This is a genomic window from Paenibacillus sp. cl123 (assembly GCF_900101595.1).
Taxonomy (GTDB): Bacteria; Bacillota; Bacilli; order Paenibacillales; family NBRC-103111; genus Paenibacillus_G.
This window is the reverse complement of sequence record NZ_FMYY01000025.1, coordinates 1-56,473: the sequence shown is the minus strand read 5'-3', so window position 1 is coordinate 56,473 and position 56,473 is coordinate 1. Positions and strand designations below refer to the sequence as shown.

59 protein-coding genes, 2 tRNA genes, 2 rRNA genes and 3 riboswitches (1 of these 66 cut by a window edge) are annotated in these 56,473 nt (G+C 55.1%); of the genes, 9 read left to right on the top strand and 54 right to left on the bottom strand.

The window, feature by feature from the left end; genetic code table 11:
- The 38 genes from BLR08_RS26120 to kdpF form a co-directional block, all read right to left on the bottom strand.
- Positions 1 to 1,107 carry the 5' portion of a complex I subunit 4 family protein gene (locus tag BLR08_RS26120; RefSeq protein ID WP_072337143.1) on the bottom strand. The gene continues 519 nt to the left of window position 1, outside the view, so only the first 1,107 of its 1,626 coding nucleotides appear in the window; its start codon is at positions 1,105 to 1,107; its stop codon lies beyond the left edge, outside the window.
- Positions 1,100 to 2,992, bottom strand: a complete 1,893-nt coding sequence (gene nuoL, locus BLR08_RS26115) for an NADH-quinone oxidoreductase subunit L (RefSeq protein ID WP_072337141.1) — start codon at positions 2,990 to 2,992, stop codon at positions 1,100 to 1,102. Before nuoL ends, BLR08_RS26120 begins: the two co-directional genes overlap by 8 nt.
- Positions 2,993 to 3,091: 99 nt before the next feature.
- Positions 3,092 to 3,409, bottom strand: a complete 318-nt coding sequence (gene nuoK / locus BLR08_RS26110) for an NADH-quinone oxidoreductase subunit NuoK (RefSeq protein WP_072337139.1) — start codon at positions 3,407 to 3,409, stop codon at positions 3,092 to 3,094.
- Position 3,410: 1 nt separating this feature from the next.
- Complete coding sequence (locus BLR08_RS26105; protein WP_072337137.1) at positions 3,411 to 3,938, bottom strand: NADH-quinone oxidoreductase subunit J; 528 nt, start codon at positions 3,936 to 3,938, stop codon at positions 3,411 to 3,413.
- Positions 3,938 to 4,381 (bottom strand): NADH-quinone oxidoreductase subunit NuoI, encoded by a 444-nt coding sequence (nuoI, locus tag BLR08_RS26100; protein ID WP_072337135.1) that lies wholly within the window; start codon positions 4,379 to 4,381, stop codon positions 3,938 to 3,940. The genes BLR08_RS26105 and nuoI overlap by 1 nt, the downstream gene beginning before the upstream one ends.
- A 42-nt stretch (positions 4,382 to 4,423) precedes the next feature.
- On the bottom strand, positions 4,424 to 5,431 hold the full coding sequence (gene nuoH, locus BLR08_RS26095; RefSeq protein WP_072337133.1) for an NADH-quinone oxidoreductase subunit NuoH: 1,008 nt from the start codon (positions 5,429 to 5,431) through the stop codon (positions 4,424 to 4,426).
- Entirely contained in the window at positions 5,431 to 6,534 is a 1,104-nt protein-coding gene (locus tag BLR08_RS26090; protein ID WP_072337131.1) for an NADH-quinone oxidoreductase subunit D, read from the bottom strand. Before BLR08_RS26090 ends, nuoH begins: the two co-directional genes overlap by 1 nt.
- A 3-nt stretch (positions 6,535 to 6,537) precedes the next feature.
- Positions 6,538 to 7,332 (bottom strand): NADH-quinone oxidoreductase subunit C, encoded by a 795-nt coding sequence (locus BLR08_RS26085; RefSeq protein ID WP_072337129.1) that lies wholly within the window; start codon positions 7,330 to 7,332, stop codon positions 6,538 to 6,540.
- Positions 7,329 to 7,847: a NuoB/complex I 20 kDa subunit family protein gene (locus BLR08_RS26080; RefSeq protein ID WP_072337127.1), complete on the bottom strand. Its 519-nt coding sequence runs from the start codon at positions 7,845 to 7,847 to the stop codon at positions 7,329 to 7,331. Before BLR08_RS26080 ends, BLR08_RS26085 begins: the two co-directional genes overlap by 4 nt.
- A complete protein-coding gene (locus BLR08_RS26075; RefSeq protein WP_072337125.1) occupies positions 7,832 to 8,197 on the bottom strand; it encodes an NADH-quinone oxidoreductase subunit A in 366 nt (121 codons plus the stop codon). The genes BLR08_RS26080 and BLR08_RS26075 overlap by 16 nt, the downstream gene beginning before the upstream one ends.
- A 293-nt stretch (positions 8,198 to 8,490) precedes the next feature.
- A complete protein-coding gene (locus BLR08_RS26070; RefSeq protein ID WP_072337123.1) occupies positions 8,491 to 8,898 on the bottom strand; it encodes a F0F1 ATP synthase subunit epsilon in 408 nt (135 codons plus the stop codon).
- 76 nt (positions 8,899 to 8,974) lie between these two features.
- Positions 8,975 to 10,378: a F0F1 ATP synthase subunit beta gene (atpD, locus tag BLR08_RS26065; RefSeq protein ID WP_072337121.1), complete on the bottom strand. Its 1,404-nt coding sequence runs from the start codon at positions 10,376 to 10,378 to the stop codon at positions 8,975 to 8,977.
- 93 nt (positions 10,379 to 10,471) lie between these two features.
- Entirely contained in the window at positions 10,472 to 11,329 is an 858-nt protein-coding gene (atpG, locus tag BLR08_RS26060; protein ID WP_072337119.1) for an ATP synthase F1 subunit gamma, read from the bottom strand.
- Positions 11,330 to 11,479: 150 nt separating this feature from the next.
- Complete coding sequence (gene atpA / locus BLR08_RS26055) at positions 11,480 to 12,997, bottom strand: F0F1 ATP synthase subunit alpha (RefSeq protein ID WP_072337117.1); 1,518 nt, start codon at positions 12,995 to 12,997, stop codon at positions 11,480 to 11,482.
- Positions 12,998 to 13,012: 15 nt separating this feature from the next.
- On the bottom strand, positions 13,013 to 13,564 hold the full coding sequence (locus tag BLR08_RS26050) for a F0F1 ATP synthase subunit delta (protein WP_072337115.1): 552 nt from the start codon (positions 13,562 to 13,564) through the stop codon (positions 13,013 to 13,015).
- Complete coding sequence (gene atpF, locus BLR08_RS26045) at positions 13,564 to 14,049, bottom strand: F0F1 ATP synthase subunit B (protein ID WP_072337112.1); 486 nt, start codon at positions 14,047 to 14,049, stop codon at positions 13,564 to 13,566. The genes BLR08_RS26050 and atpF overlap by 1 nt, the downstream gene beginning before the upstream one ends.
- Before the next feature lie 95 nt (positions 14,050 to 14,144).
- Positions 14,145 to 14,360 (bottom strand): F0F1 ATP synthase subunit C, encoded by a 216-nt coding sequence (gene atpE / locus BLR08_RS26040; protein WP_025850351.1) that lies wholly within the window; start codon positions 14,358 to 14,360, stop codon positions 14,145 to 14,147.
- Between the two features lie 45 nt (positions 14,361 to 14,405).
- Entirely contained in the window at positions 14,406 to 15,182 is a 777-nt protein-coding gene (gene atpB / locus BLR08_RS26035) for a F0F1 ATP synthase subunit A (protein ID WP_072337109.1), read from the bottom strand.
- Positions 15,183 to 15,217: 35 nt separating this feature from the next.
- A complete protein-coding gene (locus BLR08_RS26030; protein ID WP_072337106.1) occupies positions 15,218 to 15,577 on the bottom strand; it encodes an ATP synthase subunit I in 360 nt (119 codons plus the stop codon).
- Positions 15,570 to 15,812, bottom strand: a complete 243-nt coding sequence (locus BLR08_RS26025; RefSeq protein WP_072337103.1) for an AtpZ/AtpI family protein — start codon at positions 15,810 to 15,812, stop codon at positions 15,570 to 15,572. The genes BLR08_RS26030 and BLR08_RS26025 overlap by 8 nt, the downstream gene beginning before the upstream one ends.
- Before the next feature lie 315 nt (positions 15,813 to 16,127).
- Positions 16,128 to 17,270: a non-hydrolyzing UDP-N-acetylglucosamine 2-epimerase gene (gene wecB / locus BLR08_RS26020; RefSeq protein WP_072337100.1), complete on the bottom strand. Its 1,143-nt coding sequence runs from the start codon at positions 17,268 to 17,270 to the stop codon at positions 16,128 to 16,130.
- Positions 17,271 to 17,303: 33 nt separating this feature from the next.
- A complete protein-coding gene (gene upp / locus BLR08_RS26015) occupies positions 17,304 to 17,933 on the bottom strand; it encodes a uracil phosphoribosyltransferase (RefSeq protein WP_072337097.1) in 630 nt (209 codons plus the stop codon).
- Between the two features lie 377 nt (positions 17,934 to 18,310).
- Complete coding sequence (gene glyA, locus BLR08_RS26010; protein WP_072337094.1) at positions 18,311 to 19,558, bottom strand: serine hydroxymethyltransferase; 1,248 nt, start codon at positions 19,556 to 19,558, stop codon at positions 18,311 to 18,313.
- 43 nt (positions 19,559 to 19,601) lie between these two features.
- Entirely contained in the window at positions 19,602 to 20,216 is a 615-nt protein-coding gene (locus tag BLR08_RS26005; RefSeq protein ID WP_072337091.1) for a TIGR01440 family protein, read from the bottom strand.
- A gap of 46 nt (positions 20,217 to 20,262) precedes the next feature.
- Positions 20,263 to 20,721: a ribose 5-phosphate isomerase B gene (gene rpiB, locus BLR08_RS26000; protein ID WP_072337088.1), complete on the bottom strand. Its 459-nt coding sequence runs from the start codon at positions 20,719 to 20,721 to the stop codon at positions 20,263 to 20,265.
- 107 nt (positions 20,722 to 20,828) lie between these two features.
- Positions 20,829 to 20,909: riboswitch (ZMP/ZTP riboswitch) on the bottom strand.
- 207 nt (positions 20,910 to 21,116) lie between these two features.
- Positions 21,117 to 21,701: an arsenate reductase/protein-tyrosine-phosphatase family protein gene (locus BLR08_RS25995; protein ID WP_072337085.1), complete on the bottom strand. Its 585-nt coding sequence runs from the start codon at positions 21,699 to 21,701 to the stop codon at positions 21,117 to 21,119.
- Positions 21,702 to 21,793: 92 nt separating this feature from the next.
- On the bottom strand, positions 21,794 to 22,357 hold the full coding sequence (locus tag BLR08_RS25990) for a manganese efflux pump MntP (RefSeq protein ID WP_083537503.1): 564 nt from the start codon (positions 22,355 to 22,357) through the stop codon (positions 21,794 to 21,796).
- A 135-nt stretch (positions 22,358 to 22,492) separates the two neighbouring features.
- On the bottom strand, positions 22,493 to 23,581 hold the full coding sequence (locus tag BLR08_RS25985; RefSeq protein ID WP_072337083.1) for an L-threonylcarbamoyladenylate synthase: 1,089 nt from the start codon (positions 23,579 to 23,581) through the stop codon (positions 22,493 to 22,495).
- A 42-nt stretch (positions 23,582 to 23,623) separates the two neighbouring features.
- Positions 23,624 to 24,529 carry a stage II sporulation protein R gene (gene spoIIR, locus BLR08_RS25980; RefSeq protein ID WP_072337080.1) on the bottom strand — a complete coding sequence of 302 codons (906 nt, stop codon included), beginning with the start codon at positions 24,527 to 24,529 and terminating at the stop codon, positions 23,624 to 23,626.
- Positions 24,530 to 24,623: 94 nt separating this feature from the next.
- Positions 24,624 to 25,577 (bottom strand): peptide chain release factor N(5)-glutamine methyltransferase, encoded by a 954-nt coding sequence (gene prmC / locus BLR08_RS25975; protein WP_371117714.1) that lies wholly within the window; start codon positions 25,575 to 25,577, stop codon positions 24,624 to 24,626.
- Positions 25,570 to 26,649 (bottom strand): peptide chain release factor 1, encoded by a 1,080-nt coding sequence (gene prfA, locus BLR08_RS25970; protein ID WP_072337074.1) that lies wholly within the window; start codon positions 26,647 to 26,649, stop codon positions 25,570 to 25,572. Before prfA ends, prmC begins: the two co-directional genes overlap by 8 nt.
- Before the next feature lie 96 nt (positions 26,650 to 26,745).
- Complete coding sequence (gene ychF / locus BLR08_RS25965) at positions 26,746 to 27,846, bottom strand: redox-regulated ATPase YchF (RefSeq protein WP_072337071.1); 1,101 nt, start codon at positions 27,844 to 27,846, stop codon at positions 26,746 to 26,748.
- Between the two features lie 109 nt (positions 27,847 to 27,955).
- Entirely contained in the window at positions 27,956 to 30,295 is a 2,340-nt protein-coding gene (locus BLR08_RS25960) for a universal stress protein (RefSeq protein WP_072337064.1), read from the bottom strand.
- The gene (locus BLR08_RS25955; protein ID WP_143014465.1) at positions 30,292 to 31,125 is read right to left on the bottom strand and encodes an alpha/beta fold hydrolase; all 834 of its coding nucleotides are present in this window, start codon (positions 31,123 to 31,125) and stop codon (positions 30,292 to 30,294) included. The genes BLR08_RS25960 and BLR08_RS25955 overlap by 4 nt, the downstream gene beginning before the upstream one ends.
- 28 nt (positions 31,126 to 31,153) lie before the next feature.
- Positions 31,154 to 31,780 (bottom strand): potassium-transporting ATPase subunit KdpC, encoded by a 627-nt coding sequence (kdpC, locus tag BLR08_RS25950; RefSeq protein ID WP_072337058.1) that lies wholly within the window; start codon positions 31,778 to 31,780, stop codon positions 31,154 to 31,156.
- A gap of 47 nt (positions 31,781 to 31,827) precedes the next feature.
- Positions 31,828 to 33,861 carry a potassium-transporting ATPase subunit KdpB gene (gene kdpB, locus BLR08_RS25945; RefSeq protein ID WP_072337055.1) on the bottom strand — a complete coding sequence of 678 codons (2,034 nt, stop codon included), beginning with the start codon at positions 33,859 to 33,861 and terminating at the stop codon, positions 31,828 to 31,830.
- A gap of 19 nt (positions 33,862 to 33,880) precedes the next feature.
- On the bottom strand, positions 33,881 to 35,560 hold the full coding sequence (kdpA, locus tag BLR08_RS25940; protein ID WP_072337053.1) for a potassium-transporting ATPase subunit KdpA: 1,680 nt from the start codon (positions 35,558 to 35,560) through the stop codon (positions 33,881 to 33,883).
- A 47-nt stretch (positions 35,561 to 35,607) separates the two neighbouring features.
- The gene (gene kdpF / locus BLR08_RS32185) at positions 35,608 to 35,685 is read right to left on the bottom strand and encodes a K(+)-transporting ATPase subunit F (RefSeq protein WP_371117716.1); all 78 of its coding nucleotides are present in this window, start codon (positions 35,683 to 35,685) and stop codon (positions 35,608 to 35,610) included.
- Between the two features lie 222 nt (positions 35,686 to 35,907).
- Positions 35,908 to 36,072: riboswitch (cyclic di-AMP (ydaO/yuaA leader) on the bottom strand.
- A 365-nt stretch (positions 36,073 to 36,437) separates the two neighbouring features.
- On the opposite strand from kdpF, the gene BLR08_RS25930 reads away from it, so the two are divergent.
- Both BLR08_RS25930 and BLR08_RS25925 read left to right on the top strand, forming a co-directional pair.
- Positions 36,438 to 37,982, top strand: coding sequence for an ATP-binding protein (locus tag BLR08_RS25930; protein ID WP_072337048.1), 1,545 nt, complete (start codon positions 36,438 to 36,440; stop codon positions 37,980 to 37,982).
- Positions 37,975 to 38,673 carry a response regulator gene (locus BLR08_RS25925; RefSeq protein ID WP_072337045.1) on the top strand — a complete coding sequence of 233 codons (699 nt, stop codon included), beginning with the start codon at positions 37,975 to 37,977 and terminating at the stop codon, positions 38,671 to 38,673. Before BLR08_RS25930 ends, BLR08_RS25925 begins: the two co-directional genes overlap by 8 nt.
- Positions 38,674 to 38,708: 35 nt before the next feature.
- On the opposite strand, the gene BLR08_RS25920 is transcribed toward BLR08_RS25925, so the two are convergent.
- Entirely contained in the window at positions 38,709 to 39,407 is a 699-nt protein-coding gene (locus tag BLR08_RS25920) for a PilZ domain-containing protein (RefSeq protein ID WP_072337040.1), read from the bottom strand.
- A gap of 226 nt (positions 39,408 to 39,633) precedes the next feature.
- Positions 39,634 to 39,727, bottom strand: a riboswitch (cyclic di-GMP riboswitch).
- A 310-nt stretch (positions 39,728 to 40,037) separates the two neighbouring features.
- Here BLR08_RS25920 and tadA point away from each other — a divergent pair.
- The 5 genes from tadA (at position 40,038) to BLR08_RS25895 (ending at position 44,831) form a co-directional block, all read left to right on the top strand.
- Complete coding sequence (gene tadA, locus BLR08_RS25915) at positions 40,038 to 40,496, top strand: tRNA adenosine(34) deaminase TadA (RefSeq protein WP_072337218.1); 459 nt, start codon at positions 40,038 to 40,040, stop codon at positions 40,494 to 40,496.
- 186 nt (positions 40,497 to 40,682) lie between these two features.
- On the top strand, positions 40,683 to 42,230 hold the full coding sequence (locus tag BLR08_RS25910; protein WP_256257780.1) for a spore germination protein: 1,548 nt from the start codon (positions 40,683 to 40,685) through the stop codon (positions 42,228 to 42,230).
- A 33-nt stretch (positions 42,231 to 42,263) separates the two neighbouring features.
- Complete coding sequence (locus BLR08_RS25905; RefSeq protein ID WP_072337014.1) at positions 42,264 to 43,475, top strand: Ger(x)C family spore germination protein; 1,212 nt, start codon at positions 42,264 to 42,266, stop codon at positions 43,473 to 43,475.
- 4 nt (positions 43,476 to 43,479) lie between these two features.
- Positions 43,480 to 43,704: a hypothetical protein gene (locus BLR08_RS25900; RefSeq protein ID WP_072337011.1), complete on the top strand. Its 225-nt coding sequence runs from the start codon at positions 43,480 to 43,482 to the stop codon at positions 43,702 to 43,704.
- Positions 43,705 to 43,727: 23 nt separating this feature from the next.
- On the top strand, positions 43,728 to 44,831 hold the full coding sequence (locus BLR08_RS25895; protein ID WP_072337008.1) for a GerAB/ArcD/ProY family transporter: 1,104 nt from the start codon (positions 43,728 to 43,730) through the stop codon (positions 44,829 to 44,831).
- A 22-nt stretch (positions 44,832 to 44,853) separates the two neighbouring features.
- On the opposite strand, the gene BLR08_RS25890 is transcribed toward BLR08_RS25895, so the two are convergent.
- From BLR08_RS25890 to BLR08_RS25880, 3 genes are read right to left on the bottom strand one after another with little or no spacing between them, the layout of a single operon-like run.
- Entirely contained in the window at positions 44,854 to 46,077 is a 1,224-nt protein-coding gene (locus tag BLR08_RS25890) for a hypothetical protein (protein WP_072337004.1), read from the bottom strand.
- Positions 46,070 to 46,591 carry an anti-sigma factor family protein gene (locus tag BLR08_RS25885; protein WP_072337001.1) on the bottom strand — a complete coding sequence of 174 codons (522 nt, stop codon included), beginning with the start codon at positions 46,589 to 46,591 and terminating at the stop codon, positions 46,070 to 46,072. Before BLR08_RS25885 ends, BLR08_RS25890 begins: the two co-directional genes overlap by 8 nt.
- Positions 46,588 to 47,112, bottom strand: a complete 525-nt coding sequence (locus BLR08_RS25880; RefSeq protein ID WP_072336998.1) for an RNA polymerase sigma factor — start codon at positions 47,110 to 47,112, stop codon at positions 46,588 to 46,590. Before BLR08_RS25880 ends, BLR08_RS25885 begins: the two co-directional genes overlap by 4 nt.
- Positions 47,113 to 47,264: 152 nt before the next feature.
- Here BLR08_RS25880 and BLR08_RS25875 point away from each other — a divergent pair.
- Positions 47,265 to 47,337: transfer RNA gene (locus tag BLR08_RS25875), tRNA-Arg, on the top strand.
- 111 nt (positions 47,338 to 47,448) lie between these two features.
- Here BLR08_RS25875 and map read toward each other — a convergent pair.
- A complete protein-coding gene (map, locus tag BLR08_RS25870; RefSeq protein WP_072336995.1) occupies positions 47,449 to 48,204 on the bottom strand; it encodes a type I methionyl aminopeptidase in 756 nt (251 codons plus the stop codon).
- A gap of 200 nt (positions 48,205 to 48,404) precedes the next feature.
- Here map and BLR08_RS25865 point away from each other — a divergent pair, with 200 nt between their 5' ends.
- On the top strand, positions 48,405 to 48,584 hold the full coding sequence (locus tag BLR08_RS25865; RefSeq protein WP_072336993.1) for a hypothetical protein: 180 nt from the start codon (positions 48,405 to 48,407) through the stop codon (positions 48,582 to 48,584).
- 101 nt (positions 48,585 to 48,685) lie between these two features.
- Here the strand turns inward: BLR08_RS25865 and BLR08_RS25860 are convergent, their stop codons facing one another.
- The 11 genes from BLR08_RS25860 to BLR08_RS25810 form a co-directional block, all read right to left on the bottom strand.
- Complete coding sequence (locus BLR08_RS25860; protein ID WP_072336990.1) at positions 48,686 to 48,829, bottom strand: spore protein; 144 nt, start codon at positions 48,827 to 48,829, stop codon at positions 48,686 to 48,688.
- 50 nt (positions 48,830 to 48,879) lie between these two features.
- Entirely contained in the window at positions 48,880 to 49,065 is a 186-nt protein-coding gene (locus BLR08_RS25855; RefSeq protein WP_072336986.1) for a hypothetical protein, read from the bottom strand.
- A 14-nt stretch (positions 49,066 to 49,079) separates the two neighbouring features.
- The gene (locus BLR08_RS25850) at positions 49,080 to 49,427 is read right to left on the bottom strand and encodes a hypothetical protein (protein ID WP_072336984.1); all 348 of its coding nucleotides are present in this window, start codon (positions 49,425 to 49,427) and stop codon (positions 49,080 to 49,082) included.
- Positions 49,428 to 49,695: 268 nt separating this feature from the next.
- Positions 49,696 to 49,785: transfer RNA gene (locus BLR08_RS25845), tRNA-Ser, on the bottom strand.
- 47 nt (positions 49,786 to 49,832) lie between these two features.
- Positions 49,833 to 51,113, bottom strand: coding sequence for a serine--tRNA ligase (gene serS / locus BLR08_RS25840; protein WP_072336982.1), 1,281 nt, complete (start codon positions 51,111 to 51,113; stop codon positions 49,833 to 49,835).
- A gap of 12 nt (positions 51,114 to 51,125) precedes the next feature.
- Entirely contained in the window at positions 51,126 to 51,698 is a 573-nt protein-coding gene (pdxT, locus tag BLR08_RS25835) for a pyridoxal 5'-phosphate synthase glutaminase subunit PdxT (RefSeq protein WP_072336980.1), read from the bottom strand.
- 38 nt (positions 51,699 to 51,736) lie between these two features.
- Entirely contained in the window at positions 51,737 to 52,618 is an 882-nt protein-coding gene (gene pdxS, locus BLR08_RS25830) for a pyridoxal 5'-phosphate synthase lyase subunit PdxS (protein WP_072336978.1), read from the bottom strand.
- Positions 52,619 to 52,746: 128 nt separating this feature from the next.
- Positions 52,747 to 54,054, bottom strand: coding sequence for a D-alanyl-D-alanine carboxypeptidase family protein (locus BLR08_RS25825; RefSeq protein ID WP_072336976.1), 1,308 nt, complete (start codon positions 54,052 to 54,054; stop codon positions 52,747 to 52,749).
- Positions 54,055 to 54,425: 371 nt separating this feature from the next.
- Positions 54,426 to 55,883, bottom strand: coding sequence for an IMP dehydrogenase (gene guaB, locus BLR08_RS25820; protein WP_072336974.1), 1,458 nt, complete (start codon positions 55,881 to 55,883; stop codon positions 54,426 to 54,428).
- 242 nt (positions 55,884 to 56,125) lie between these two features.
- A 5S ribosomal RNA gene (gene rrf, locus BLR08_RS25815) occupies positions 56,126 to 56,242 on the bottom strand.
- Positions 56,243 to 56,389: 147 nt separating this feature from the next.
- Positions 56,390 to 56,473: ribosomal RNA gene (locus tag BLR08_RS25810) — 23S ribosomal RNA — on the bottom strand; the annotation flags it as partial.

Here is a 56,473-nt window from a genome sequence, read left to right as displayed (position 1 = left end):
GTTGAAAGCGGCAATCCCCAGAAGCACGATGCCCATGTGGCTAATACTGGAGTAAGCCAGAACCAGCTTAAATTCCTTTTGGACAAATGCCAGAATAGCTCCGTACAAAATATTGATCACTCCGAGCACGGCCAGCACCGTAGCCCACGCAGTCGCCTGCTGGGGAAACAGCAGAATGCCGAAGCGGATCAGACCGTAGGCGCCCATTTTCAGCAAAATGCCCGAGTGAATCATAACCACGGAAGGCGGCGCCTCCGTATGAACCTTCAGCATCCACGTATGGAACGGGAACAGCGGCAGCTTGATTCCGAATGCTACGAGCAGCATGAGGAAGAGCACCCATTTCATCGTCGCGCTCAAGAAAAATACATTGCCGTCCAGATCGCTTTGGTTCACATAGGAATCCATGCTCTGAAACAGGTTTTCCGTAATGATGTTCAAATCTCCGGTATAGTGGATCGTTACCTCGTTGCCGGTCACGGTCTGCGTGAAGCCTGCCGTGCTGACCAGGATGAGGAACGCGATCAGCATGATAGCCGACCCCAAACCGTTGTAGATCAGGAACTTATTAGCCGCACGCTCGCGGTCCATATAGCCCCAGATTCCGATGAGGAAAAACATCGGCACGAGCGTCACTTCGAAGAAGACGAAGAACAAGAACAGATCCTGGGCCATAAACACGCCGAACATGCCGACCTCAAGCAGCAGAAACCAGATAAAGTACGCCTTCCACCGCTTCTTGATATAGACAGAAGCGAGCGCTGCCATCGTAGCTACGAGCGCTGTCAGGAAGACCAGCGGCAGCGACAGGCCGTCTACCGCCAGCGAATACTTGAACTCCATGAAAAATGCGGTCATCTGGTCCAGGCCCTGCGTTTCCCGGTCGAGCGGGATGGTGATCCAGGGGATCGACTCCTTGAACTGCATCCCCGCTACGTTCGAGTTGAACTGGGCATACAGCCACACGGACAAGCCCAGCGGAATCAGGGTGGCGACGATCGCTGTCGTCTTGATCCATTGTCCCTGGGACTTGGGCAAAAACATCAATACCAATACGCCAAGCAGAGGCGAGAAGGTGATGAGCGATAGAATCGGAAACTTATCCAAGGTTGATAAACCTCCTTCCCGCGATAGCCAGCATCAGAATGAGCAGACCGATCAGCGTAGCCAGTCCGTACGTCTGCACCTGTCCATTCTGCAAGCGGGAACCAAGGCGTCCGACTCCGGTGACGGCATAGGACGTCAGCCGCACCGCGCCGTCCACCACATAGACGTCGAACAGATGAAGCAGCTGTCCGAGCGACTGCAGCGAGCGTACCCATACGACCTGATACAGCTCATCGATAAAGTATTTGCGATTCAGCAGCTTGTAGAGCCAAGGCGCCGCAGCTACGAACCCTTCCGCCGAAATCGTCCGCTTCACGTAGACCAGATAACCGGCCCCGATTCCGAGCAAGCCTACGAGCGTGGAGAGCACCATGACGAGGACAGACGCATGCTCAGCTTCTGCATGCCCGGTCAGCCATGTACCGAGCCACGGGGCAAACGGTGTAAAGACGAAGCCCGCCACGACGGCCAACACTGCCAGGACGACAAGCGGCATCGTCATAGAGCTTGGCGATTCATGCATATGTCCCGCATGCTCGCCGCGCGGCTTGCCGAAGAACACCAGGAAGTAAAGCCGCGACATATAGAAAGCCGTGAAGAAGGCTGCGATCAATCCAACGATCATCAGACCGTAATGCCCGGTATTATATGCCTCCGTCAAAATCGCATCCTTGGACCAGAAGCCCGACAGCGGCACGATGCCGCTGAGCGCCAGCGCGCCGATGGCAAACGTCCAGGCCGTGATCTTCATCTTGCTGCCTACGCCGCCCATCTCATGAATGTTCTGCGTATGCACCGCATGAATCACACTGCCGGCCCCCAGGAAGAGCAGAGCTTTGAAGAAAGCATGCGTGAACAGATGGAAAATGCCCGCGGTATACGCAGCTGTCGTCCCGATCCCGAGCGCCATCATCATGTAGCCCAGCTGGCTGACCGTGGAATAGGCCAGGATGCGCTTAATGTCGTTCTGAGCCGTACCGATCGTCGCCGCGAACAGAGCCGTGAACGCTCCGACTACCGCTACAACCGTCAGTGCCGCCGGGGCGGCCGTAAAGATATCGAAGGTGCGCGCCACCAGATACACACCGGCCGCAACCATCGTCGCCGCATGGATGAGCGCACTGATCGGCGTCGGTCCTTCCATCGCATCCGGAAGCCATGTATGCAGCGGGAACTGGCCCGACTTGCCCATCGCTCCGATGAAGATCAGGATAGCGATCCATGTCGCCATTTCCCCGGAAATTTTACCGCCTTCAAAGGCATTGCTGATCGACGTGAAATCAAGCGCATGATCCGGCATGACCCAGAACAACAGCAGGATGCCGATGAACAGCCCTACATCGCCGACACGGGTGACGATAAAGGCTTTTTTGGCTGCCTCACGCGCCTCGGGCTTGAAGTACCAGAAGCCGACAAGCAGGAAGGAGCATACGCCGACCAGCTCCCAGAATATGTACAGTTGCACCAGGTTCACCGATATGACGAGCCCGAGCATCGAGAAGGTAAACAAAGCGATGTAAGCAAAAAACACGTGAATTCGCTCATCCCCATGCATATATCCCTTGGAGTAGATGTTGACCAGCAAGCTGACGAGCGTCACGATCACCAGCATCAACGCATTGAGATTCGTGACTTCAAAGCCCATTTTCAGGGTAAAATCCCCGAGCTTGAGCCACTCCATATTGTTCCACGTGTAATCTTCTACGCCTCCGCCAATCCGTTCAAAGAAAATCAGAACCGCCAGCACGAACGAAACAAACACGGCCGCAATGCTGATATAAGTGCCCGCTTCCCGTAACGAGCGTCCCGCCGCCGTTAATAGCAAAAATGACAACAGCGGGAACAACGGGATGAGCCAGGCGTATTGTGAGAAAGCCGAACCCATGAGCTTACATCCTCCTCTACGCGGCTGCCGGCTGCCAGCACCGTCAATCAGTCCGGTCTATCCGGAATCTGTCTGATGGCCTTCGGCCGCAGCCTTTCGCTATCGCTTCATCGAATCCATGTCTCCGACATCCGTTGTTCCCTTATTCCGATAGAAGGCGATCAGAATAGCGATGCCTACCGCGACTTCAGCCGCAGCAACCGTAATATTGAACAGGGAGAAAATTTGTCCCGTCAATCCGGGATGTGCGCCGAACCTGGAGAATGCGACCAGATTCAAGTTCACGGCATTCAGCATCAGCTCGATGGATAGCAGCACGATAACCGCATTTTTCTTGGATAAGGCGCCATACAGACCGATGCAGAATAAAATCGCCGCAAGCGTCAAATAGGGGGTTGCGAGGCCTCCTGCTCCCATCCTAATCCTCCTCCCGCTTCGCTACGATAATCGCACCGATGAAGGCGACCGTAAGCAGCACCGACATCAGCTCGAATGGAATGACATATTGGCCGAACAGCAGCTTGCCGATCTCGAGCGTATTGTCCTCGACCTGCGGAAATTCTCCAGTCGGCAGCTCCGTCTTCTGAATGACATAGAAGATGATGCCGAACAGCCCGGCGGCTCCGACAAACAGCAGGCCGTTATGCCAGGGACGCTTCGGCTCTTCTTCCTCGCCACCGCGGTGCTTGGTCATCATGATGCCGAAAATCATCAGAATGGAGATGGCTCCCGCATAAATCAGGATCTGCACGACGGCGACGAACTCAGCCTGCAGCACGATATACAAGCCGGCCAGACTGATGAAGGTTAGCGCCAGCGCAAGCACCATATGGACGACCTGCGTATAGCTGATCATGAAGATGGCCCCGCCTATGGCGAGCAGGGCGCAGGCGAAGAACACAAGATTTTCCCCGCTGGACAGGAAAGTCGCAATATTTGCGAGCATTACTTGGCACCGCCTTTCGGCATAGCCGAGTTGTTCTCTTTGCGAACATTGCTGTTGTTGTCGTTCAGCCACTCCAGATTTTTGAACAGATCGTCGCGGCTGTAAGTGCTCAGCTCGAAATTGCTGGTCATGACGATCGCTTCCGTCGGGCATACCTCCGTACACAGGTCACAGAGAATGCAGATTTCGAAGTTGATGTCATACGTATCGATGACCTTCCCCTTCTTCTCCGGGTCCGGATTCGGCTTCCCGACCAGATTGATGCATTCGGTCGGACAGATGCGCGCGCATTGGTTGCAGACGATGCATTTCTCCGGATCGAAGTGCTGAATGCCCCGGAACCGGTCCGGCAGCGCAAGCGGCACATCGGGATATGCATACGTGATCTTCTTGGCCGTCAAGCTTTTGAGCGTTACGCCAAGACCTTTCACGATACCTTTCATTGGTTTCACCCTTTCGTCGTAGGCATGCGGCAGCCGGGCTCCCTACATCACGATCGCCATGTAGATCGCCGTTACAAAAATGTTAACCAAGGCAAGCGGCAGCAGCACTCTCCAGCCCAATCCCATCAGCTGATCCACACGAACGCGGGGAAGTGTGCCCCGAATCCAGATCAGAATAAATACGATCAGCGCGAATTTCAGCAGGAACCAGATGATGCCCGGTATAAACTCCAGGAATGGCAGCGGAGCCTGCCAGCCTCCCAGGAATAAGGTTGTCGTCAGGCCGGCGATGGCGAAGACGTACACATACTCGGCCAGCATGAAAAATGCAAACCGGAAGCCGCTGTATTCGACATGGTAGCCCGCCACCAGCTCCGACTCCGCCTCCGGCAAGTCGAAGGGCGTCCGATTAAGCTCCGATACCGCCGCTATCGCGAAGACGACGAAGCCGATGATCTGCGGCAGGAAGTTCCAGTGCCAGAACCCGCCTCCCTGCGCTTCGACGATGCGGTTCAGGTTCATGCTTCCCGTCATCATGACGACGCCGACTACCGAGATGACAAGCGGAATCTCATAGCTGATCATCTGGGCGGCCGAGCGCATCCCTCCGAGCAGCGCGTACTTGTTATTGGAAGCCCAGCCTCCGAGCACGATGCCGATCGTCGAGATACCCGACAAAGCCACATAGTACAGAACGCCGATGTTCAGGTCGCTGCTCACCAAGCTGCTCGTATACGGAATGACCGCGGTTACGACAAATGCCGGGATAAACGTAATGATCGGAGCCAGGATGAACAATCCCCGATCCGCTTTGCGCGGAATCGTATCCTCCTTGATCAGCAGCTTGAGCACGTCCGCTACGGTCTGCAGCAGGCCCAGCGGCCCCGTCCGGTTCGGTCCGATCCGCAGCTGCATCCAGCCGAGCACCTTCCGCTCAAAGTAAATCGCGTAGGTTACGAAGCCGAGTATGAGCAGCAGCAGGACGACGCCCCAGGCGAAGAAAATCGCGGTGTTTGTCAGCGACAGCGGCTGGTGTAACAAGTCGAGCATCAGCAATCGACCTCCCCGACGACAATATCAATGCCTCCGAGTATGGTGATCAGGTTGGTCATCGTCTCCCCGACCAGCAGCTTCGGCAGAATCTGCAGATTGACAAATGAAGGTCTGCGGAATTTCAAGCGGTACGGTTTGTCTTTGCCCTTGGATACGATGTAGCAGCCGATCTCGCCGCGAGGCGATTCGATAGCGGCATACACCTCTCCCTCCGCCGGGCGAAGCACGCGCGGCACCTTGCCCATGATTTCCCCGTCCCCGGGAAATTGCTCGACGGCTTGCTCCAAGATCCGGAGCGACTGGCGAATCTCCTCCATGCGCAGCAAATACCGGGAATAACAGTCGCCTACGTCGGAGACGGGCACATCGAAGTCGAACCGGTCATAAAGACTGTACGGCTGATCCTTCCGCAAATCCCACTTCACTCCGGTACATCGCAGATTCGCTCCGCTCAGCCCATAGGCGATGGCGGTTTCGGCATCGTATTTGCCCACTCCCTTGATCCGGGCCAGGAAAATTTCGTTGCCGCTGACCAGACGCTCGTATTCCTCCAGTTTATCTCTCATATAGGGGATGAAGTCGCGAACCTTCTGAATCCAGCCCTCCGGCGCATCCCACTTCACGCCGCCCACACGCATATAATTGTAAGTCAGCCGGGCGCCGCACAGCTCCGTAAACAGATCGATAATGATCTCCCGGTCGCGGAACGCATACAAGAAAGGACTCATCGCCCCGATATCCAGCAAATAGGTGCCCCACCAGACGAGATGACTGGCCACACGCTGAAGCTCCATGACGATCAGCCGCAAAAATTCGGCCCGCTCGGGAATTTCCAGCTGCATCAGCTTCTCTACCGCATGCACGAGAACATAATTGTTGGTCATCGCGGATACATAGTCCATCCGGTCGGTATAAGGAATGATCTGGGTGTAGGTCAGGTTCTCGGCCAGCTTCTCCGTTCCCCGGTGCAAATACCCCATGACCGGAATAGCTTCCTTGATGACTTCCCCATCCAACTTCACGATAATACGGAATACGCCGTGCGTACTCGGATGCTGGGGTCCTACGTTCAAAAGCAATTCTTCCGTTCTAATAGCCAAATCCTACACCTCCGGGTCGAGCGGCTCATAGTCTTTGCGCAGCGGATGGCCCACCCAGTCATCAGCCATCATGATGCGGCGCAAGTCGGGATGTCCCGGGAAATCAATGCCGAGCAGATCATATATTTCCCGCTCATTCCAGTTGGCTGTCGGCCAAACGGATGTGACGGAAGGAACGGACGGAGTCTCGCGGCTTGTCTTGACCTTCACGCAGTACTCCCGCTTCGTCTCCAGCGAGATCAGATGGTAGACGACCTCCATATGGGTCTCCATATCCGTACCCGAAACGTTGCGCAAATAGTTCAGCCGCAGCTCAGGATGCGTTCTGAGCATCTCCGCTGTGGCAGGCCAAGTCTCGGGCTTAATGGACAAACAGGGGAGATGTCCGCCCTTCTCATTGATAAAGGCCTCCTGGACGGGCTCGCCCGGTATCTCCTGCAGCAGCGCAACCAAGCGGTCCAGCAAAGGCTGATTCGGCGACGGCTCCTTCGGAGTATCCGCAGCCTCCGCTTCCGCCTTGGCGGCGCGCTCCTTGGCTCTTGCGGCACGCGCCTCTGCGGCCGCCTTCGCCTTCGCTTCCTTCTCCTCATCGGTCAAAGCGGCTCTTGCCGGAGCAGGAGCAGCGCCCTCTTCCCCAGCTGCCGGCTTGGCCGAAGGCGCTTTCTCAGCTTCAGGTGTAGCTGATGCTTCCTTTACTTCCGTTGACGGGGCGTCTGCCGCAGGCTTATTGTCAGCCGCAGGCTTGTCGTCAGGTGCCGGCCCGCCGGCCGTTTTGTCCAGCTTTGAATCATCGGTCATCGATTGGTCACCTGCTTACCGGTTTTCGCTTCGTAGCGGATTTTCTCCTGCAGCTTGTTGATGCCGTAGATCAGCGCGGCAGGATTAGGAGGACAGCCCGGAATATACACGTCCACAGGCACGATCTGGTCCACTCCCTTCACGACGGCATACGATTTGACGTAAGGGCCGCCGGCGGTCGCACAGGAGCCCATCGCAATCACCCACTTGGGCTCGGGCATCTGCTCATACAGACGCCGCAGCAGCGGCGCCATCTTCTTCGTCACCGTACCCGCCACGATCATCACATCAGATTGACGGGGCGATGTACGAAATATAACGCCGAACCGGTCCAGGTCATAGTGGGACCCGCCTGTGCCCATCATTTCGATCGCGCAACAGGCGAGACCAAAGGTTAGCGGCCACAGGGAGTTGCTGCGGGCCCATGCTTTTACCTGCTCCAGGGTGGTCATGAAGACCGTGCGTTCCATCTCTTGACGTTCTTCGGGCGTGATGTTCTCTAAATTGAGGTCCATTGCAGCACCTTCTTCTTCCAGGCATAAAGCAAGCCTATGATGAGCAGCGATACGAATATGCACATCTCCACAAGCGCAAACAAGCCCAATTGCTTGTAAGCAACGGCCCACGGATACAGGAATACAGTTTCCACATCAAAGATAACGAACATCAGGGCAAACAAGTAATAACGGATGTTAAACCGAACTTGCCCTTCTCCTACGGGTTCGTTACCGCTTTCATAAGTCGTGTACTTTTCTTCAACCGGCTTGTGCGGACGCAGCAACCGTCCGATTGTAAGCGCTGCTATAGGAAGCAACACGCCCAAGAAGAGAAAAATCGTTACGACTACGTAATTGTTCATGTACATCGCGAACGAACCGCCTCCTTATGCAACATTGATCGTACGAGAGCTTCTGCTTGCTTTCACTGCCAGACTTTACTTTCCGTTTCCAATAAAATTGTTTACATACACCTTCCCAATTATACCAAAAGGCCCAGGGGGTGTCTAACACTTTCCATATAAAAAACCTGAGTGGAAACGCTTAATTCTTAGACCCGTGACTCCCAGAAACGTGGAAGAAGCGAGGGAAGACGGGCGAAGTAAGATAGCCAGACATGCAAAAAACGAGGGAGTAACTCCCTCGTCTCCGACAACGGTATTTATTTTCTACCGGATACGCCGATTCGATTGATCGCCCGCTTCAATGCCAACTCGGCACGGTAAGCGTCGACTTTCTCTTGCTTGGCGTTTTTGAGGCGCTGCTCGGCGCGGTCCTTGGCCGCTTTTGCCCGATCAACGTCAATTTGCTCCGGCAGCTCGGCGCTTTCCGCCAATATAACCACCTTATCCTTACGCACTTCCATAAAACCGCCGTTTACCGCGATAATAACGTCTTTCGAGCCTTGCTTCTTCACAGTAATCGGTGCGATTCTAAGCGGAGTGACAAGCGGAATGTGATTCGGCAGAATTCCAAGCTCCCCTTCGATACCGGTGGCGATGATCATGTTCGCTTCCTCGGCATATACCTTGCGCTCAGGGGTTACGATTTCCAATAGAAATGTGCTCACTTGGATTCCCCTCCTGTGTACCTAGTAATGTCCTCCTCCAATTAGAGGAGGACCTGATTTAACGGTCAACCGCGAATTACAGCGTCTTCGCTTTCTCGATGGCATCTTCAATCGTGCCCACGTTGTGGAACGCCGGCTCCGGAATGCTGTCATGCTTGCCTTCCAGAATTTCTTTGAAGCTGCGGACCGTTTCCTTAACCGGTACGGACAGTCCAGGAATACCGTTGAACGCTTCAGCCACGTGAAGCGGCTGGGACAAGAACAGACGAAGACGACGCGCACGGTGTACGACCAGCTTATCTTCATCAGACAACTCGTCCATACCCAGAATCGCGATGATATCGAGAAGCTCTTTGTAGCGCTGCAGAATTTGCTTAACGCCTTGAGCGACCTGGTAGTGCTCTTCGCCGAGAATTTCCGGCGTCAGAATCCGGGAAGAAGAAGCCAGCGGGTCAACGGCAGGGAAGATACCGGCAGCCGCGATGCTGCGCTCCAGGTTCGTCGTTGCATCCAAGTGAGCAAACGCCGTAGCAGGAGCCGGGTCGGTGTAGTCATCCGCAGGAACGTAGATCGCTTGGATGGACGTAACGGAACCCTTCTTCGTCGATGTGATACGCTCTTGCAATTGACCCATCTCTGTTGCCAGCGTAGGCTGGTAACCTACCGCGGAAGGCATACGGCCGAGCAAGGCCGAAACCTCGGAGCCCGCTTGGGTGAAGCGGAAGATGTTGTCGATAAACAGAAGAACGTCGCGGCCTTCTTCGTCACGGAAGTACTCGGCCATCGTCAGACCCGACAGAGCTACGCGCAGACGCGCGCCTGGCGGCTCGTTCATTTGTCCGAATACCATCGCCGTTTTCGAGATAACGCCGGAATCCTTCATCTCGTGGTACAAGTCGTTTCCTTCACGAGTACGCTCGCCTACGCCGGCAAATACGGAGATACCGCCGTGATTGTGAGCGATGTTATGAATCAGCTCTTGCATCGTTACGGTTTTACCTACGCCCGCACCGCCGAACAGACCGATTTTTCCGCCCTTCACGTATGGCGCCATCAGGTCGATAACTTTAATCCCGGTTTCAAGAATTTCCGCTTTCGTGGACAAGTTCTCGAACGTAGGAGCCCCTCTGTGGATCGGATTCGAAATCGAACGATCCACTTCTTCGATCCCGTCGATCGGATCGCCCAGTACGTTGAACACGCGGCCGAGCGTAGCCGGACCTACCGGTACGCTGATCGGAGCACCCGTATCAACGGCTTCCACACCGCGGACCAGACCGTCCGTGGAAGACATTGCTACGCAGCGGACCATGTTATCGCCCAAGTGAACGGCAGCTTCAACCGTCAGGTTGATATCCGCGTGGCCGGCTTGGCCTTTACTTTCAATCTTAATTGCATTAAGAATCTCAGGGAGGTGTCCACGCTCGAACTCGATGTCGACGACCGGCCCTGTGATATTCACAACGCGCCCCTTGCTCATGTTTTCCCTCCTCCAAGTTTCGTTCGCACGAAACTGCATCTTAAGCCTATATTCCAAGTTCCGTTCAACCGAAACCCAAACCCTTGCTGTGACTTAACTGCTGGCGTTCGCACCAGCGACGATTTCGGAAATTTCCTGCGTGATCGCAGCTTGACGCGCACGGTTGTAGGCGAGCGTGTAAGAGCTGATCATCTTCGTCGCATTTTTGGTCGCACTGTTCATCGCCGTCATCTTCGCACCGAACTCGCTTGCTTTGCCTTCCAGCACGGCGCTGTAAATCAACGTCTCCGCGTACTTCGGAAGCAGTACTTCCAGCACGCCCTCCGGAGACGGCTCATACTCATAAGCCGCGGCGGTCGCTCCGGTCACGTCCTCCAGCGGGAGAAGACGCTTGATCGTCGGGATTTGAGTAATCGCGTTCTTGAACTGATTGTAGACGAGGAACAGTTGGTCATACGATCCGTCCTCGAAATATTTAACCGCCTTGGCGGCGATCGTCTTAATATCCGAGAATTGAACGGCATCCGGCAGACCGGTTACTTCCTCCGCTATCGGCATGCCGCGTTTGCTGAAGAAGTTTTGTCCCTTGCGTCCGATTACGAAAATCGTATATTCGCTCGTCGACTTGTGCTTCTCGCGAATTTCGTTCACCACTTTACGCAGCACGTTAGCGTTGTAGCCGCCGGCAAGACCGCGGTCGGAGGTAATGACCAGATAACCGGTTTTCTTCACCTCGCGGTTTTGCAGCATCGAATGCTTAACGCCCTTGGTGCCCGCTGCGATGCTCGCCACGACTTCCTTCAGCTTATCCGCATAAGGCCTTGCGGCCTCGGCGGCAGCCTGAGCGCGGCGAAGATTCGCCGCCGCAACCATTTCCACCGCTTTGGTGATTTGCTTCGTGCTCTGAATCGACTTGATTTGACGCTTAATTTCGCGCATTCCTTTTGCCATACTTGCTCACCTCTCTTTCCGAGGCTTCCCGTCTGCAAGGCCGGCCGCATGGCGTTGTCGCCTCTGTCCGCGTACGGAGGGAAAGCCAGATCACAAGCTCAAGTGAAGCTGTCCGAGCTTCGCCCGTTTCAGAGAAGCCCGGCTTAAACCCTATGATTCAGAACGGGCGAAGCCCTTCTTGAATTGTTGGATAGCTTCGGACAATGCTTTATCGTTATCCGCCGTAATATCGTTCGTGTCGCGGATGCTTCCCAAAATCTCAGGACGGCTCGAGTCGAGATAGCTAAGGAACTCCGCTTCGAAGCGAAGAACGTCCTGTACAGGAAGATCGTCGAGGTGACCCTTGACAACCGTGTACAAGGAAGCGACTTGACGCTCTAGGGAGAGCGGCTGGTTCACGCCTTGCTTCAAGATTTCGAGCGTACGCACACCGCGGTTCAGACGAGTTTGCGTCGCTTTGTCGAGGTCGGAGCCGAACTGGGCGAATGCCGCGAGCTCGCGGTATTGAGCCAAGTCTACGCGGAGCGTACCGGCAACCTTCTTCATCGCTTTCGTTTGAGCGGAGCTACCTACCCGGGATACGGAGATACCGACGTTAACCGCCGGACGTTGACCGGAATAGAACAGATCGGCCTCCAGGAAGATCTGACCGTCCGTAATCGAGATTACGTTGGTCGGGATGTAGGCGGATACGTCGCCCGCTTGTGTTTCAATGAACGGCAGCGCGGTTAATGAACCACCACCAAGCTCGTCGCTCAGCTTCGCCGCACGCTCAAGAAGACGGGAGTGCAGGTAGAAGACGTCGCCCGGATAAGCTTCGCGGCCCGGAGGACGACGGAGCAACAGGGACATTTCGCGGTAAGCAGCAGCTTGCTTTGACAGATCGTCATAAACGATCAGTACGTGCTCGCCCTTGTACATAAAGTATTCGCCCATTGCGCAGCCTGCATATGGAGCCAGCCACAGCATCGGGGACGGCTCGGAAGCCGAAGCGGTTACGACGATCGTGTAATCCAGCGCGCCTGCTTTACGCAGCTGCTCGACCACGCCGACAACAGTCGACTGCTTTTGACCGATAGCGACATAGATACATTTTACGCCATTGCCTTTTTGGTTGATGATCGTGTCGATCGCGATCGCGGTTTTACCTGTTTGACGGTCGCCGATGATCAGCTCCCGCTGACCGCGGCCGATAGGAATCATCGCGTCGATCGCTTTGATACCGGTTTGCATAGGCTCATGAACCGATTTACGGGCCATAACGCCAGGCGCCGGGGACTCAACAGGGCGAAACGCAGTCGTATTGATCGGGCCTCTGCCATCGACCGGCTGACCCAAAGCGTTTACGACGCGGCCGAGGAGTTCTTCGCCAACCGGAACCTCCATGATGCGGCCCGTACGTTTGACTTGGTCGCCTTCGCGGATATCCGTATATGGACCGAGAATAACGATACCGACGTTGCTTTCGTCCAGGTTGAAGGCGTGACCGAGTACGCCGTTCGGGAATTCCAGAAGTTCGCCGGCCATAACGTTCTCCAGACCGTGCGCGCGGGCGATACCGTCACCGACCTGAATAACTGTACCTACGTCAACCACTTGAATTTCCGATTTATAATTTTCAATCTGCTGTTTAATCAATGTGCTGATTTCTTCAGGCTTGATACTCAAACGTCTCACCCCTATCTACAGTGCTTGTGATTGATTCAAGGCTTTTTCCAAACGCTTCAGCTTGCCGGACAAGCTTCCGTCATACAGACGGTCGCCGACGCGGATTTGAATACCGCCAAGCAAGCTTTTATCGATAACCGATTCCACACGGATTTGTTTGCTCGTCAATGTCGAGAAGGTGCTGGCGATCTGCTTCTCGTCGGCTTCGGACAAAGCGAACGGCGTGTAAACGATCGCTTTCGCTTGACCAAGCGCTTCGCCGGCAATCGCGGCATAGTACCCGACGAGCGACTCCAGCAGCTCTTCCCGTCCGTTTGCCACCAGCAATTGGAGCGTGTTCAGCACCGTATCCGACAGCTGCCCGCCGAACACGTTCGAGAGCAGCTCCTGCTTCGCGCTCACAGTGAGGCCCGGATGAACGATCAGCTTGTTGAAGTCTGCATTTTGCCGCAGAGCAGACAAGAAAGCGTTCAGCTCTTCTTCAAACTGCGCCACCCGGTTTTGTTCTTGTGCAATTTCGAACAAGGCTCTAGCGTACCGTTTGGCTACTACCGTATCCTTGCTCATTATTGGTTGCCCCCTACTTCTTTCAGGTAGTGTTCAACCAACTGCTCTTGCGATTTCTCGTCGACCTGCTTCTCGATAATCTTGGAAGCGATCAGAACCGACATCGCGCTGACTTGAGATTTCAAGCTGGCGACAGCCTTGTTCTTCTCGTTCTCAATATCCCGAAGAGCTTCATCCTTCAAGCGAACCGCTTCCTCTTTCGCCTGTACGAGGATATCTTGACTTTGCTTATTGCTCATCGTGCGCGCTTGCTCCAGAATTTCTTGAGCGTCCTTACGCACATCTTGCATAGCTTGCTTCTGCTCCGCGAGCAGCTTCTCAGCCGCAAGGCGATCTTGCTCGGTTTTCGAAACCTGCTCAGCCAGCAGACGTCTGCGCTCTTCCATAATACCGAACAACGGCCCGAACGCATATTTGTTGAGAAGCAAATACAGAACTAGAAATGCCACGATGGCAAACACAAACGATTCCCAATGCCAACCCATTCCTGCCACTATCCATGCAACTCCTTTCGGTCAATGTAGGCAAAACGAAGGCGTGGATGGCTCAGGCCTTCCGCGCCAAACCTGTTGTGATGGAATTAAGCACCGAAGAAGATCAGGAAGCCGAGTACGACACCGATGATTGGCACAACCTCGACGATACCGACACCGATAAACATAGTAGTTTGCAATGTACCGCGAAGCTCAGGCTGACGAGCGATACCTTCGACTGTTTTGCTGACGATCAGACCGTTACCGATACCTGCGCCCAGTGCGCCCAAACCGATTGCCAAAGCTGCTGCCAAAAATTCCATTGTTAAAATCCTCCTCAAAATATGGGTTTTATTGTAGGTTTCCTACTAGTGGCTTTCTTCTTCATGCACAGAAGCCTGCTTGATGTAAACCATGGTAAGAATGGTGAACAGGAACGCTTGGATCGCGCCTACGAAAATACTGAAGCCCTGCCATGCGATCAGCAAAGGCGTACCGAAGATGCCCGCCATCAAAATCGTCGCAATCAGCACCTCGCCCGCAAAAATGTTCGCGTACAAACGCAAACCGAGCGTAAGCGGCTTCGATATTTCTTTGATGAGGTTCAGCGGCAGGAAGAACCAGAACGGCTCAAAGTAATGTTTCAGGTAATGCTTGGTGTTAACCTTCAGACCCAGGTAGTGCGTCAGAATGAAGACAATAACCGCCAAACCGAAGGTAACGGATACGTCCGCCGTCGGGGATTTCCAGAAGGCAACTTCCACCCCGTGACCGCCGTGTGCACTGTTGATCATCTCCTGCGTGATCAGCGGATACCCGAGCAAGTCTACTGGCTGTGTGAAAGTTAACACAAGACCGAACGGCAATCCGAGCAGGTTGGACACAAAGATGAACATGATGATCGTCATGCCGAGCGAAACAAACGGCTTGACACGGTCTAGAGGCATCGCACTGGCAATAATCCCTTGCACGAACTCGACAACCCATTCCATGAAGTTTTGAAGCTTCGACGGATTGTTTACTGACAGGTTGCGAACGGACAAGCGCGCCAAGATGAACACGATAAGACACGCTATGATGATTGTCAAAAATGTGGACAGGTCGATTTGTAATCCGCCAATCTGCCACACCGGAAATTTATGCATCTAAATAGTCTCCTCCTTTCCAAGAATTACATGATTTATTTTTTAATAAAAAGTAAACCCATCAGGAGTGTTGCCATTTGGATGAAAAATAATCCGATAATCGTGAAAACGAGGTCAAACTGCGGCATTTTCACGGCTATCATAACGGCTATGAGCGCCATGCACATCCGAGAGAGCGTCCCGATATTGATACGCTTTCTTTCCTGCGAATGGGGCTGGTTCGATACCGCCTCGATCTTCATCAGAAGAAGCCAGGCGTTGATCAGACTGACGATCATGCCAAGAGCCAGTCCCGATACATGCGTGCGGTAGGCAGGCAAAAATGCCCAGACAAGCAGCAGGGCGGCTATACCGATCAAGGTAATGCGAACAAGAAGCTTCAGCTGGTTATTCATGTTTCGATGGTTTGTCCTCCAGGAACGTTTTGACAACCAGTACAGACGTCACGATGCCGACTGCAAACCCGACCATTACGCCCCCGATCACCCAGGACTGCGAAGCGTCCGACTGCGATCCGATCCATTTCCCTACGAAATAACCGATAGCCGTACACAAGACGATATCAACGCCGAGCGCGCTGACCAGCGCTGCGGCACGCCATGGATTGTCATTGGAATTTTGCCGACTCATAATCCATCCTTCTCAGCCGCAACCGTTATCATTGACTTCCGCCGCCGCAGTCTGCGGACATACGTCCGCCCTGCATGCCGGCTCCGTCTACAGCTGCCGTAGTTGGTCTGCTTGATCCTGACAAGACGCACAGCCCTACTTTTCGACTGAAACCGCAATCCTAGTATATTTTATCTAAGCCATGCGTTCTTTGTCAATTGTAGAAGCTGGCATTTTTTCTATGAGAAAAATCACAAAAACCTAGATATATCAAGGATTCAGCGTTCTTCAAACCAAACAGTGCAACTGTATGCTGTATCGTTTGTCATCAGATTGTCACGGTTGAAAAGCTTGCGGTCTTTCACTGCGGTGTCCGAAGTGATAAAGAATCGCGTCGACGATTCTTTCGGACGCTCTTCCGTCTCCGTACGGATTAGCCGCACGGCTCATCCGCTCATGCAGAGCGGCGTCGCTGAGCAAGGCCCTGGCTCTCTCATACACATGGTTCTCATCGGTGCCGACCAGTTCCAGTGTCCCCGCCTCGATGCCTTCCGGACGCTCTGTCGTCTCCCGAAGAACGAGGACCGGAACGCCGAAAGACGGCGCTTCCTCCTGCAAGCCGCCGGAGTCCGTCAGGATCAGATGCGTATGAGGGTAGAAATTATGGAACTCGGATGCGTCGAACGGCTCAACCAGCTTGATCCGGTCATGGCCTCCGAGCAGCTCGTGTGCGGGCTCTCTTACCGCCGGACTCAGATGGACGGGATACACGATCGCAATATCCTCAAACTCGTCAGCCAGCCGGCGGACCGCACGGAAGATTTGCCGGTGAGGCTCGCCCTGCGATTCGCGGCGATGAGCCGTCATAAGGACGAGACGCTTGCCCTGTGCCCAGTCCAGCAGCGGATGCTGGAAGTTTTCGCGTACCGTATATTGGAACACATCGGTAACCGTGTTGCCGGTGGTGTAAATCCGCTCCTCCGGCTTGTTTTCCTTGCGGAGGTTGCCCGCCGACCAACCGGTCGGAGCAAAGTGCAGATCAGCCAAAACCCCTGTCAGCTGCCGGTTCATCTCTTCCGGGAACGGAGACAGCTTGTTCCAGGTCCGCAATCCCGCTTCCACGTGTCCGACCTGGATCTGCTGCATAAAGGCCGCATAGCTGGCCAGGAAGGTTGTCAGCGTATCTCCGTGTACGAGAATCATGTCCGGCTTCTCTTCGCGGAATATCGGGTCGAGCCCCTGCAGAACGCGGATCGTAATTTCGTTCAACGTCTGGCGGTCCTTCATCACGTCCAGATCGTAGTCAGGCTTGATCCGGAAAATATCAAGCACCTGGTCCAGCATCTGCCGGTGCTGAGCCGTTACGCATACCAGCGACTCGATTTCATTCGGATGCTTCTCCAATTGCTTTACCAATGGGGCCATTTTGATCGCTTCGGGCCTTGTCCCGAAAATGGTCATGATCTTTGTCTTCGCCATAGCTTCCACTCCTGCTCCCTTCCTTGCCCTCTCTTATTTCGTACCGAATAAGCGGTCTCCCGCGTCGCCGAGCCCAGGCACGATATAACCGTGATCGTCGAGGTAATCATCGATGGCTGCGACATAGATATCTACATCGGGATGCGCAGTCTGAACAGCCTCCACACCCTCCGGCGCAGCGATCAGGCACATCAGCTTCATCTGCGTACAGCCGCGATTTTTCAGCGCAGCGATCGCTGCATTGGCTGAACCCCCTGTCGCCAGCATCGGGTCGATGACGATCAGCTCTCGCTCCTGCACATCGGTCGGCAGCTTGGCGTAGTATTCGACGGGCTCCAGCGTCTGCGGATCGCGGTACAGACCGATGTGACCGACCTTGGCCGCCGGGACCAGCTTCAATATGCCGTCCACCATGCCAAGACCCGCCCGCAGAATAGGGATCAAGCCCAGCATGCGACCGGAGATAACACTGCACTCCGCAGTTGTCACCGGCGTCCGGACTTCCACCTTCTGCAGCGGGATATCGCGGGTAATTTCATAGGCCATAAGCGTCGCCACTTCATCTACGAGCTCGCGAAAGTCTTTCGTAGTGGTATGTTCATCTCGTATGTACGTTAATTTGTGTTGGATAAGCGGATGATCGCAAACAAACACTTTTCCCATGCATGGTCCCCCTGTAAGACTGAATATAAATGATAGTATGGCCGGGCCTCCCGACGCCAGACTGCATAATTGATCAGAGAGGTCCTTGATGCCGGCTTAGGGAGCACGCCGCCTATGTATCCGGGCAGACGCGGCTAACGGCCTGTCAATTCCTCCATGACCGTACGACACACAGCATGTCCATGAAGCGGAGGCGCAATTTACGCCAAATCCTGACTATTATACCACAATTGAAACGTCTTATCCCAGCCGCATCAAAAAATATACATACAATGTTCCCATTTGATCCACGTGGAACAATTAGTCTCCCGCACGCATCAAAAAACACCGGCATTTCGCGGGTGCGAACGCCGGTGTGCCAGAGCAAACTTCGAAAATTAATAGCCAAGACCCGGATACAGCGGGTACTGCGCCGTCAAGTCTTTGACCATTTTGCGCACTTTGTCCAGAACCGCCTCATCGGAAGGATTTTTCAGCGTGAGCGCGATGATCTGGGCGATCGTTTTCATCGCTTCCTCATTCATGCCGCGAGCGGTAGCCGCCGGCGTGCCGACGCGGATGCCGCTTGTAACCATCGGCTTGGCCGGGTCGTAAGGAATCGCATTTTTATTCACGGTAACGCCTACCTCATCCAGCAGATGCTCAGCTTCTTTACCTGTAATATTCAAGCTGCGAAGATCGATCAGCATCAGATGGTTGTCCGTGCCGCCGGACACCAGGTTGATTCCTTCGGCAAGCAGTCCCTCGGCCAATGCCTTGGCGTTTTTCACCACATTCTGGGCATATGTCTTGAACTCCGGCTGCAGGGCTTCGCCCAGCGCTACGGCTTTGGCCGCGATGATGTGCATCAGCGGTCCGCCTTGCGTACCCGGGAAGACGGCTTTATCGATAGCGGCAGCCCACGGCTTGCGGCACAAAATCATACCGCCGCGAGGCCCGCGGAGCGTCTTGTGAGTCGTCGTCGTAACGAAATGAGCGTGAGGCACCGGGTTCGGGTGCAAGCCTGCGGCGACAAGACCGGCGATATGCGCCATATCGACCATGAACAAAGCGCCCACGTCATTGGCGATTTTGCCGATGGCTTCGAAGTCGATCGTGCGGGAGTACGCGCTTGCCCCGGCGACGATCAGGCGCGGCCTATGCTTAAATGCCGCTTTGCGAAGGTCTTCGTAATCGATCACGCCTTCGTTCTCCGTAACGCCATACGCGACGAAGTTGTACAAAATACCCGAAGCGTTCACCGGACTCCCGTGGGACAGATGTCCGCCGTGAGCCAGGTTCATCCCCAGCACCGTATCGCCCGGCTTCAGGGCAGCCAGGTAAACGGCCATATTGGCTTGAGCGCCGGAATGCGGCTGCACGTTGGCATGCTCAGCTCCGAACAGCTCCTTGGCCCGGTCGCGCGCGATATCCTCGACGATATCGACATGTTCGCAGCCGCCATAGTAGCGTCTTCCCGGGTAGCCTTCCGCATATTTATTGGTCAGTACGGTACCCATCGCTTCGAGGACAGCCTGGCTGACGAAGTTTTCGGATGCGATCAGCTCGATATTGTCGCGTTGACGGCCCAGCTCAAGGTTCATTGCTTCGACGATTTTCGGATCCTGCTTACGTAAAAAGTCCATGGTAGATTCCTCCTGATATATAAATGATAGAGTCCCTATATGCTTAATCGCAGCTGCCGGGGGGCTGATGCTGCTCCGCCGTATAAACGGCCCGCGCACCGCCGATCAGCTTGGGACGCGTGAGCGCCGCCTGCACATACGCTTCGCCGATCTGCCGGACGGAAGGCTTGAACGGCACCGCTACCCGCTTCAGATGCATGCCGATGAGCGTGCCTCCGATGTCGATGCCCGCATGCGCCTGCACCGTCTCGACTACTACGGCATCCGGCAGATGCTTGTACGCATAGGCGGCCATCGAACCGCCAGCCTTCGGCACCGGCACGACACTGACCTGCTCCAGGTTATACCGCCGCATCGCATCTTGCTCCAGTACGAGAGCGCGGTTCAAGTGCTCGCAGCATTGATAGACCGGGTAGAAGCCGTACTCGCTCCGAACCGCTTCCACCGCTTCGAAGATTGCCGCAGCCACCTGCTCGCTGCCCGAGGTTCCGATGTGGCGGCCCAGTACCTCGCTTGTGCTCGTGCCGATCACGAGCAGCTGCCCGTGCTCCAGCTTGCCGGCCGAAGCCAGCTCGCGCAGCATCGTCTGCACCCGCTCGCGGATCAGCTGGGCATCCACAGCGGCAGGCTCGCCGCCGGACACAGGATGTTCCTTCATAAGCTCTCCTCCTTCACTTCAGCGGCTAAAGCCTTATGGCCGCCCGTTACGGATGAATCGCGTATTTATCTTCCAGCGCCTTTACTTTGCCTATACGGTTCAGATGACGCTCTCCATTCGAGAATTCCGTTTCCAGCCAAATTTTCACGATCTCTTGAGCCACACCCGGCCCGACGACGCGTTCGCCAAGCGACAGCACGTTCGAATCGTTATGCTCACGCGTTGCTTTGGCCGAGAACAGATCGCCCACAAGCGCGCAGCGGATACCCGGAACTTTATTGGCAGCGATCGTCATGCCGATCCCTGTGCCGCAGATCAGAATCCCTTTGTCGGCTTCCCCGGCTACGACCTTCTCACAGACCGTCAGCGCGTAATCGGGATAATCGACCGACTCCGCACAGTTGCAGCCATAATCGACGACCTCATGGCCGAGCGATTCGATAAACGGCTTCAGTTCATCCTTCAGCCGGTAGCCCGCGTGATCCGCACCCATTGCAATTTTCATAAAATTGTTTCGCCTCCTCGCTATTGTCGATTTCATTATAACCCAAAACCGCGACGGCAAAAAACGAAAAAAGAGCATGACACACGCAGGGAATCCCGCGTAATGCTGCTCTTTGCCCAGGCGACCGGCCGTATGTCCCGATGCTCCATTGTGGTTGGTTCCACTTGTCGCCAGTTACATCGGGTCTTGTTCTAGTTAAGCTCATCATAGCCGATTACGCTGGGAGTGTAAAGCCCAAGTTTTTCAGTGCGCTTTCAGACGGCGAGCGACAGGAACCAGCCGTCGTCCCGGCTGAACCGAGTGTTTACGCGTGTTAACAAAAAAACCGTTCGGACTTCAATCCGGACGGCTCAGCACGGCATATGGCTATGCTCAAGAAGCGGGGAAGATCGGTCCTAGCCTTCCCGCTTCAGCTTATCGGCTAACAGCAGCAAGCAGCGCTCTATCTCGTCGGCGCAGCGGCGGTATTCCCGGATCGAGCCGCCGTACGGATCGGCGATATCGGGAGAGGACTGCTGCTGCTCCAAGGCTGCCAGCCGGCGGCGCTCCTCCTCGGAGATCGGCTCGCCGAGCGCCTGCTTGAGCTGGAGCTCGCTGAGCAGGCTTTCCCATTCGGCCCGTCTGCGCTCGCCTTCCGGATCGGCGTTTACATATTCCTTGAGCGTATACACCTTCTCGACGGCGGAAGGATACAGCTGAATGGTGTGGCGCTTATGGCTCGAGGTCATCGTCAGCACAAGATCCGACCATTCGATCAGATGCTGAGACAGCAGCATGGAGCCTGCGGAAGGCTCGCAGCCCTTTGCTTGAAGCACGGAGGCGGCATGATCGGAGATCGGCGTGCCCTGGTAGGCCGCCACACCTGCCGAGCGTACCTCCAGACCGGTCAATCCGCTCCTGTCCGCGATGCTGCGCATCAAGCCTTCCGCCATCGGACTGCGGCAAGTATTGCCTGTACACACGAACAAAATCCGTTTCATCGATTCTCCCCCTCTTTCTTCACGCCGGTTTGAGGCGGCGCTTGTTTCTATTGTACCTCAAGATGCTTCCGAATATGGATATCTGTCCCGGCTCACAGCAGAAAATGAATGCCGAAGGCGCCCAATATGACGCCGCCGAGCGCCTCCCCGTATTCTCCGACCCAGTTGCCCACATGTCTGCCCAGCAGAAGACCGAGCACGGACATCAGCCCGCCCGCCACGCCAAACATCAGCACGGTCAGCCATATATCCCCGGCGAACATCCCGAGGGATACGCCAACCGAGAAAGAATCGACGCTGACGCTGAAAGCAAACAACAGCATCCCCCAAAAGGAGCGGTGGTCGTACCCGCCGGATTCGGTTTTCCGCAGCGTGTTGTACACCATATGCCCGCCAAGCAGCAGCAGCAGGATTCCCCCGCAGACCGTCGCTATTTTCCCTAACAGCATGCTGAGATAGCCGCCCATCCAGATGCCGGCCAGCGGCATCAGCACATGAAATAGGGCGATGGTCAAGCTGATCTTCATGATGTCCAGCTTGCGTATTCCTCTCATCCCGATGCCCAGTCCGAGCGACAAGGCATCCAATCCGAGCGCCATAGCCAGCAGCCCGATCGAGATGATCTGCCCCCATAACACCGGTGCCGCCATATCCATGCCTCACTACCTCCCTGTCCCACTCCTAACCAACCTATGCGGGACAAGGTAGAAACATGTCTGCATTCCCTTCTTCGCTCCGGCTTGACCGCCACGCAAGCGAAACGGGCTATTAGCCGCGGCGCGCCCGGCATGCTAGCTTGTGATGACCTGCCCGGATGCGGCTTTACGCAAGCGGTTCATGATCGCAGCGCCGATGCCGTCCTCGCTGCAGCCTTCGGCGACGATGAACGAGGCCTCCGCATCGTCGAAGGAGCGCAGCGCGCCGTACAGCTCCCTGGCGGCGGCGCTCAGTTCACCCACGCCGCCGCAGACGGCGATATGATCGGCGGCGGCGGCCAAGGGGCCTGCGGCGGCGAGGCCGTCCGCGGCGCCAAACAGCAGCGCGCCCGTCCGCTCGCCGCGGGCGCGGGCCTCCTCCAACTCGCGGCTCATGCGCGCGAGCACAACGCTCCGATCGGCGCCCAGCACGATCGTCAGGCTGCCCCGCGGGGCGTAGTGGGCATATTTCATGCCCGGCGCCCGCGGGGTCTCTGTGGCGGTGGGCGCTTCCACCGCCTCCTGCAGGCGCACGCCCGCAGGCAGCGCGCGCTTCAGCTCAGCCCCGGTGATCCCGCCGGGGCGCAGCACATACAGCGTGTCGCCGCGCAGCTCGACCACGGTTGACTCCAGGCCGACGCCGGCCGGCCCGCCGTCGACAACTCCCGCGATCCGCCCGGCGAGATCGCTGAGCACATGCGCGGCCTCCGTCGGGCTCGGCCGGCCGGAGCGGTTCGCGCTCGGGGCCGCAACCGGGCAACCGGCGGCGGCGATAAGCGCCCGGGCCACCGGGTGGTCCGGCATGCGGATGCCGACGGTGCGCAGCCCCGCCGTCACGAGCGGAGACAGGACGCCGTCCAGCGCCGGCAGCACGATCGTCAGCGGCCCCGGCCAGAAGGCGTCCATCAACCGGCAAACGGCCTCTGCCGGAGGAGCTGTCAGCTCCGCCAGCAGAGACCTGTCGGCGATATGCACGATCAACGGATTATCGGAGGGCCGGCCTTTGGCCGCAAATACCGCCGCGACCGCTTCCGTATTCCGCGCGTCGGCTCCGAGGCCGTATACCGTCTCCGTAGGGAAGGCAATCGTTTCGCCGCTGCGCAGCCTTTGCGCCGCTTCTTGAAGCTCCTCCGGCTTCGGATGCCCGGCATCCACCCGCCATACACTTGTCATCATTTCCCCCATAACGATGTGCTTCTTCCCTTCCTGCCCTGCTCCTGCCGCTCTTCAAGCAAACCAAGAGACGAACTTCGTAATCATATCCCAGAGGAAGAACCGCACCTCCGGCTTCTCTGCCGCGGCAGCTTCGGTATCTGCGACTCCCGATTGTTTCTCGACTTGTCCAGCCGCTGCTGTGCTGCTGCCGGCTTGTACCTTTTCTTTACCCGGCTTGGCGGCTGCCGCACCGTCTTGACCCTTGCCGTTATCCCGCTTCGCCGCTTGGGCTTCCTTTACAGAAGCTGCGCCATCTGTATTCGTCTTGCCGGCTAGCTTTTTATCATCAGCCTTCTTATCGGCTGCTTTTTTATCGGAAGGCCCCTCGGACTCCGGCTGCTGCTCCTCTTCATCCAGCGCAGCGGCGTGGGCCTTATTTTCTTTTTTCACGACCATCTCGGAATCAACGAAGCATAAAGGAGGGAACAGCACGCACCACCAGTTCTGTCCTGCGGCGGCGCCGATCGACACCCGAAGCGCTTCATAATCGCCGGCCGGATAAACTTGGTTGCCGTACATCTTCGTCGGGAATGGCACCGTGCCCAGCTCAACCGTGTACGCATAATCAAAACCGTTCGCCTGCAGCGTCTCGCCAACCGTCGCCTCCAGCTCAGGCAGATGGTCGCGAACGACCGCACGGGCCTTATCCAGCGTATCCAGCTCCGTCACCCAGCCGTTCATCCGCTCGATAATCGCATCGCGGACCTCGCGCTTGATCCACTGATCGGCAGCGGAATCGGAATTAGCCAGAATACGCAGGCGAATCGACTCCGCCGGGATCACGCCGGATGCGCTCGCATCCTTCGCAGCTCCCGTGAACAGCATCGCATTTGCGCGGCTGGATTCCCAAGAGACCAGCAGCATCAGCAGTGCGAAGCCCAAGTACGCATACCGTTTCCATCCGAACCGTTTGACCATGGCGGGTCCATCCCCTCTCAACCTGAGAACATTGGCCGCCGGAATCTTGCATTCTAGCGACTCTAGTTCTCATTGTGTCCGGTTATGAGAGAGTTTATACATGCCATGCGATTACATGCCGGCCAATACCGGCAAGATCATCGATAATCCGAACTTCCTCCCACTCGCCCGCCTGCCGCAGCCATGCCTGAACGACCTCCGCCTGTCCCATTCCCACCTCGAAGGCCACGATCCGGGGAAAAGCGGGAAGCTCGGCCAATTGGGCTATCATCCTTCTATACAGGACAAGTCCGTCCTCTCCGCCGTACAGGGCGCTGGGCGGCTCGAACAGCCGGACCTCCGGCTGCAGCCCCGCCTCGTCCTCCTCCGGAATGTATGGCGGATTGGAGACCAGAATATCGATGCGCACTCCCCGCTCGATCCAGGGACGAAGCAAGTCCCCCTCCGCCCATTCGATGCGGTCCGCTACCCCTAACCGGGCCGCATTGTCCTTCGCCGTCTCCAACGCGGCTGCCGATATATCGGACCCCAGCACCCGCCAGCCCGGGCACTGCGCCGCAAGCACGACGGCGATAGCACCGCTGCCCGTGCCGACATCGCAAACAACCGGCGGGCCGGCAGCCGCAGCGGCTTGCCTCTCTTCGCCCGCCGCCGCCGAGCGGTTCGCAGGTCCCTTATCCGCCCCCGGCCAAAGCTGCCGCCCGAGGCGGACAACCTCCTCCACGAGTAGCTCGGTCTCCGGGCGCGGGATCAGCACGGCCGGGCCGACCCGGAAGGGGAGACCGTAAAACTCCTGCTCGCCGATGATATACTGCACAGGCTCCCCCGCTGCCTTGCGCGCCAGCAGCTGCCGCCACTGCGACTCCCGCTCCGCCGGGAACGGCTCCGCCCAGCGCAGCAGCATCCCGCTGCGCGTCTCGCCCAGCACATGCTCCAGCAGCCGCTCCGCGTTAGATTCCGGCTCGCCTACCCCGCTCTGCCGCAAAAAAGAAGAAGCCTCCGCGTAGGCTTCTCTAATCGTCAAGCGCCGTCCTTCACGCTCAAGCACCGGCATATTCTCCCTTTTCCATCTGGTCGGTCTGCGACGCGATCGTCAGCGCCGAGATGATCTCGTCCATGTCGCCGTTCAGAATCGCATCAAGCCGGTGCAGCGTCAGGCCGATCCGGTGATCCGTCACCCGGCTCTGCGGATAGTTGTACGTGCGGATACGTTCGGAACGGTCGCCCGTTCCCACCTTGCTCTTCCGCTCGGCTCCGTATTTCTCCATTTCTTCCTGCTGCATCTTGTCGAAGATACGGGCACGAAGCACCTGAAGCGCCTTCTCCTTATTGGAGTTCTGCGACTTCCCGTCCTGACACGTCGCCACGATACCGGTCGGAATATGGGTAACCCGCACGGCCGATTTCGTCGTATTGACGGACTGACCGCCCGCGCCGCTGGAGCAGAACGTATCTACGCGAATATCCGCATCGTGAATCTCGATATCGAAATCCTCCATCTCCGGCATAACCCCTACCGTCGAAGTCGAAGTATGAATACGGCCGCCCGACTCCGTCGCCGGAATCCGCTGTACGCGGTGAGCGCCGCTTTCGAATTTCAGCTTGCTGTATGCGCCCTTGCCGTTGACCATAAAGATGATCTCCTTGAAGCCGCCGAGATCGTTCATATTCACATCCAGCACCTCTGTCCGCCAGCCCTGGGCATCGGCAAACTTGGTGTACATGCGGTAAAGGTCAGCCGCGAACAGAGCGGCTTCATCTCCGCCGGCTGCGCCGCGAATCTCGACGATAACGTTCTTGTCGTCATTAGGGTCCTTGGGCATCATCAGCACCTTGATCCGCTCCTCAAGCGCCTCCTTGCGCTCGGAGAGCTCATCAAGCTCCATCTTCACCAGGTCCTTCATCTCGTCGTCCAGCTTCTCGTTTTGCATGGCGCGCGCGGCTTCATATTGCTCCATGACGCTCTTGTATTCCATGAACGTATCGTACGTTTCCTGCAGATCGGACTGCTCCTTGGAATACTCCCGGAGTTTTTTGGAATCTCCGGCCACGTCCGGGTCGCACAGCAGCTCGCTCAGCTTCTCGTAACGATCCGCCAACGCCTGTAATCGGTCCAGCATAGTCATCCATCCTTTCGTTTCTCACGTTTATCTCAAGCTCCAAGCGACCGCCCTGTCTCCACTACTCCATCGCTGCACAAGCGGCTGCTCGCCCGGCTAAACGTTGAAACGGAAATGCATGACGTCGCCGTCCTGCACGACATACTCCTTGCCTTCGAGTCTCATCAGACCCTTCTCCTTGGCCGCGTTCATCGAGCCCGAACCGGTCAAATCCTCGTAACCGACCACCTCGGCGCGGATAAAGCCGCGTTCGAAGTCCGTATGGATCACGCCTGCCGCTTGAGGGGCCTTCATCCCCTTACGAATCGTCCAGGCGCGAACCTCCTGTACGCCAGCCGTGAAGTAGGTGTACAAGCCGAGCAGCTTATACGCGCCGCGAATAAGCCGGTTTAGGCCCGATTCCGTGAGGCCCAGCTCATCAAGAAACATCTGCTTGTCTTCGCCTTCCAGCTCGGCAATCTCCGACTCTACCTTCGCGCTGATAGGCACAACCTCCGCGCCTTCGAGCGCAGCGTATTCGCGCACCTTCTGCACGTAAGGGTTGCCGTCCGTGTCGGCTACCTCAGCCTCGCTGACATTGGCCGCATATAAAACCGGCTTCATCGTCAGCAGATGCAGATCGCGGATCAGCAGACGCTCGTCTTCGCTCAGCTCCACACTGCGCGCCGGCTTGTCGTTGTAGAGAGCCTCCTTGATGCGCTCCAGACATTCCACTTCCTGCGCGTACTTCTTGTCGCCGCCCTTCATATTCTTGCGTGAGCGGTCGATGCGCTTATCCACCGAATCCACGTCGGCGAGTATCAGCTCCAGATTAATGGTCTCGATATCGCTGATCGGGTCCACCGTGCCGGACACATGGGTAATGTTCTCGTCCTGGAAGCAGCGCACCACATGCACGATCGCATCCACTTCACGGATATGCGCCAGGAACTTGTTCCCGAGCCCTTCCCCCTGGCTCGCTCCCTTCACCAGTCCGGCGATATCGACAAACTCGAACGCCGTGGGAACAATGTTCTTGGGCTGAACGATATCGGCCAGCTTGGCCAGGCGCTCATCGGGCACTTCGACGACGCCGACATTCGGATCTATCGTACAGAACGGATAATTGGCCGACTCCGCGCCGGCTTGCGTAATAGCGTTGAACAATGTAGACTTGCCGACGTTCGGCAAGCCGACGATGCCACAAGAAAGACCCATTTATGGACAACTCCTTAATAATCCCTCGATATTTCATTCCTGACATTATATTATATCCTAAAACCAGCTGCCATGTCATCCTCCTTCCAACACTCTACTTAAAACGGGGCTACTCCTCGTCCATCCGCACATGAGGATCGTAACGAGCCACCACCAGCACATCCATGTCCCGCGCCAGGCGGAGCAGCTTGGAAACAACAGAGCCCTGCAAAAGCCGCTTCGACAACGATCTTTTCGATTGCCCGATAATCAGCTGGGACGCCCGATATTCCCTTGCCTTGGAGAGAAGCGCCCCGGCGACCTCATTCGGCTTGCTGCCGAGCACGATTTCGAACTCGCCGCCGAGCCGGCGGGCCAATGTCTCCAGTGTCCGGACTTTCTTGCTCCCTTCCTCGTCTTGGCCCGACTGTCCCTCCGTACGCACATAAACCGCGACCCACGGCGCCTTCAGCCGGTAGGCGATGCGGAATCCCCGGCGAATAAGCCTCTCTGCATTCGAATCAGTGTTGACGCAGACAAAAATCATTTCCTGTCTCCGCCATGGACCGCGAAGCGAGGATCGCCTTTCCCAGGCTTCCAGTCGTTCGTCGACATCGTCGGCGATTTCCCGCAGCGCCAGCTCGCGAAGCGCAATCAGATTGCCGGTTTTAAAGAAATGGCCGAGCGCCTGATCCACTTTTTCCATCGCGTATATCTTGCCCTCTCTCATCCGCTGCTGCAGCGCCTGGGGCGCCACGTCGATCAGCTCCACCTCGTCGGCCAAACGCAAAATAGCATCCGGAACCGTCTCTCGGACCCGAACGCCGGTAATCTGCTCCACGGCGTCGTTCAGACTCTCCAGATGCTGTACATTGACGGTAGAGATGACCGATATGCCGGCGGCAAGAATCTCCAGCACGTCCTCGTACCTTTTTTTGTATTTGCTGCCGGGCACATTCGTATGGGCCAGCTCGTCGATCAGCGCTACCTCCGGATTGCGCCGGATGATCGCTTCCGTATCCATCTCCTTCAGCTCAGTCCCCCGGTAGGATTCGGTGCGGCGCTCGATCGTCGGCAGTTGTTCTCTCTGATCCGCCGTTTCTTGCCGCCCATGCGTCTCGAGCAGTCCGACGACGACGTCGATGCCTTTCTTCAGCAGGTGATTGCCCTCCCGCAGCATCGTGTACGTTTTCCCTACGCCGGGCGCCGCTCCAATGTAGACCTTGAATTTGCCTCGGCGAATTTGTCCGATTTTTTGCTCCATTTCCGGCGTGCTGAGCCTGCGGTACAGCTCGCCGGGGGCAGGAGCGGCGATTTTTGCCGGCATTATGCGCTCCCCTTCGTGCTCGGCCCGGTCGGCAACGAGGAAAATGTCGATGTTTTTCGTTTTTCTGAGCATATCGTTTACGATAGAGCCTTGCCATAGTTCCTGCCAGCGCGATTGCTTGGAATGCCCCATCACGATGCGGGTAACATTATGCTCAAGCGCATAGCGGACCAGCTTGGCCGGCAGGGCATGACGCGAATTGAACGGCAGCTCCGCGAATTCGCCGCCCACTTTGTTCACAAGCTTAATGATGGACCGTTTAAACGTCTCAGCCTCCCGGTTCAGCGGCTTCTTCCGGTTGACGAAAGCCACGGCGAGCATATCTCCTCCAAGCCGCTTGGCGATCTGCTGTCCCCGGCGAATATAAATCGAACCGTTCCAGTGGTATTGGACCGACACGAGAATGCGCTCGGTCGCTCCCGAAGGACCGACAAGCCCGGCCGCTTCCCGGTGCTTGTCGAGCGATGCGTTGACGCCTTCCGCCACGACTCGAAGCGCCAGCTCCCGCAGCACAGCCAGGTTGCCCCGTTCGAACACGGCCGGATTGGGATTGCCTCGCACATGACCTTCCGCATACCGCTGGAGAACCGTTTCCGGCGTCACGTCGATGAGCCGGACTTCGTCGGCTTGCTCCAGCACATTCGCTGGAACCGTCGCCTCCGCCTTCACGCCGGCATACGTCTTTGCCAGCGCCATCACGCCCTCCAGCTCATACACGTTCACGGTCGTAATCACGCTGATGCCGCAATCGAGCAAATAGCGGATGTCGTCCCACCGGGTCCCAAACCGCGCCCCTTCGCGATTGCGATGAGCCAATCCATCGACCAGCATCACCTCGGGGTTTCGCTCGATCAGCGCATCCAGATTAAGGTCCTTCTTCTCCTCGCCCTGTTCCTGCCAATGAATGCTTGGCACCCGCTCCAGGTCCCCAAGCTGTTCCACCGTCTCCGGACGCTGCCGGGTGGACACCGCGCAGATAACGACGTCGATTCCTTGCTTCTTCAGCGCGTGTCCTTCGCGCAGCATATGATACGTCTTGCCGGACCCGCTGACCGCCCCGATTAAAATAGTCAACCGGCCGCGGCGGAGCCGGGAGATGGAATCCAGTATTTCCTCCGGCGTCTTGCGTCCGAAATCTTTCATTCTCCGAGCCTCTCCCCCCGCGGCAGGTTCGATGGCCGCCTCTCCAGCTGCTCATCCAAAAAACGCTGCACGATCGCATTGAACAGCTCCGGCTGGCATAAATTGCTCGGATCGCAGGCGTCCGGGATCAGCATCAGTTCCGCATGCGGCAAATAAGCCGCCACTTCCTTCATACAATGGACGGCGTATTCGCTGTAATCGCCTACGACACAAAGCGCCGGCTGGCGGACAGCCGCCAATTGCTCGGAGTAATCGATGCGGCTCGTCGCCAGCCGCTGCCTGTACAATTCCCGCGGACGCCGATCCCGCATATTTCTGCGGAGCTCGCGGTAAGCCAAGTCCCAGCGGCTGTACATAAGACGCAGCGAAGGGAGCATCAGCTCGGCGGGGGCGTAGCCGGACAGCCAGCTCAGATGCGCCGCGGCCACCTGCAGCTTGCCGGTAATCGTCGCCGTTCCGCTGCGGCAGAAGCTGTCGGCGATGACCATCGCCATCACCCGCTCCGGGTACTGCACAGCCATCTGCTGCACGATCAGTCCGCCATGCGATATCCCGACAAACACGGCTTGCCGGATGCCGAGCGTATTCATAAGCAGGATCAGATCCAGGCATTGAACATCGATCACGCGCTCCGGCGATTGCCGCAGCTTCTCCGACCGGCCGTTGCCGCGCAGATCGCAGACAATTACTTGATAACGTTCCGAGAAGTAATCCAACTGCGGCGCGAACATGCGATGAGTCCAGCCATGCCCATGGACAAAAATAATAGCAGCCCCGCTTCCATAAGTCTCATAATAGAGCGAAGCGCCGTTCAACTGTGCGACTGACAATAGAAGCACCCCTTTTTATTCCTACCTGTTATTTTCCCAGCTTCTCGTTCAAGGCCAGATTCAGCTTGAGGACGTTAACCCGCCGTTCTCCGAACAAGCCCAGGTCGCGTTCCTCTGTGTATTCATCAACCAGCGATTCCAGTTCGGCCGCAGAAATACCCGTGAGCCTGCTGATGCGCTGCATCTGCGCCAGCGCCGACTGCGGCGTAATATGCGGGTCGAGCCCCGAGCCCGAATTAGTGACGAGCGCGACCGGCAATCGATCGATCGGCACATCGGGGTTGTTCTGCCGCCACTGGGCAACAGACTCTTGCGTGCGCGCAAGCATATCCCGATTGGACGGGGCGTAGTTGTTGGAGCCCGACGCCTCCGCCCGGTAGTCGATGCTCGACACCCGTCCGTGAAAATAGCTCGGGTCGGTGAATGATTGCCCGATCAATTCGGAGCCGATCACATGGCCCTCCTTATCCCTCAACAGACTGCCCTGAGCCTGATGAGGGAATAGAAGCTGCGCAAGCCCGGTGCTCACGAGCGGATAAACGAGGCCGCACAGAACGATAAATAAGACGCCAAGCCGTAAAGCAACTCCGAATAAGGATACCGCTCCCATGTAACCGGAGCGCTCTTCCTGCCCCTCGTGAACCGTTGTATGCATGGCTTATTCCTTCTTTCCGTTTGGTAAGGCTGTGAGAATACGCTGCGTCAGATCCATACATGGACTAGCGAATCAATCAGCTTGATGCCGATGAACGGCGCAACCACTCCGCCGAGACCATAGATGAGCAGATTGCGGCCCAGCAGGCGCGAGGCGTTCATCGGACGATAGGCGACGCCTTTCATCGCCAGAGGAATCAGGAGCGGAATGATGACGGCGTTAAAGATAAGCGCCGATAACACCGCTGAGAGCGGCGAACCGAGCTGCATAATGTTCAAGGCCTTCATCTCGGGGATCGCCAGCATGAACATCGCCGGGATGATGGCAAAATATTTCGCAATGTCGTTGGCGATGCTGAAGGTGGTCAAGGCGCCGCGCGTCATAAGCAGCTGCTTGCCGATGGCAACCACTTCGATAATTTTTGACGGATCGGAGTCGAGATCCACCATATTGGCCGCTTCCTTGGCAGCCGTCGTACCGCTGTTCATCGCCAGTCCCACGTCCGCCTGCGCCAGCGCCGGCGCATCGTTCGTCCCGTCTCCGGTCATGGCCACCAGCTTGCCTGCGGCTTGCTCCCGGCGGATGACGGCGATCTTATCCTCCGGCTTGCTTTCCGCGATAAAGTCGTCTACGCCCGCTTCTCTGGCGATCGTGGCTGCCGTCAGCGGATTATCGCCGGTACACATGATCGTTTTGATGCCCATCGCGCGCAGCTGATCGAACCGCTCCCGCATGCCCGGCTTCACCGTATCCTTTAAATAAATAACGCCATATATTCGCCGATCGACCGCCACGGCCAGCGGGGTTCCGCCCTCCGCCGCGATTCGGCCTGCTTGCCGGTCCAGCTCGTCCGGAATCGATCCGCCTTGCGCGGACACCCATTGGCGAATGGCGTCGACCGCTCCTTTGCGCACGCGACGTCCGTCCTTCAAATCGATGCCGCTCATGCGCGTCTCCGCTTTGAATTCGACGAAGCCGCCGCCCTCGGCAAGCGCCGGGTCATATGGCTTGCCGTCCTGCTTCATCCACGCCAGCACCGAACGGCCCTCCGGGGTCTCATCCTGCACGGATGAGATTGCCGCCCAAGCGGCCGCTTCATTCGGGCTTGCCCCTCCCACCGGCACAATGCCGCCGGCCATCCGGTTGCCGAAGGTGATCGTTCCGGTTTTATCCAGAATCATCGTGTTGATATCGCCCGCCGCTTCGACCGCCTTGCCGGACATGGCCAGCACGTTGAACTGCGTCACCCGGTCCATGCCGGCGATGCCGATGGCCGACAGCAGTCCCCCGATCGTTGTCGGGATCAGACATACGAGCAGCGCGATGAGAACCGGGATTTTCAGCTCGACCCCGACGTACGAAGCGATCGGTCCGAGCGTTACGACGACGATCAGAAAAATAATCGTCAGGCTGATAAGCAGCGTGTTCAGCGCGATTTCATTCGGCGTTTTCTGCCGCTTCGCTCCTTCGACCAGCGCTATCATCCGATCCAAGAAAGTCTCGCCGGGATCATGGGTGATCCGCACCGTAATCCGGTCGCTGATAACGCGCGTACCGCCCGTCACGGAACTAAAGTCTCCGCCTGCCTCCCGGATAACCGGCGCGGATTCGCCGGTTATCGCCGATTCATCCACGGAGGCGAGCCCTTCGATCACCTCGCCGTCGCCGGGTATCATCTCTCCTTGAGCGACGACGACGATATCGCCCTTGCGCAGCTCTATCGAGGACACCGCTTTGACGCTGCCGCCCACCAGTTTATTAGCCGCAATCTCCTTCTTTGTCCGCTTCAACGTGTCGGCCTGAGCTTTGCCTCTTCCTTCCGCCAGCGCTTCGGCAAAGTTTGCGAACAATACCGTACACAGAAGAATCAGAAATACCGCAAGATTGAAGCCCGCGCTGCCTTCCGCGTCGAAGTAGCCCGGAAATACCGTCATCAGCAGCACGGTGAATGCGCCTGCCTCAACGACGAACATGACAGGATTTTTGATCATCAGCGCCGGATTCAGCTTGATAACGCTCGCCTTCAAGGCTTCGGCCACAAGCGGACCGGCGAACAGCCCTTTGTTTCGTTTTTCGTCCATGGCAGTTCTTCCTCCTTGATTAACGGATCGTCAAGTGTTCGGCGACAGGCCCCAATACGAGTGCCGGCAGAAACGTCAGCGCGCCGATCAAAATCGCGGTGCCGATCAACAGCCCCGTGAACAGCGCGTTGTCCGTACGGAACGTGCCCATCGTCTCCGGCACCCACTGCTTGCGAGCCATCGATCCGGCGACGGCCAGCATGGCGATTATCGGGACATACCGTCCGAAAAACATCACCAGCCCGGTCGACATATGCCAAAATGGCGTATTATCCGCCAGCCCCTCGAAGCCGGAGCCGTTGTTGGCGGCTGAGGACGTGTATTCATATAGCACCTGCGTCATACCATGGAACCCGGGATTCGTAATCGCGCCTTTTCCAAGATCGGTCAGGAGAGCCGTCGCCGTCGGCGCCAAAATAAGGAACGGATGCATCAAAATCGCCACCGCAATCAGCTTCATCTCGCGCGGCTCGATCTTGCGGCCCAGAAACTCCGGCGTCCGGCCCACCATCAATCCGCAGATGAACACGGCGAGTATGGCATACATCAGCATATTAACCAGTCCGACGCCTTTTCCGCCGAAAACGACGTTCAGCATCATCTGCCCAAGCGGCGCCAGACCGCCCAACGGCGTCAGCGTATCATGCATATTGTTGACCGATCCGGTCGTTGCCGCTGTCGTCACGGCCGTAAACAGCGCCGACTGCGCGATGCCGAAGCGTACTTCCTTTCCTTCCATGCTGCCTTGCGTCATGTCGATGCCAAGGGCATTCATCGCCGGATTGCCGCTCTTCTCCGCCGTGTAGGTGACGGCAAGAAACACCAGGAACAAGGTCATCATCGCCGTGAATATAACCCAGCCCTGCTTGCGGCTTTTCGCAAATCTGCCGTACATGAAGGGCATCGCGGCCGATAACGACCACATGGACAATATTTCAATGACGTTGGTCAGCGGGTTCGGGTTCTCGAAGGGATGCGACGAGTTGGCGCCGAAGAAGCCGCCGCCGTTGGTCCCCAGATGCTTGATCGATTCCAGCGAAGCGACCGGGCCGATCGCTATTTGCTGTGTTGCTCCCTGCAGGGTAGTGACCGTAAGCGTAGGATCGAGCGTCTGCGGCACCTGCAAAGCGACGAGAACCAGCGAGACGAGCAGGGCCAGCGGCAAATATATGCGCGTATGCGCCTTGACGAAATCCTCGAAGAAGTTGCCGAGCGATCGCCCCCTGCTCGTAATGCCCCGAACGAACGCGACCGCTACCGACAGGCCGCTGGCCGCCGACGTAAACATCATCATTGTGATGACCGCCATTTGCGAGAGATAGGTCAGCCCGGTTTCCCCGCTGTAATGCTGCAGGTTGGTATTCGTTATAAAGCTGATTATGGTATTCAGCACAAGCATAGGCTCCATATTGCCGATATCGCCGGGATTCAGCGGCAAGCGGTTTTGTATCCGCAGCAGGGCATAGCCGATCGCCGCGAGCACGAAGTTGGTCGCAAGGAAGCTGAACGCGTAACGCTTCCAGCCCATGCCTGCAGGCTGTTTCAGGCCGATAAGCTTGTAGATCGATTTCTCGGCCCGCCCGAACAGGCGGTCCGTAAGGCTCGGCTCGTTCGAAAACACGTCATACAAGTAATTTCCGAGCGGCTTGGCGATCAGCATTACTGCAGCGATGACGGTCATGATTTGCAAGATGTCCATTTCCGTTCCTCCTTGGCCCTAGCGGCTTTCCACAAAACCAACCATCGTCAAAACTTTTCCGGATGAAGCAGGGCATAAATCAGATAGACCAGCAAAGCTCCTGTAAATACCAGTATGACGGTCATTCCCGCTCGCCTCCCGTATCCTCCGCCGTTCTCCCGCACCAGACGACAAATCCGGCCATCAGCGCGAAGACGGCAATAAGCGTCAGCACCATCCCCATATCCAGCATCGCGGCACTCCTCCTCTGTGGAAAGTAGGCAACAAAAAAGAAGCCTTGGAAAAGAGGACTCTCTCCCGCGGCTTCCCAGGTCATGACAAATGCTGTCCGGACCGTTCGCGATAAGTGTTGCCCCTTCGTACGCTTGCGAGGTTAGCTGACGGATTCGGGCGCGAAAGTCGCCCTACCTCCGGCACCTGGAAGTGCCGGACGATTCACCCCGTGAAGCCATGCTGCGGCTTCGATTGGTTCCCCCGCTCCTTGCTAGGCAAGGATTCAGCGTTTATAACGATGTCATTTTGTTTTCATGTCTCCGGATGGAAGCTGCGGCTCATCCTCTCTCCATCAGCATCCTTTCGCGAAAAGCTGCCCGATGAAGAGAATCGCCATTCCATTCATGAACTGTATCTTACTCCTCGGCGAAATTGCTGTAAAACGCCGCAGATCGAATAACCGTCGGAATTCGGATATGGGGGGTTGTGCAGGCGTACTTTGTCGGATATATCTTCATGTTCCTTGCAAATGCTCTCGAATTCAGAAGTATTCATGATTTTTATGTGATTTTTACACCTCGGGGCGGTTTCTTTTATTTCTTCTTTACGTTACTTTAGACTTTAGTAGAGCCAGCAATTCAGTTCGACGGGAGTGAATGGGCCTATGGCTGATTTGAAAACTTTTGGGACACCGTGGAAATCGTATGCAGGCATTACACTGCTTGTCGCCGGCATGACGGCGGCGATGCACCCGTTTCGGCTGGCATTGGATGTCGTCAATATTGCGCTGCTTTTTTTAATTCCTGTGCTTTTGAGCGCTGTTTTGTGGGGGCTGCGGCCCTCGCTCTATGCGGCTGCTCTTGGCGCTTTGGCGTTCGATTTTTTCTTCGTTTTCCCGCTTTTTAGTTTTACGGTGACGGACTTGCGTTATTTGATTTCATTCGGCGTCTATTTGGCGGTTGCCGCGCTGACGGCCAGTCTGGCCGCCAGCTTGAAGCGTCAGCTGCTCTACGCCAGACAAAGGGAAATGCAAACAGCCGCGCTGTATGAAATCAGCCGGCAAATAAGCGATATAACGGATATTGATGCCTTGCTAGACAACATATCCGGGCAAGCTTCCCGAATCATCGGTATGGACACGGCCATCTACTTGCCGGATGAACGCAATCATCTGGCGCTGACTTACCGCTCTTCCGTCCAAAGCGATTGGGAACAGGGCGAGACGGAAAAAGCCATGGCGAAACTGGCATTCGATCACGGCGAAGCCGTCGGATACGGAACCTATACGTTGAGGCACTCGCCAGGTTATTACCATCCCCTGCGAACCGAAGACCGCGTGCATGGGGTGCTGGCGATCAACCTGAACGAACGGAGACATGAGTTCACAACCGAGCAGCGGCGGATGCTGGAGGCGCTCTGCGGCTTAGCCGCCAGCGCCATCGATCGTGTGAAGCTGGCCGAGGAAGCCAAAATCGCTCATCTGACAGCAGAATCGGAGCGGCTTCGCACCGCCATTCTGGATTCGGTCTCGCATGAGCTTCGAACCCCATTGGCAGCTATTATTGGCTCGGCAACCGGCCTTATTGAGGGCGATCACCTATTTTCTTCGGAGGATCGGATGGAACTGCTCATGACCATTCAAGACGGCGCGCTCAGGATGAACCGGCTTGTAGTAAATCTGCTCAGCATGATTCAATTGGAGAGCGGGATGCTGCGATTGCGGAAAAATTGGTGCGATGTAGAGGATCTGATCGGAGTGGCGATAGCGCAAGTGAAGGGCTTCCAGCAGCATCGCAAGCTGCGCGTGCAGCTGCCGGAGAACATCCCGATGGTGCTGGGCGATGAAGTGCTGCTGGAGCAAGTATTGGTGAACGTCATCAGCAACGCGGTCAAATACAGTCCGGATGGCAGCGAAATCCGCATCATGGTCTCTGAAGGGGACAATGTCTTGGCGATATCCGTCGCCGATCAAGGCATTGGCCTTGAAAACGAGGAATACACGCGCATTTTCGAAAAATTTTACCGTGCACAGACAACCCGGCAAGTGACCGGCACGGGGTTGGGACTGGCGATATGCAAAGGCATCGTGGAGCTTCATCACGGGACGATCTCGGGAAAACGAAACGCTCCCCAGGGAACCGTCATTACGATTACGCTTCCTCTGCCTTTGCCATCCAAAGAAAACAGGGAGGGTGCCGAGCATGAATGAGCAAAGAGCAAGCCTATTGATTATTGACGACGAGCCGCAAATTCGCAAGCTGCTGAAGGTGACCTTGCAGGCTCGCCAGTACATCATTCACGAGGCGGCTACGGGGGAGGAAGGCTTGCAGCAAGCTTCCCGGATTTGCCCGGATTTGATCATCCTCGATCTCGGATTGCCGGATATGACCGGCATGGAAGTACTCAGCCGCATGCGGGACTGGTCCGGCGTCCCCATCATTGTTTTATCGGCCAAGGACAAGGAAGAAGACAAAATTGCGGCATTGGACCGCGGCGCCGACGATTATGTGACAAAACCGTTCGGCATGGGAGAATTGATAGCCAGAATTCGTGTGGCCCTCAGACATGTCGCCTCATCGGCCAACGAATCCCTATTGCGGATTGGCGAGCTGACTATTGATTTATCGCAGCGACTCGTGGAATTACACGGAGAACGGATCAAGCTGACGCCGACCGAATACGAGCTTCTGAGGATTCTCGCCATCAATGCCGGAAAGGTCGTGACCCAACATCAGCTGCTCCAACAAGTGTGGGGCATCCACAACAACGAACAACCCGACAGCCATTACTTGCGCGTGTATATCGGGCATCTGCGGAAAAAGCTGGAGGAAGACTCGACGCAGCCCAAATGGATCGTGACGGAACCTGGGATCGGCTACCGCTTCCTCTCCCGGGATTGAAGCCCTGCCGCTCGCTTGCGGGAGTCCTCGCCCGGTTATTTGAACATCCGTCTCATTTTGACCGATTGCTTGAAGCTGAAGTGCTGTTCAACCTGCTTTTTAATAATGAACGCGCGCAGGGCGTTGGCTTTCTCCACCGGCATTTCCACGTATTTGGCCCCGTAATAGATCCCGGTCTCCTCTGGTTCGGATCTGATGATTTCGACTCGGCATGTGATATCGAAGCCCAAGTCCAGCATGACATCAGCGGTCGCGCTCTCTTCCAGCCGCTTGCCGCCTTCCATGAGGAACCCGACCCCGCTCACGCTGACATTGCGGATATCCAGCCTCAGCCTCTCTTCCAGCTCCTGCTCCCCGCTGTCGGCATAATGGATAGAAAGCAGCTGTCCGCTATGCTCCACATCTACGCGAGGACTTTCGCGTTTCTCGGCGAACCTTTTTTGATTTTGCGGAGGATTGATCACCATGAGCGCTCCTTGATCCTTAGCCACAACTGTGGAGTGGAAGGTATAGATGCCTCCGGGAGAATACACCGTCATCTTCACCGAATCGCCCAATTCGAACTTTTTATAATCGGATATTTCAATTTCTAAGATATCTCCCTCGGCATAAGTCAAAATTCCGGTGGATACAAATTCTTTCTTCTCGACGACGGTACGGCTGTTCAATAGAATACCGCTGGTGCTCCGGTACATATCTTGCGGATTGTTCCTGTTCTGGGCTGCTTGGGTCATGGCTGTACCGCCTTCCTACTCCATATTCGTCGACAAGGGTTACGCTTCTTAACCAACCATAGAATCGTTCCGGACACGGATGCTTCGCCGGGGAAAGTTCTTGGCAATTCGGGAACTCTTCAGCGCGCTGACGCTTCACTGAACTTAAATTTGCCAGCATGGTAAAAAAAGCCGTCTCCCATTATGCAGGTCGACAGCCAGCTCACCGGTACGGAGCGTACGTACATTCGGCGGCCAGGCTGCCATAGCCGTCCTTGAAGGAGAGCCTTAGACCCTAAGCTTTGCGTCCCTGCCTTTCGACAGGTTTGCCAGAAAAGAAACGAATGGTATAGACTTTATAACTATAATCCGACAACAGACGATTAGGTATATATACCCAATCCACAATTTTTATTATAGGAGGTTCCCTTCCTCCTGACAACCTAATTTTCACAAAGAAAATATTCACATATTCGAAGACCTGTGGATAACTTATTCAATCATTCGGCAGCTTGCTCGTAATGCCCGTTTTATCTACAATGGATAAGTATTGACTCGATCTTATCCACAATCTTATCCACAGCTTGTGAGTAACGAATATTTGTTCGATTTCATTGAATAATTTGTAAAGAGGTGACCAGATTGAACTCCATGGAGCTTCATCAAGCTTTTATGCACGCCGCCCTTGAGGAAGCCCGCAAGGCCGAAGCGATCAGGGAGGTTCCGATCGGCGCCGTGATTGTACGCGGCGGCGAGATTATCGGACGGGGCTACAATGTCCGTGAAACGGCCAAAGATCCTCTCGGGCATGCCGAACTCCTTGCGATCCGGGAAGCCAGCCGGCATCTGGACGCCTGGCGGCTGCTGGATTGCACCTTGTATGTCACGCTTGAGCCATGTCCGATGTGCGCAGGCGCTATCGTCCAGTCCCGTATCCCGCTCGTCGTCTACGGCACCGCCGACCCCAAAGCGGGCTGTGCCGGGACCTTGATGAATTTATTGCAGGAAGAACGCTTTAATCATCGGGTCGAGCTCCTATCCGGCGTTCTCCAGGAAGAATGCGCCCAGCTTCTTACCCAGTTTTTCCGCAAGCTGCGGAAGAAGATGTAGGAGCTTGCGGAGGCGCCCAACAAGCATTGACGCCTGGCAAGTCTGCAATCGCAGAGTTTGCCGGGCTTTTTGTTATAGGCAGCGGCCCTGCTGCTTCTGCGAAATTGATTGTCTTTCGATGCATGCCTGTGCGAAGTTACGGAAATGCTAGCCTTAATATTATAGCCTAAAGAGTGGGAGCCGAGGATGAACCTTCTACAACGTTTTATTCAAGCCGTGGCCCCTAAGCCTTCCGCAGCTCAGGAGAAACAAGGATCTGCCAAGCCGGCGCTCCCTCCATCGGGAGATGCGCAGGCTGATTTGCAGCGTCTCGCCGCGATGCTTGGTTCCTCCATGGAAATCAAGGTCCGCAGCTTCTCGATTGGCGGCAGCCCCTCCATCCGGGCCGGATTAATCTACTCCGACGGACTGGCGGATAAGCAGACGGTCCAGCAGTTTATTCTTAATGCTCTTATGCTAGAATCTGCTGAATCGGCCTTCCCTCCTTGTCCCGCTTCAGGCGGCGATGTGCTCGGCTGTGTAAAGGACAGACTGCTCGCCGTCTCCGAATTGCGTCAGGTCACCGACCTGAATGAAGCCTGCCAAGCCGTATTGTCAGGGGATACCGCGCTGCTGATCGATTCAGCCAAAGTTGTGCTCATAGCAGGCACCCGCAGCTGGAAAGACCGGGCTATCGAGGAGCCTGTCACCGAATCGGTTATCCGCGGGCCGCGCGACGGCTTCACGGAGACACTACTGACGAATACGGCGCTGATCCGACGGCGTCTTAAATCGCCCAAGCTTAAGACTGAGATACTGACGATCGGAGAGGTATCGCATACGGATGTGGCGCTCATGTACCTGGAGGGCACAAGCGACGAACAGACACTCCAGGAGCTGCGCACCCGGATTAAGCGGATTTCCTCGGACGCCGTTTTGGCAAGCGGCGCTATCGAGGAATTTATTCAGGACGAGCAGTTCACGCCCTTTCCGACCGTCTATAACACTGAGCGGCCCGATAATATTTGCTCCGGAATATTAGGCGGCCGTATCGCCATCATCGTAGACGGTACGCCCTTTGTTCTATTAGTTCCCTGCTTATTCCAAGACTTCTACCAGTCGGCCGAGGATTACAACCAGCGTGCGGACAGCGTTTCCTTGACCCGTCTCTTGCGGCTGCTGAGCTTCTTCACCGCCCTGCTCGGCCCTTCGGCCTATATCGCCATCACAACCTTCCATCAGGAAATGCTGCCGACCGAGCTGCTGATCAGTCTTGCTTCCTCCAGGGAGGGAATTCCGTTCCCTGCGTTTGTCGAAGCGCTGCTGATGGAGATTATATTCGAAATTTTACGGGAGGCCAGTGTGAGAATGCCCCGGATTATCGGTCCCACCATGTCCATCGTGGGTGCGCTCGTCTTGGGGCAGGCCTCTATCCAAGCAGGTCTCGTATCGCCTGCCATGATCATTGTCGTAGCGATTACAGCGATCACCAACTTTGTGATCCCTTCCTACAGCATGGCGATTTCCATCCGGATGCTGCGCTTTTTTTTCATGGTTTTGTCCGCTGTTTTCGGTCTGTTCGGCATTTTGTTCGGACTCGTATTCATCGTTCAGCACCTGTGCAGCCTGCGTTCGCTGGGAACGCCTTATATGGCGCCGTATGCCCCCCTGTCGATATCGAAGCTGAAGGATTCTTTTTTAATGAGAGCGCCTTGGAGGGTTCTGACAAGCGGGTCATCATCCAAACCGAAATGAGGTTAGGAAAGTTCCAGGAAGGAGTCAGCCGACATGTTATCGAGGCTAATAGTCACGGTCCTGCTGCTGGTTCTGATGATGCCGCTCGTAACCGGATGCTGGAACCGCAAGGAATTGAACGAGCTTGGCATCACATCGGCCATCGGATTCGATTACGCAGCCGGGCGTGTTCGGGTCACTGCTCAAGTGATAGACCCGGGCGAAATTTCCAATCGTACCGGCGGGGGCACCAGCAGCAGAGCTCCTGTCACCTTATACGAAGAGACGGCTGGCAGCGTCATGGAAGCTATCCGGGCCATCACCACCAAGTCGCCGCGCAAGGTGTATTTGTCCCATCTTCGCGTCGTCATTATCGATGAGAAGCTGGCGAGGGAAGGCATGCGGAATATCATCGATTTCTTGTCAAGAGACCATGAGTTGCGAAGAGACTTTTTTATCCTGGTCGCCCAAAATACGACCTCTCGCGAAATCTTGAATATTTTGACGACGATTGAGAAAATACCCGCCAATAAGATCTATAATTCGCTTAAGGTAGCTGAAGAAAGCTGGGCGCCTGTCTTCGGTACCAACCTGGAGACTCTCGTTTATTCGCTGGTTACAGAAGGGCTTAATCCCTTGCTGCCCGGTATCCGGATTGAAGGGGACCCGAGGCTTGGGGAGATGCAGGAGAATGTGGAGCATATCAGCTCACCCGCCCGCTTAACGCTGTCCGGTTTGGCCGTCTTCCGCGGCGACCGCTTGGTGGGCTGGATGAAGGGAACCGAGGGGGTCGGGGCCAACTTCATTATGAACAAAGTCAAAAGCACCGTCATTCGCGTAGCCTGTCCCGAGACAAAGGGGAATGTGACCATGGAGATCATTCGCAGCCAAAGCCGCATAAAATCCGAAATCAAGGATAGCGGGCCGTCTGTCCGTATCGAGGTGATGGGGGAAGCCAATGTAGCGGATGTGGAGTGTCAGATCGATCTTAGCGATCCGAGCGCGATTAAAGAGCTGGAGCAAGCGCTAGACGAACAGGTAGGCAAGCTGATCAAGCAAGCTATCGCCTCTTCCCAGCACAAATTCAAATCCGATGTATTTGGCTTCGGTAATATCCTGTACCGGCAGCATCCCAGGCTCTGGCAGAGCTTGAAAGGATATTGGAAGGATAAATATCCGAAAATCCCAACCGAAGTGGACGTCAAAATCAGCATCCGCAGGACGGGTACCGTAACGAAGTCTTTTATTACCGAGATTAAGGAGTAAGCCTATGTGGAAAGCTGTCCTGATGCTGTTGCTCATTTTCATGGCGGCTGCCGCTCAAGCATGGTGGCTGCTTGGCAAACGACAGTACAAGGAGTGCGTTGTTTCGTTGGGATTATTTGCAGCGAGCGGCGTATTGTTTCTCCTCCGCGCCCTTCATGTGCCTGTTCCGGACGTATTGGATATGCTGTCGGCCGTGTACAGGCCGCTATATAATCTGCTGTTCCACTAAAATCAAGTAAAGGAGGGATACGGATGACGCTCGGAAAAAAAACAATGATCGGGGGCCGGCAGCTCATGATATTGGCTGCCATGTCCACGATTGGCGATTCGATCTTGGTCATACCCGGCATTGTGGCCTCCATAGCCAACCAGGATGCCTGGCTCTCCGTTCTAGTCGGCAACCTCGGGGGACTGCTTCTGATATCCCTCTTTTTTTCGCTTAATAAACGGTTTCCGGGGATGAATCTGATCCAGATGTGCCAGAAAGCACTGGGACCTTGGCTGGGCGGCTTTATCGCAGCTGCGGGCTTTCTATTTCTATTCTTGGTTATAACATCGGGGCTGCTTCGAGAGATCGGTGATTTCATGACGACTCAGATCATGCCGGAAACACCCGTTCAAGCTATTTATTTAGTTGTGGTTTTGGTTATGATCAGCGGAATAAGACTTGGAATCGAGCCGGTAGCCCGCACCTCGGAAATCTTTTTTCCCTGGGTCCTGGTCTTATTCGTGATGCTGATCCTCTTTGTCTCTTCGGAGATTGACGTTCATAGACTGCAGCCCCTGCTGAGTCAAAGCATTCCTACTGTGCTGAAGGGCAGCTATCCCGTACTAGCCGTCCCTTACATGGAGCTTATTGTTTTATGCATGGTGATCCCCTCGGTCTCGAAGCCTCAGCAGCTGAGGAAATATATCTATTCCGGCGTTATCCTGGGCGGCCTGGTGCTGTTCATCATTACCTTTACCTCGACGCTGGTGCTGGGACCCGACGTGGTGCAGCGCAGCACCTATCCCAGCTATATTATGGCGAAGAAAATCAGTATCGGTAACTTTCTGGAACGGCTCGAAGTATTGATGGCGATCATGTGGCTCCTTACCATATACTTCAAGACGGCTATTTCCATGTATGCCCTAACTCTCGGCACGGCAAGCTTGTTTGGTCTACGGGATTATCGTCCTCTGCTGCTTCCCTTCGGCTTGCTCGCCATCATCATGGCTCAGCTGCTCGCGGCCAATATTGTAGCATACAACCACTTTGTCTCTACGGAATATCCGTTGTATGCCGGGACAATAACCGTCCTGCTTCCCTTACTTCTTAGATTCATACCTAAGCGGCGAAGGATAAGGGACACTTGAGACAGCGGCCTGCCGCCAGTAGTTATTTCGTCCTCTTGCCTCCCCAAAGCAACCGGAATCCGCCCCCTATCAGCAGCACGGAAACGATAAAGGTCTGGAAATAGTTATGGTACCAGCTCAATACCCGCGACCGCATATCCCGGGTCAGCCACAGGTCCAGCGTGTTCAGCAGGATCTGATCGACCAAATAATACAGCCCGAGCGCCAGAAGGCCAAATCCAATCCAACGCTGCCGCTGCGCCAGCCACTCTACTAGCGGAGTATCGACCAACGGCTCGCGGCCGGATCTGGAGATTTGCTGGAGCGCATCGAAGAAACTGTAGAACCACAAAATCGGAATCAGAAATAAAAACAGCGAGAGCCGGAGCGCGTCCAGGAAATAGACACTGAACAAAAAAGCCGCCATAAACTGCAGTCCCCGCTTTTGAAGACCCAAATACATATGTCCCGCTCCCGGAAATATGGACAAGAGCAAAGCGATCGTTTTATTTTTTTTCCCCGATTCGCGCCCTTCTTGAAAGTCCTCGAAAAATGTCCGATCGATCAGGATGTCTCCTCTATCTCTTTTATTAAGCAGCTGCACGCAATCAAACATCGCATACAGCCAAATGATCGGCAAGCCTCCCAGCAGCACCAGGAAATCATCCTGATTCGTCATGGCCGTAAGAAACACGGTAATAATACCCAGACCGAAGAACAAAGCCAGAAATGCCAGCCCTCTCTGCATCAGCCCAAGGTGAAAATGACCCAAACCCGGAATTAGCGATAAAAATATGGTGAAATAACGATTGTTCTCCCCGTAAGGCTGAGCGGGATAGGAGTACCCAGCCTCCTTGTAGGACTCATAAGAATCATAGGAGCCTCCTAAGCCGTGCTGTGCCTCTCTCTCTCTGGAGTAGGGCGGTGGCGATGAGACCTGCTCCTGCTGCGGCCTCGGGCCGGCGGGACCGTAGTCCGTTCTCCAAGGCTGGGGACCACCGTCGGTCCGTCTCGCGAAAGAATAGCGGGATAAGGTTCTCACCATATCGAAAACACTTCCTATCCACACCAGGAAGGCAATGAACAGCATGCCCAGCGCCAGCTCAGGCTCCCGCGGGATTACTGCCAGGAACATGGCCAAGGCCAGCGCTCCGGCAAACGCTCCTCCAAAAAACATCCCCTTCATCGCGTGGCCGACGTAGAACTGGCCGAACCCGGGAATCATCGACAATATGAAAGCAATAGTCGGGTTTTTATGGTTATTCATCGCGCTGCCCTCTTCTTTCTGCTTCATTCGCTTTAGGTCGGATGGCGGCAAGCCAGCCTGTGGTACGCTCCATCAATTGCTCGGACCAGGACGGGGGTCTTTGCTGCTTCTCAAGCTGGGAGCCAATATCTCCCCATGCGCTCGCCTGCTGCGTAAAGACCTGGAACACACCGGACCCCATAAGCATCAGCGTGATGGACGCTGCCACCGTATAATGAAAGACCGGATGACGCATCCAGCTTCGGCGTTCATCCCGATCCGGGGAACTGCCGCAGCGGGCTGTGCTGCCTGCCGGGTCTGCCCCCGTATACTCATCCCAGCGGCTCAACGCCGCTTGAGTCAGCCGTTCCATATCGGGCTCCGGTATATCGCCGGACTGCTTGTCTAAGGCATGCATATACAATTCCAGACATTCATCGCATTGCTCCAGATGAACCTCGCATAGCTGTCTTTCTTCGGGAGTTAACCGATCGCTTGCATAATGCAGCCACACCTCTTCTTGAACATGCGTCATTCCCGGTCCTCCTCCTTCCACGCCTTGCGTAAATGCTGCTTAGCCCGATACAGCTTGGACTCTACGGTCTTCAGAGCGATCTGCTGCTCCTGGGCGATTTGCTGATACGACTTTTCCTCCATATAAAAGGCATAAACGACCTGCCTGTAATGCTCCGGCAGCTGATCTACATAGCCGCGCAGCTGCTCGCGTTTCTCCCTGTCCAGCACCGCTTCCTCCACGGTATGCACCCTCGCTGCGGCCACCGGCTCCAGCTCTCCCCACTCTGCGGTGAGCTGTTCCTTCTTGCGCTCTCTCGAGCGCTTATAATCGATCGCTTTGTTGACGGCTATTCGCGTCATCCATGATTTAAAGCCTTGATACCGATATTGAGGGAGAGCCGCAAAGATGCTGATCAGCGCCTCCTGGGTTGCGTCCTCGGCATCCTTGGCCGAACGCAGCACGCCGTATACCGTCTGATACAAGTATCGTCCGTAGCGGCTGACAAGCTCGTTGAACGCATCCCGGTCGCCCGCTATCATGCGTGCAATCCAAGCTTCTTCCGTAATCGTCTCCCCCTCCTCTCCTGTATCAATAGACGCATACTACCGGGCCAACCCCTGCGCAGTGCCTGACAAAAAAATTTAACATCTTTATTCCAAAGACTCGGTATGCTATAATTACGTTGCTTTGAGTTTCCGTAGCTCAACAGGATAGAGCAGTCCTCTCCTAAAGGACAGATAGAGGTTCGAGTCCTCTCGGGGACGTACGCGTCAGCAACAAGTGAGCAAGCTTAGTACAAAACGAAGAGCCTGTCGGCCGAAATTCATTTCGGGTGCAGGCTCTTTTTTCACTTTATCCACTTCCGCAACAGAGGATCAGGCTTCGGCCTCCTCCGTCAGTATCCAAGGCCCGTTTTTGGTAATCGCGACCGTATGCTCGAATTGAGCGGACAAGCTGCCATCCACCGTGCGAGCGGTCCATCCGTCAAAATCAACGAACATATCCAATTTCCCGGCATTGATCATCGGCTCTATCGTGAAGACCATCCCTTCCTGCAGAAGGAATCCGCGTCCGGGCTTGCCGGCGTGAACATAGGTAGGCTCCTCATGCATAGACTGTCCGATGCCATGAGCATTCAAGTCGCGGACGACAGAGAAGCCCGCCTGCTCCGCATGACGCTGGATGACACTCACTACATCTCCGATCCGGTTGCCTGCTCTGGCTTGCGGGATCGCCATCTCCAGGCATTCGCGGGCTACCCGGACCAGCCGCTCGGCCTCCGGCGATATCCGGCCTACCGCATAAGTTTGGCAGGTATCCGCGCACCAGCCTTTATAGCGGCATACAATATCCATCTTGACGATATCGCCCTCCACCAGAGGCTTATGATCCGGGAAGCCGTGCGCGATAACATCATTTACGGAAGCGCATGTGGCTGAAGGAAATCCGTGAAAGCCCTTTGTTACCTGCTCCGCGCCGTTCTGCGTAATAAAGGCCTCCGCCCAGTCATTAATTTGCATGGTCGTTATGCCAGGCTTGATCATCTTGGCGATTTCCTTGTGACATCTGGCCAGGATGAGGCCGGCCTGCCTCATAAGCTGCATTTCTTCTTCTGTTTTCAGAATGATCATCAATTCTTCCTCCTTAACCGCATTCCCTGGTTCTATTGTACGCGCTGCGGCCCAAAATGCCCACATTCTCGCAAAAAACGCCAAATACTCCGACCGAATGCTAAAGAAATGCTTAGAAAAGTCCGTCTCTGTTCTCAACGGCGAAGCCGCATGGTAGAATAAGGGTTAATCTGAAAATATAAATCCGAGGTGGATACTGGATGCCAGCGATCACTTACTACATAGTTTATGATGAGTTTTCGATTTCCATTTGCACATTGCTGGATGATGTTTTGGATGCTATGGCAGCCGGCGCTTTGTTATACGGGTATACGGATGACGAAGAGATGGCGCACGATTTATTGAAGGAGTGTTTTCTGATTGTAGAGAAAAATAATTGAGATGCTTTGGGGATTCGATTTGATCATATATGTACTAACGGCCTCTTACCGCAGGGTAAAAGGCCGTATTTTTTACCATCACAGCTTCAGGCTATCAGCCCTCAGCCCTCGCCGTTATTATGGCGGCTGTGGTTTTCATTCTTAACCCGCTTGGAGCCAGGCTTTGGACCTGTACGCTGACGCTGTTCGTTTTGGTTTTGCTGGCCGCTGGGCGGGTTCACGGGCTGCGGAATATCTTTAGGCATGTCGTTTCCTCCTTGGACGTGAGAGATGGATTTGGATTTGGCCGTTAAAATCAATCTTTATCCAGAAGCGCCGAAGGGTGAGCATGCTCCTTGTCATGACCCAGCGCATCCTGATGCCGGCGATCATTCGTTTGCTGCTGAATCTGCTGCGCTTGATGACTGTTCACCGCTGCATGCTCCAGATCCTTCACGACATTTTGCAAATTTTTGTCTACCTCGCTTTTGTTCCGCGTCATCCTACTCGTCCTCCCTATCGGCTGGTCAAGGCATGAAGCTGCTGAGCACATTCATGAAGATGTCTAACGTAGTCGTCGACAAGCGTTTGAATGATCTCTGTGCGCTCGTCCACATTATTCCCATCCCGTTCTACATCCACCAATTCCACCTTCACCTCGCGCGAATCCACATACGTACACTTGAAATCAAAGCTGTACAAATTCCGTCCTGCCGTCGTAATGTGCACGCGCAGCGCATTGGCTTGCGCTTCATCCGCCCATACCTTAGCCTGATCTGAGGCGTCCAGTACATCCGGCAGCGTGCGCGACCACGCCTGCACCAGCTCCTGCTGATCGATGCTCAGCTGATCCGATTTGCTCATCTAACACACCTCCCTGCCTATAACATGCATCTTCAGCCTCTATCGTATACTTGGCGGGATATGGTGAAAAACAAAAAAGAAGCGGATAGCCGCTTCCTTGTGTTAATTGATTATATAGGTCCTCATCCCGCAAGAGCGCCATTATATAAATGGCGGAGAGGGTGGGATACCGTCTCTTCGAGCCGGACTGCGATGTCTATGCTAACGAAGCTGACGCTCCGACGAACCCTGTTGGGTTCTCATCCCGCAGGATGCGCCATTATATAAATGGCGGAGAGGGTGGGATTCGAACCCACGGTAGCCTCACGACTACGGCGGTTTTCAAGACCGCTGCCTTAAACCACTCGACCACCTCTCCGGGTGACATCTTGCATTGTATCATATCTCGCGAAGCCTATTCAAGCTCTAATTTTTGCTGATTTTCTCGAGTCCGCCCATATAAGGCCTCAGCACATCGGGGATAAGTACGCTCCCGTCTTCCTGCTGATAATTCTCCAGTATCGCGGCAACCGTCCGGCCGATGGCCAGTCCAGAACCGTTTAGCGTATGCACGAACTCCGGCTTAGCCTTCGCATCCCGGCGGAAGCGAATATTTGCGCGGCGCGCCTGGAAATCAAGGAAGTTGCTGCAGGACGATATCTCGCGGTATGTATCGCTGTTAGGCAGCCATACCTCAAGGTCGTACGTCTTAGACGAAGAGAAGCCCAAGTCGCCCGTGCATAGAGTCAACACGCGATACGGCAGCTTAAGCAGCTTAAGCACCGTCTCCGCGTCCGCAGTCAGCTTCTCCAGCTCTTCATGGGACCTCTCCGGCAACGTCAGCTTCACCAGCTCCACTTTATTGAACTGATGCTGGCGGATCAAACCACGTGTGTCACGTCCAGCTGAACCTGCCTCGGAACGGAAGCAAGCGCTGAGCGCCACAAAGTTCTGCGGCAGATCCTCCGCTGTTAAAATATCATCCCGGTAATAATTGGTCACCGGCACTTCAGCCGTCGGGATCAGGAAATATTCGGTCCCTTCTAGCTTGAACACATCTTCCTCAAATTTGGGAAGCTGCCCCGTCCCGGTGAGGCTATCCCGATTAACGATCTGCGGAGGCAGCATTTCCTGGTAGCCATGCTGATCCGCGTGCAGATCCATCATAAAGTTGTATAAAGCGCGCTCCAGCCGAGCTCCGAGCCCTTTGTAAAATACAAAACGAGAGCCGGTCACCTTCCCAGCCGCTTCAAAGTCCAGAATACCGAGCTGTTGAGCCACTTCCCAGTGAGGATTAGGCTCGAACGCAAATGTCGGCACCTCGCCGATCCGGCGAATTTCCACATTCTCTTCCTCGCTTAGACCAACCGGTACATCCTGCTGCGGCAGATTCGGCAGGCTAAGCAGAATAGCATCAAGCTCCGTCTCCAGCCCGCGGATATCCTCATCCAATACTTTGATGCGGTCTCCGACGACTTTCATCTCGTCGATCAGATGATCTGCGTTTTCTTTCGCTTTCTTGAGCTGAGCCACTTCTTGGGAGACGACATTACGCCGATTTTTCAGCTGCTCCGTTTCCTGCAACAGCTCTCTCCTTTTGGTATCCAGATCCATGAAGCGATCCAGCTCTTCGAGGTTTTTCCCTCGCGTCGCCATCGCTTGCTTTACTTTATCCAAATCGCTTCGCAGCAATTTTATATCCAACAAGCTAGACCCCTCCTACCTCGTCTCACGTACCATATCCAGAAAATAGGCGTGCATCCGCTCGTCGTCGGTTAATTCCGGATGGAACGAAGCAGCCAGCAGATGTCCTTGCCTTGCAGCGACGATATGATCCCGGTAAGTAGCCAGAACCTCTACGCCTTCGCCTACTTGTTCGATCAACGGGGCCCGAATAAATACGGCACGAACGTCTTTGTCAATTCCTCGGATGTCCAGATCGGTCTCGAAGCTTTCCCTTTGACGGCCAAATGCATTCCGTGCTACCTGAATATCCATCAGAGCCAGATGAGGTTCGTCTTGACCGGCAATCTGTTTGGCAAGCACAATCATACCGGCGCAAGTCCCGAAAATCGGCTTGCCCTGCCGCGAGAATGCACGCAGGGCCTCGATAAAGTCATACGTTCTCATAAGCTTGCCAATAGTGGTGCTTTCTCCGCCCGGTATAATGATCCCGTCTATGTCTTCCAGCTGCTCTGTGCGCTTGACAGTAATTCCCTCTGCCCCGGCTTTCTTAAGCAGAGCGATATGCTCGGCAACAGCGCCTTGCAGGGCCAGTACTCCTATTTTCATACCTTCATCCTCTTTCGTGAATAAACGCGGACTGGATATTACCAGCCGCGTTCTTGCATACGCTCAGAAACGTGCAGTTTGGAAATTTCGATCCCCTTCATCGGAGTACCGAGATTTTTGGATACACGAGCGATCAGCTCATAGTCGGTGAAATGTGTTGTCGCCTCTACGATGGCCTTGGCGAATTTCTCCGGATTGTCCGATTTAAAAATACCGGAGCCTACGAATACGCCATCGGAGCCCAGATGCATCATCAGAGCAGCGTCTGCAGGAGTCGCTACGCCGCCGGCTGCGAAGTTGACGACAGGAAGACGGCCCGACTCATGAACTTGAAGCAGCAATTCATACGGAGCGCCCAAATTTTTGGCTTCGGCCATCAGCTCATCTTTAGACAAGCTTTGCACCTTGCGGATTTGGCCGGTAATCATGCGCATATGGCGTACCGCTTCCACAATATTTCCTGTCCCTGGCTCGCCCTTGGTACGCAGCATGGAAGCCCCTTCGCCAATCCGGCGCAGCGCTTCGCCCAGGTCTCTCGCTCCGCAAACAAACGGCACAGTAAACTCATGCTTATTGATATGAAACACTTCATCGGCAGGAGTCAGTACTTCGCTCTCGTCAATGTAATCTACGCCCATAGATTCGAGAACCTTGGCCTCTACGTAATGTCCGATCCGTGCTTTGGCCATAACCGGGATAGAGACGACCTTGACGACCTCTTCCACCACCGTAGGATCAGCCATCCGAGCGACGCCGCCTGCGGCGCGAATATCCGATGGTACGCGCTCCAGAGCCATAACGGCTACGGCGCCTGCCGCCTCTGCAATTTTAGCCTGCTCAGCGTTCATGACATCCATGATCACGCCGCCTTTTTGCATTTCGGCCATACCTTTTTTAACGCGTGATGTACCTGTTTCCATGTGTCCGATTCCTCCCGAAACTATGCATAATGTCCGTACTGTTCCTTATTCTAGGACAAACTAACTAAAGAAATATTTTACATGAACGCTTCTAAATATACAACCCACTTGCTCGGTTTTAGCGGATATTAAGAGCTCTTCGCTCCGGTAAATGTATCGACGAAAAACTCTTTGATGGCCCGGAAAAACAATCGGAACCAACCTGCCTTCTCGACCGGATCGGTTGTGATCAGGTTGACGCTGTATTCTTTATTCTGGTAGTTCACTTTCGCTACCCCGACTACCTGTCCTTTCTCAATGGGGGCGATGCGTTTGCTTTCCTCCACAACCTCGGTCGTCACTTGAAATTGATCGGCAGGCGTTCCTTTTTTGACAATCAAGTTCAAGCCTGTTTGCGTGACAACAGGAACTTCCAGCTGCACGCCCTTTTTAATATTAACGGTTTTCAAGGAATCTATTTCAGCTTTCGCCGTCAAAACGGATTTCGTCTCGAAATTATTAAAGCCATAATTGAGCAGCTTGGCCGTTTCAATAAACCTTGCTTCTTCCTTGCCCTTAGGCCCCATTCCCGTTCCCATAACTACGCTGATCAGCCGCATGCCGTTGCGCTCGGCCGTACCGGTGAAGCAGTAACCGGCTTCGTTCGTATGTCCCGTCTTCAAGCCATCAAGACCTTCAAACGCATATTTGGCAAAGTTGCGGGTGCTCTTATTGGCTGCCAGCATCCAGTTCCAGTTAATCATCGGGTCCTTGTCCTTCTCGCGGAACTTACGGGAAGGCGTTTTGGTATACTCCAGCACATTTTTATGATCATTGATTAGATGATAAGCGATAATAGCGGCATCCTTGGCTGTCAGCAGCGTCTCTCCTTGTAGCTCTGTGGGGGCATGCTTGCCCATATCGGCTCTGCCGAGACCCGTCGAATTGATAAAGTGAGCCTCAGGCGACAGCCCGAATTCCTTGGCCTTCTCGTTCATCAGCTTGGCGAAATTTTCTTCCGAACCCGCCACGGCCTCAGCCAATGCGATGGTAGCATCGTTAGCGGAATAGATCGACATAGCGGCAAACATATTATCCACCGTTGCTTGTTCATTCAGCGCAAGCAGTTGGCCTGAGCCTATCGCGTCCGCCGCTGCCTCGGACGTATTGATAGTCTGGTTCATCTGGAGCTTCCCGCTCTCAATCGCTTCCATAACCAAGTACTCCGTCATCATCTTGGCCATACTTGCAGGCGGCAAAGCTTTGTCGGCATTGTATTCATATAGAATTTGCCCGGTGCCCGCTTCCATTAGAATCGCCGAGGACGCCTGCAGCTCCAGCTCGGTCGTCTGTGTTTCTGCGGCGCTTGCAACCGGAGGCTGCACCAGAGCAAGGAATGTGTTCAACAAAAGTACGGCGGCTAACAGGGCACAAACACGTTTCACTTTAACAAACAAACATCTCACTCCTATTCCTAATTTTCAAGAAGAAAACAATTGTTATTGTACCATAACCTGTACAGCCGCGTAAAAAAAGCTTTACAATTCCCTGTCGATGCCGGTTTATTGAGTATTATATGTAATCTCTTCTGTCGTCCTCCTGGAAGTCCGAAGAATAACGCGCGGCTTGCGCCCGCTCGGGTTTCCGCACACTACTGCTGTTCCAACTTCCCCGTCGGCTCTCCTGCCACTTGTTCAACAGATTCCTAGCTCCTCTGAACCTTCTGACGGTCACCTTCACGCTGCCAGCTTGGGCCTACCTATATAAAAAAACGGAAGCCGCGGCCTCCGTTTTTATGATTGATCGTTATTCCTGGTTAAGCTTGGAGTTACAGGGAGTAGTTGGGTGCTTCTTTCGTAATCTGCACATCATGCGGATGGCTTTCACGCAGCCCTGCGCCAGTAATCCGTACAAAGCTTGTATCGTTGATTAACGAAGAAATGGTCGCCGCTCCGCAATAGCCCATACCGGAACGCAAGCCGCCTACCAGCTGGTAAAGCGTATCGGCCAGCGGTCCTTTGTAAGCAACACGTCCTTCAATACCTTCAGGAACGAGCTTGCTCTCATTTTCCTGGAAATACCGATCCTTGCTTCCTTCCTTCATCGCACCAAGCGAGCCCATACCGCGGTAAACTTTAAAACGGCGTCCTTGATAAATTTCCGATTCGCCAGGACTTTCTTCCGTTCCCGCAAACAAGCTGCCGATCATCACCAGGCTTGCGCCGGCCGCGATGGCTTTCGTCACATCACCGGAGTACTTAATCCCTCCGTCGGCAATAATCGGTACGTTATATTCTCTCGCAACCGAAGCACAGTCATAAATGGCCGTGATCTGAGGAACGCCGATTCCCGCGATCACACGAGTCGTACAGATGGAGCCAGGTCCGATCCCTACTTTGACGATGCTCGCTCCAGCCTCAATCAGATCCCTTGTCCCATCGCCGGTCGCTACGTTACCTGCTACGATCGGGAGATTCGGGTATTGCTCTCGGATCGCCTTGACCGTGTTAAGGATATTGATATGATGTCCGTGAGCCGAGTCTACCACGATCAGATCGACTCCAGCCTCTACGAGTGCCGCCGTTCGTTCCATTACGTCCTTGGAGACCCCGACCGCTGCGCCCGCGAGCAGACGGCCCTGCTCGTCCTTAGCTGCATTAGGAAACTGGATCGCCTTCTCAATGTCCTTGATGGTGATAAGACCCTTCAGCACATTATGCTCATCCACCAAAGGCAGCTTCTCAATTTTATGCTTCTGGAGGATGCCTTCCGCTTGTTGAAGGGTTGTACCGACCGGGGCCGTGACCAGATTGGTTTTCGTCATGACATCCTTAATCTTGATCGAATAGTCATGAACAAAACGCAAATCACGGTTTGTTAAAATACCGACCAGTTTCTTGTCCTCATCGCATACAGGCACACCGGAGATCCGGTACTTGGCCATCAATTCTTCCGCATCATATACATGATGCTCCGGAGTCAAGGAAAAGGGATTGGTAATAACGCCGCTCTCGGAACGCTTCACACGATCTACTTCTTCTGCCTGTTGGGCAATAGGCATATTTTTGTGAATGACGCCAACTCCGCCCTCACGCGCCATCGCGATTGCCAGCTTAGATTCAGTAACAGTATCCATCGCCGAACTGATGAAAGGAATGTTTAACTTAATCTTGTCAGTCAACTGGGTTGAAATATCGATTTCCTTTCCAAACACATTCGACTTTCGTGGAACGAGCAAAACGTCATCAAAGGTCAATCCTTCTTTCGCAAACTTAGACTCCCACACGTAATAAGTCCTCCTTATTGGATACTTGCCGAAATATATTATTGCCATCTTACCAAAAGCCCAATTTTGGTGTCAAGCACAAACTAACGTAATCATTAAGGACTACGCTTACATGTCAAAACGTTCCACGGGAAACAATTAACGAATGGAGTAAAGCTGTCTACAAATTACTCTCAACTTGACGAGGCCATTCGAAAAAATTAAAAAGCCCTCTTGGATAAGATCCAAAAAGGCTTTTGTCGGCTTGGCGACGTTCTACTCTCCCAGGACCCTGCGGTCCAAGTACCATCGACGCTGGAAGGCTTAACGGTCGTGTTCGGGATGGGTACGCGTGGTTCCCTTCCGCCATCATCACCAAACCGGATTTTTCGAGGATTTCTCCTCTGAAATCTCTGCGAGAAAATATCCCGCAGTTCAAGACGGCTTGCGCCTTGAAAACTGGATACGAAACTTAGCATGCTGAATGCTTTTAGCTAGCTTACGAAGTGGTTTACTTCGTAAACCTATAGGATAAGCCCTCGACCGATTAGTATTCGTCAGCTCCACACGTTGCCGCGCTTCCACCCCGAACCTATCTACCTCGTCGTCTA

Coding starts and splice junctions, on each gene's coding strand:
- BLR08_RS25850 (WP_072336984.1), bottom strand. CDS start 49,427: ATGAGCAAATCGGATCAGCTGAGCATCGATCAGCAGGAGCTGGTGCAG.
- BLR08_RS25895 (WP_072337008.1), top strand. CDS start 43,728: ATGACGCTCGGAAAAAAAACAATGATCGGGGGCCGGCAGCTCATGATA.
- rpiB (WP_072337088.1), bottom strand. CDS start 20,721: ATGAAAATTGCAATGGGTGCGGATCACGCGGGCTACCGGCTGAAGGAT.
- BLR08_RS25860 (WP_072336990.1), bottom strand. CDS start 48,829: ATGCCTAAAGATATTCCGCAGCCCGTGAACCCGCCCAGCGGCCAGCAA.
- BLR08_RS25990 (WP_083537503.1), bottom strand. CDS start 22,357: ATGGATATGGCGGCACCGGTGTTATGGGGGCAGATCATCTCGATCGGG.
- BLR08_RS25855 (WP_072336986.1), bottom strand. CDS start 49,065: ATGACGCGGAACAAAAGCGAGGTAGACAAAAATTTGCAAAATGTCGTG.
- BLR08_RS25905 (WP_072337014.1), top strand. CDS start 42,264: ATGTTATCGAGGCTAATAGTCACGGTCCTGCTGCTGGTTCTGATGATG.
- spoIIR (WP_072337080.1), bottom strand. CDS start 24,529: ATGGTCAAACGGTTCGGATGGAAACGGTATGCGTACTTGGGCTTCGCA.
- kdpB (WP_072337055.1), bottom strand. CDS start 33,861: ATGGACGAAAAACGAAACAAAGGGCTGTTCGCCGGTCCGCTTGTGGCC.
- atpB (WP_072337109.1), bottom strand. CDS start 15,182: ATGCATAAATTTCCGGTGTGGCAGATTGGCGGATTACAAATCGACCTG.
- atpD (WP_072337121.1), bottom strand. CDS start 10,378: ATGAGCAAGGGGCGCGTTGTGAATATCACAGGGCCGGTCGTCGACATC.
- atpG (WP_072337119.1), bottom strand. CDS start 11,329: ATGGCAAAAGGAATGCGCGAAATTAAGCGTCAAATCAAGTCGATTCAG.
- BLR08_RS25865 (WP_072336993.1), top strand. CDS start 48,405: ATGCCAGCGATCACTTACTACATAGTTTATGATGAGTTTTCGATTTCC.
- atpE (WP_025850351.1), bottom strand. CDS start 14,360: ATGGAATTTTTGGCAGCAGCTTTGGCAATCGGTTTGGGCGCACTGGGC.
- atpF (WP_072337112.1), bottom strand. CDS start 14,049: ATGGGTTGGCATTGGGAATCGTTTGTGTTTGCCATCGTGGCATTTCTA.
- BLR08_RS25885 (WP_072337001.1), bottom strand. CDS start 46,591: ATGACGCATGTTCAAGAAGAGGTGTGGCTGCATTATGCAAGCGATCGG.
- BLR08_RS25910 (WP_256257780.1), top strand. CDS start 40,683: ATGAACCTTCTACAACGTTTTATTCAAGCCGTGGCCCCTAAGCCTTCC.
- tadA (WP_072337218.1), top strand. CDS start 40,038: ATGGAGCTTCATCAAGCTTTTATGCACGCCGCCCTTGAGGAAGCCCGC.
- BLR08_RS25985 (WP_072337083.1), bottom strand. CDS start 23,581: ATGGGGGAAATGATGACAAGTGTATGGCGGGTGGATGCCGGGCATCCG.
- BLR08_RS25920 (WP_072337040.1), bottom strand. CDS start 39,407: ATGACCCAAGCAGCCCAGAACAGGAACAATCCGCAAGATATGTACCGG.
- BLR08_RS25890 (WP_072337004.1), bottom strand. CDS start 46,077: ATGAATAACCATAAAAACCCGACTATTGCTTTCATATTGTCGATGATT.
- nuoI (WP_072337135.1), bottom strand. CDS start 4,381: ATGAAAGGTATCGTGAAAGGTCTTGGCGTAACGCTCAAAAGCTTGACG.
- BLR08_RS26105 (WP_072337137.1), bottom strand. CDS start 3,938: ATGCTCGCAAATATTGCGACTTTCCTGTCCAGCGGGGAAAATCTTGTG.
- pdxT (WP_072336980.1), bottom strand. CDS start 51,698: ATGAAAATAGGAGTACTGGCCCTGCAAGGCGCTGTTGCCGAGCATATC.
- kdpC (WP_072337058.1), bottom strand. CDS start 31,780: ATGCATACAACGGTTCACGAGGGGCAGGAAGAGCGCTCCGGTTACATG.
- prfA (WP_072337074.1), bottom strand. CDS start 26,649: ATGCTGGACCGATTACAGGCGTTGGCGGATCGTTACGAGAAGCTGAGC.
- BLR08_RS25995 (WP_072337085.1), bottom strand. CDS start 21,701: ATGAAACGGATTTTGTTCGTGTGTACAGGCAATACTTGCCGCAGTCCG.
- BLR08_RS26005 (WP_072337091.1), bottom strand. CDS start 20,216: ATGAAGGAACATCCTGTGTCCGGCGGCGAGCCTGCCGCTGTGGATGCC.
- upp (WP_072337097.1), bottom strand. CDS start 17,933: ATGGGAAAAGTGTTTGTTTGCGATCATCCGCTTATCCAACACAAATTA.
- map (WP_072336995.1), bottom strand. CDS start 48,204: ATGATCATTCTGAAAACAGAAGAAGAAATGCAGCTTATGAGGCAGGCC.
- BLR08_RS26080 (WP_072337127.1), bottom strand. CDS start 7,847: ATGGACCTCAATTTAGAGAACATCACGCCCGAAGAACGTCAAGAGATG.
- wecB (WP_072337100.1), bottom strand. CDS start 17,270: ATGGCGAAGACAAAGATCATGACCATTTTCGGGACAAGGCCCGAAGCG.
- BLR08_RS26050 (WP_072337115.1), bottom strand. CDS start 13,564: ATGAGCAAGGATACGGTAGTAGCCAAACGGTACGCTAGAGCCTTGTTC.
- glyA (WP_072337094.1), bottom strand. CDS start 19,558: ATGGACTTTTTACGTAAGCAGGATCCGAAAATCGTCGAAGCAATGAAC.
- kdpA (WP_072337053.1), bottom strand. CDS start 35,560: ATGGACATCTTGCAAATCATGACCGTCATCGCTGCAGTAATGCTGATC.
- BLR08_RS25930 (WP_072337048.1), top strand. CDS start 36,438: ATGGCTGATTTGAAAACTTTTGGGACACCGTGGAAATCGTATGCAGGC.
- BLR08_RS26085 (WP_072337129.1), bottom strand. CDS start 7,332: ATGACCGATGATTCAAAGCTGGACAAAACGGCCGGCGGGCCGGCACCT.
- nuoK (WP_072337139.1), bottom strand. CDS start 3,409: ATGGGAGCAGGAGGCCTCGCAACCCCCTATTTGACGCTTGCGGCGATT.
- BLR08_RS25925 (WP_072337045.1), top strand. CDS start 37,975: ATGAATGAGCAAAGAGCAAGCCTATTGATTATTGACGACGAGCCGCAA.
- pdxS (WP_072336978.1), bottom strand. CDS start 52,618: ATGGAAACAGGTACATCACGCGTTAAAAAAGGTATGGCCGAAATGCAA.
- nuoH (WP_072337133.1), bottom strand. CDS start 5,431: ATGCTCGACTTGTTACACCAGCCGCTGTCGCTGACAAACACCGCGATT.
- BLR08_RS26025 (WP_072337103.1), bottom strand. CDS start 15,812: ATGAGTCGGCAAAATTCCAATGACAATCCATGGCGTGCCGCAGCGCTG.
- ychF (WP_072337071.1), bottom strand. CDS start 27,846: ATGGGTCTTTCTTGTGGCATCGTCGGCTTGCCGAACGTCGGCAAGTCT.
- nuoL (WP_072337141.1), bottom strand. CDS start 2,992: ATGGGTTCGGCTTTCTCACAATACGCCTGGCTCATCCCGTTGTTCCCG.
- kdpF (WP_371117716.1), bottom strand. CDS start 35,685: ATGACCGTCATACTGGTATTTACAGGAGCTTTGCTGGTCTATCTGATT.
- BLR08_RS26030 (WP_072337106.1), bottom strand. CDS start 15,577: ATGAATAACCAGCTGAAGCTTCTTGTTCGCATTACCTTGATCGGTATA.
- BLR08_RS25880 (WP_072336998.1), bottom strand. CDS start 47,112: ATGATAGCGGGCGACCGGGATGCGTTCAACGAGCTTGTCAGCCGCTAC.
- BLR08_RS25900 (WP_072337011.1), top strand. CDS start 43,480: ATGTGGAAAGCTGTCCTGATGCTGTTGCTCATTTTCATGGCGGCTGCC.
- BLR08_RS26075 (WP_072337125.1), bottom strand. CDS start 8,197: ATGTACATGAACAATTACGTAGTCGTAACGATTTTTCTCTTCTTGGGC.
- BLR08_RS25960 (WP_072337064.1), bottom strand. CDS start 30,295: ATGAAAGATTTCGGACGCAAGACGCCGGAGGAAATACTGGATTCCATC.